Genomic DNA, 56,393 nt, shown 5'->3' with positions numbered 1-56,393 from the left:
GTGCTGATCATCGAAAACCGCGAAATCCGTGCCCTGCGTACTTGCGATGACGTGGCCTGGTTCGACTTCCGCGAGCTGTGCGATGGCCCGCGCAGCCAGAACGACTACATCGAGCTGGGCAAGATCTTCCACGCCGTGCTGCTCAGTGGCGTGGAGCAGATGAGCGTCACTACCGACGACATCGCCCGACGCTTCATCAACATGGTCGACGAGTTCTACGACCGTAACGTCAAACTGATCATTTCTGCCGAAGTCGAATTGAAAGATCTGTACACCGGCGGGCGTCTGACGTTCGAGTTCCAGCGTACCCTCAGCCGTCTGCTGGAGATGCAATCGCACGAATTCCTGTCCCGGGCACACAAGCCTTAAGCGGAATCGGCAAACAAAAAGGCCTGCAGATGCAGGCCTTTTTTTGTGTCTGGTCGAATCGTCAGGCAGCTTGCTGGAACTGCTGCCGGTACTGGTTCGGCGACAGTTCGGTGTGCTGGCGGAACAGCCGTGCGAAGAAGCTCGCATCGTCGTAGCCGACTTCGTAGCTGATGGTCTTGATGCTCTTGCGACTGCCGGAGAGCAGGCCCTTGGCAGTCTCGATGCGCAGCCGTTGCAGGTAGTGCAGCGGCTTGTCGCCGGTGGCGGTCTGGAAGCGGCGCATGAAGTTGCGAATGCTCATGCCGTGCTCGCGCGCCACGTCTTCGAAGCGGAACTTGTCGGCGAAATGCTCTTCAAGCCAGTGCTGGATCTGCAGGATGATCACGTCCTGGTGCAGCTTCTGACCGCCGAAGCCGATGCGGCCAGGTGCGTAGCTGCGTTGCACCTCATAGAGAATGTCGCGGGCCACGGCCTGGGCCACATTGGCACCGCAGAAGCGCTCGATCAGGTAAATGTAGAGATCGCAGGCTGAGGTGGTGCCGCCGGCGCAATACAGATTGTCGGCGTCGGTCAGGTGCTTGTCCTGATTGAGATAGACCTTGGGGAATCGCTCGGCGAAGGCATTGAAGAAGCGCCAGTAGGTGGTCGCTTCCTTGCCGTTGAGCAACCCTGCCTCGGCCAGCCAGAACACCCCGGTGGCCTCGCCGCAGAGCACGGCGCCCCGGGCGTGCTGTTCGCGCAGCCACGGCAGGATCTGTGGATAACGTTGGCACAGCGTATCGAAATCGTCCCAGAACGCCGGGAGGATGATGACGTCGGCGTTTTCCAGGCCGCCGTCCACCGGCATGACCACATCACTGAAGCTGTTCACCGGTTTGCCGTCGGGGCTGACCAGGCGGGTTTCGAACACCGGAGTCAGGCCGTGGCCCAGTTGTTTGCCGTAACGCAGGCTGGCCAGATGGAAGAAATCCTTGGCTTGCATGAGGGTGGAAGCGAAAACCCGGTCGATCGCCAGGATGCTGACGCGCCGCAAGGGCGTGGAGACTTGCTTGGACATAATTCAACTTTTGTTTTTATAAGGGAAAGTGGTCACCAGACGGCTGGATCGTCTTATTTTTTGTCGGATGTGTCCAGTGTCCTGTATCGGAAGCGAGGCTTAGTCTCTGAAGGTCTGATCCCTCCAACAATAAAGAAAAGGTGCCGCATGATTCCCAGAACCTTGTTCAGCTCCGAGCACGAATTGTTCCGCGACAGCGTACGAACATTCCTCGAAAAAGAGGCCGTGCCGTTCCATGGACAATGGGAAAAGCAAGGCTACATCGACCGCAATCTGTGGAACAAGGCGGGGGAAGCGGGGATGCTCTGCTCGCATCTGCCAGAGGAATACGGCGGGTTGGGGGCGGACTTTCTCTACAGCGCGGTCGTGATCGAAGAAGTAGGGCGGCTGGGCCTGACCGGCATCGGTTTCTCGCTGCATTCGGACATCGTCGCGCCGTACATCCTGCATTACGGCAGCGAGGCGCTGAAGCAGAAATACCTGCCGAAACTGGTGTCCGGCGAGATGGTCACCGCGATCGCCATGACCGAGCCGGGCGCCGGTTCCGACCTGCAAGGGGTCAAGACCACGGCCGTGCTGGATGGCGACGAATATGTGATCAACGGTTCGAAAACCTTCATTACCAATGGCTTTCTGGCGGATCTGGTGATCGTCGTCGCCAAAACGGATCCCAAGGCCGGCGCCAAGGGCATCAGCCTGTTTCTGGTGGAGGCGAATACGCCGGGCTTCGACAAGGGCAAGCGTCTGGAGAAGGTCGGAATGAAGGCTCAGGACACGTCGGAATTGTTCTTCCAGGACGTGCGCGTGCCGAAGGAAAACCTGTTGGGGCAGGCCGGGGCGGGGTTTGCCTATCTGATGCAGGAATTGCCGCAGGAACGTCTGACCGTGGCCATTGGCGGACTGGCTTCAGCCGAGGCGGCGCTGCAATGGACGCTGGATTACACCCGTGACCGCAAGGCGTTCGGCAAGTCCATTGCCGACTTCCAGAATACCCGCTTCAAACTGGCGGAAATGGCCACCGAGATTCAGATCGGCCGGGTGTTCGTCGATCGCTGCCTGGAGTTGCACCTGCAAGGCAAGCTTGATGTGCCGACAGCGGCGATGGCCAAGTATTGGGGCACCGACCTGCAATGCAAGGTGCTCGACGAGTGCGTGCAACTGCATGGCGGCTACGGTTTCATGTGGGAGTACCCGGTGGCCAGGGCCTGGGCGGATGCAAGGGTGCAGCGGATCTATGCCGGCACCAATGAAATCATGAAAGAGATCATTGCGCGGTCGCTTTGAGTTTTGCAGTGAGCATGATCGTTCCCACGCAAAGTGGGAACGATCATCGTCCTTTATTACGGCGCCGGATTCGGATGATCCTTGTGGATCGCTTCGATCCCTTCCAGCACTTCCTTCGATAGTTTCAGTTCGTAGCTGGCGATGTTGCTGTCCAGTTGCTCCAGCGTCGTCGCACCGATGATGTTACTGGTGACGAACGGTTGCTGATTTACAAACGCCAGGGCCATTTGTGCCGGATCCAGGCCATGTTCCCGGGCGAGGGCCACGTAACGGCTGCACGCCACTTCCGATTGCGGGTTGAAGTAGCGACTGAAACGGCTGTAGAGGCTAAGGCGGCCTTTCGGCGGACGCGCCCCGCCTTCGTACTTGCCCGACAGGAAACCGAACGCCAGCGGCGAATAGGCGAGCAGGCCGCACTGTTCGCGGATGGCGATTTCCGCCAGGCCGATCTCGAAGCTGCGGTTGAGCAGGTTGTACGGGTTCTGGATCGACACCGCGCGCGGCCAGCCACGGGCTTCGGCCAGAGCGAGAAAGCGCATGGTGCCCCACGGCGTTTCATTGGACAGACCGATGTGGCGGATCTTGCCGGCCTTCACTTGCTCATCGAGTGCTTCGAGTGTGTCTTCAAGCGGCGTCAGGTTGGCTTCGGTCTGGTGCTTGTAGCCCAGTTGTCCGAAAAAGTTGGTGCTACGCTCCGGCCAGTGCAATTGGTACAGATCGATGTAGTCGGTCTGCAGGCGCTTGAGGCTGGCGTCCACCGCTTCGGTGATGTGCTGGCGGTTGTGGCGCAGGTTCTTGTCGCGGATGTAGTCGATGGTGTTGCCGGGGCCGGCGATCTTGCTGGCGAGGATCCAGTCGGCGCGGTCGCCGCGGCTCTTGAAGTAATTGCCGATGTAGCGCTCGGTGGTGGCGTAGGTTTCGGCTTTCGGTGGCACCGGGTACATCTCGGCGGTGTCGAGGAAGTTGATCCCGGCCTCTTTTGCCCGTTCGATCTGGGCGAAGGCTTCAGCTTCAGTGTTTTGCTCGCCCCAGGTCATGGTGCCGAGGCAGATTGCACTCACGTTCAGGTCGGTACGGCCTAGCTGGCGATAGTCCATCGGGTGCTCCTTGGGCAAAACAAGCATAAAAGCAGGTTGAAATTTTTTTCGCAATCTGCATAATTGCCGACCTCTTTCTGCAGTGGAAGTGATGCCCCGCCGCCGAAGAATCTTGCCGTTGAACGGACGCGCCGACCCGAGCCCCCGAAAGCGTCTGTATCCGGCTGCCTTTGACTTGTCAAAGTACGCACTATTCAGTAAGATCCGCCGTCTTATTTACAGGCGGCCCCTGAGGCTATAAAGAATGAAAACTTTTACTGCTAAACCGGAAACAGTAAAGCGCGACTGGTTTGTCGTCGACGCTGCTGGTCAGACCCTGGGTCGTCTGGCCACCGAAATCGCGAGCCGTCTGCGTGGCAAGCACAAGCCTGAGTACACTCCTCACGTTGACACCGGCGACTACATCGTCGTAATCAACGCCGAGCAGATCCGTGTTACCGGCGCTAAAACCACTGACAAAATGTACTACTCCCACTCCGGTTTCCCGGGCGGTATCAAGTCGATCAACTTTGAAAAGCTGATCGCCAAGGCCCCTGAGCGCGTGATCGAGACCGCGGTTAAAGGCATGCTGCCTAAAAACCCACTGGGTCGCGACATGTACCGTAAGCTGAAAGTCTATGCGGGCGCTGCACACCCTCATACTGCTCAGCAGCCCCAAGAACTGAAGATTTAACGGAATAGTTCATTATGTCGGCGACTCAAAATTACGGCACTGGCCGTCGCAAGACCGCAACCGCACGCGTTTTCCTGCGTCCGGGTACTGGTAACATCTCCATCAACAACCGCTCGCTGGACACGTTCTTCGGTCGCGAAACTGCCCGCATGGTAGTTCGTCAGCCGCTGGAACTGACTGAGACTGTCGAGAAGTTCGACATCTACGTCACCGTCATCGGTGGTGGTGTAAGTGGTCAGGCTGGCGCAATCCGCCACGGCATCACTCGCGCTCTGATGGACTACGACGAAACCCTGCGTAGCGCTCTGCGCAAAGCTGGCTTCGTTACTCGCGACGCCCGTGAAGTTGAACGTAAGAAAGTTGGTCTGCGTAAAGCGCGTAAGCGTCCGCAGTACTCGAAGCGTTAATTTCGCTTCCACGTTCAAAAAGAACGCCCGATTCCTCACGGAACCGGGCGTTTTTTTATGCGTGCGATTTCTTGAATAATTGCGCTGTGACAACTTGCCACATTCGTAGACCCCCTATACTACAAGGCTTGAGGGCCAGCCCTCCGGGTAATTACCTTGTCAGAATTGGGGGTTTTCATTACCATTCGGCAAAATTTTTATAAGTACATAGTTTCAATTTAGTAGATGCCTGATTTAACAGGCCACAAAGCTGATGGGAGAGGACTGAATGAGCAATGACGGCGTGAATGCAGGCCGGCGTCGCTTCTTGGTAGCAGCCACATCCGTGGTGGGTGCTGCAGGAGCGGTGGGGGCTGCGGTCCCGTTCGTGGGGTCATGGTTTCCCAGTGCCAAGGCGAAGGCTGCCGGAGCACCGGTGAAAGTGAATGTCAGCAAAATCGAGCCAGGGCAGCAGATGATTGCTGAATGGCGCGGCCAGCCGGTGTTCATTGTCCGCCGTACCGAGGAAATCCTGGGGAATCTCAAAAAGATCGAGGGCCAGCTCTCCGATCCGACCTCCAAAAACTCCACGCAACCCACTTATGTCGACCCAGAAGTGCGATCGATCAAGCCGGAAATCCTCCTGCTGATCGGGATCTGTACTCACCTGGGTTGCTCACCGACCTTCCGTCCCGAAGTTGCACCCGCGGATCTGGGCAAAGACTGGGTAGGCGGCTATTTCTGCCCTTGCCACGGTTCCCACTACGATCTGGCTGGCCGCGTCTACAAGTCGCAACCTGCGCCTTTGAACCTGCCAGTACCCCCGCATTCCTATGAGACCGATGAGCTGATTGTCATTGGCGTCGATACGGAGAAAGCGTGATGAGCAAGTTCATGGATTGGGTTGATGCGCGCTTCCCCGCCACCAAAATGTGGGAAGACCATCTCAGCAAATATTACGCTCCAAAAAACTTCAACTTCTTCTACTTCTTCGGCTCGCTGGCGCTGCTCGTTCTGGTCAACCAGATCGTCACCGGTGTCTGGCTGACCATGAGCTACACCCCATCGGCGGAAGAAGCGTTCGCTTCTGTCGAATACATCATGCGCGACGTCGAGTACGGTTCGATCCTGCGTCTGCTGCACTCCACCGGCGCTTCGGCGTTCTTCATCGTGGTCTATCTGCACATGTTCCGTGGTCTGCTCTACGGTTCGTACCAGAAACCCCGTGAGCTGGTGTGGGTCTTCGGCATGCTGATCTATCTGGCGCTGATGGCCGAAGCCTTCATGGGTTACCTGCTGCCGTGGGGCCAGATGTCCTACTGGGGTGCCCAAGTGATCATCTCGCTGTTCGGCGCGATCCCGGTCATCGGCAACGACCTGACCCAGTGGATCCGTGGTGACTACCTGATTTCCGGGATCACCTTGAACCGCTTCTTCGCCCTGCACGTGGTTGCCCTGCCGATCGTGATTCTCGGTCTGGTGGTGCTGCACATCCTGGCGTTGCACGAAGTCGGTTCGAACAACCCGGACGGCGTGGACATCAAGAAACACAAGGACGAAAACGGTGTCCCGCTGGACGGCATCGCCTTCCACCCGTACTACACCGTGAAAGATATCGTCGGCGTTGTGGTGTTCCTGTTTATCTTCTGCTTTATTGTGTTCTTCTTCCCGGAAATGGGCGGCTACTTCCTCGAAAAACCTAACTTCGAGCAAGCCAACCCGTTCAAGACGCCTGAACACATTGCACCGGTCTGGTACTTCACACCGTTCTACGCAATCTTGCGTGCAGTCCCTGACAAGCTCATGGGCGTTATCGCCATGGGCGCAGCGATTGCGGTGCTGTTCGTTCTGCCGTGGCTCGACCGCAGTCCGGTCAAGTCGATGCGCTACAAAGGCTGGATGAGCAAAATCTGGCTGGTGGTGTTCTGCATTTCGTTCGTGATCCTCGGCATTCTGGGTGTTCTGGCCCCGACGCCAGGCCGTACGCTGTTGTCGCAGGTCTGCACCTTCCTGTACTTCGCCTACTTCATTCTGATGCCGTTCTACACCAGGCTCGAGAAGACCAAACCGGTTCCGGAAAGGGTGACTGGCTGATGAAAAAGTTATTTTTTGCTCTGATTTTTGCTGTTCTGCCAGTGCTGTCCTTTGCCGCCGAACACGGTGGTCCGGAACTGGAAAAGGTCGACATCGACGTTTCCGACAAGGCTGCCCTGCAGGATGGTGCGCGTACTTTCGCCAACTATTGCATGGGTTGCCACAGTGCCAAGTTCCAGCGTTACGAGCGTGTGGCCGATGACCTCGGAATCCCGCATGAACTGATGCTGGAAAAACTGGTGTTCACCGGCGCCAAGATCGGCGATCACATGAACATCGGCATGCAGCCGGCCGACGCCAAGACCTGGTTCGGCGCAGCGCCGCCTGACCTGACCCTGGTGGCTCGTGTTCGCGGCACCGACTGGCTCTACGGTTACCTCAGGTCGTTCTACGAAGATCCTGCGCGTCCATGGGGCGTGAACAACAAGGTCTTCCCGAACGTCGGCATGCCTAACGTGCTGGTCGGCCTGCAAGGTCGTCAGGTTGTGGGTTGCAAACAGGTACAGATCGTCGAAGACGGCAAGAAACAATATGATCCGCTGACCGGTACGCCTCTGACTCATGAAGCGTGCGATCAACTGACCATCGTGCCGAAAACCGGAACCCTCAACGAAGAGCAGTTCGATGAGAAGGTCAAGAATCTGGTAACCTTCCTGGCTTACTCGGCTAACCCGGTTAAGCTGCAACATCAGCGCATCGGTACTTACGTCTTGCTGTACCTGGCGTTCTTCTTTGTGTTCGCCTACCTGCTCAAGCGTGAATACTGGAAAGACGTGCACTGATAACGCTTCAAGCAATTGCTGTTAATCGCGCGCGCCCAAGGGCGCCTCTGAAAACGCAACGCCTGGTTCGCCGGCCGTTGCGGGAGGCGCCCTCTGGGCGCGCGCGTTTTTCCGGCTCCGACCATTTCAACAAGCGAGGAGGATCGCCATGGGCGTGACCAATCGGTTGGCCTGTTACTCCGACCCCGCCGACCACTATTCCCACCGAGTGCGCATCGTGCTTGCAGAGAAGGGTGTCAGCGCCGAAATCATTTTTGTGGAGGCTGGTCGTCAGCCGCCTAAACTGATTGAAGTGAACCCTTACGGCAGTCTGCCCACGCTGGTCGATCGTGACTTGGCGTTGTGGGAGTCGACCGTGGTGATGGAGTACCTGGATGAGCGTTACCCGCATCCGCCATTGATGCCTGTGTACCCGGTGGCGCGTGCCAACAGCCGTCTGCTGATTCACCGCATTCAGCGCGACTGGTGTGGTCTGGTGGATCTGATTCTGGATTCGCGCACCAAGGAAGCGGCTCGTGCCGTGGCGCGCAAGGAATTGCGCGAAAGCCTGACGGGCGTGTCGCCGCTGTTTGCCGACAAGCCGTTTTTCCTCAGTGAGGAACAAAGTCTGGTGGATTGCTGCCTATTGCCAATACTCTGGCGTTTACCGATTCTGGGTATAGAACTGCCGCGGCAGGCCAAGCCGCTGCTTGATTATATGGAGCGTCAGTTTGCGCGTGAGGCTTTCCAGGCGAGTCTGTCTGGTGTCGAACGCGACATGCGCTAAGGCTTAAGGAGCCGCTATGAACTCCAGTCGACCTTATCTGGTCCGCGCGCTCTACGAGTGGATTGTGGATAACGATTGCACCCCGCACATGCTGGTCAATTCCGAATACCCGGCAGTGCAGGTGCCGCAGGGTTTTGCCAGCGACGGGCAAATTGTCCTGAACATTTCGCCAAGTGCCGTGCGGCACTTGCACATGGACAACGACGTTGTGACCTTTGAAGGTCGCTTCGGCGGCGTCCCGCACAGCCTTTATGTGCCGATTGCTGCAATCCTGGGGATCTACGCCCGGGAAAACGGTCAGGGCATGGTGTTCGATCTGGAGTCGCCGATGGATGACGGAGACGAGATCGAGCAGGATGACGATGTTCCTCCACCGGACAGCGAGCCACCGCGCCCAAGCGGCCGGCCAAGCCTGAAAGTGGTGAAGTAATAAAAAAGGCGATCCAGTTGGATCGCCTTTTTTGTGCCTGCATTTTGCGGTTCAGTCGATGTACTCGAATAGCTTCACAATCTTCTGCACACCGGAAACACCCTGAACCAGGTTGGTCGCCTGGGCGGCTTCCTGTTTGGTCAGCAGGCCCAGCAGATAGACGATACCGTTCTCGGTCACGACCTTGATGCGCGAGCCGGGAATGCTGGCATCGGTGAGCATCTGGGTCTTGATCTTGGTGGTCAGCCACGAATCGTTCTGGCGGGCAATGAAGCCGGAAGGGGGGATTACTTGCAGTTCGTTATGGACCTTTTTCACGCGCTGAACGTTGGCGGCGGCTTGTTCGGCTTTTTCCTTGAGGTCTGCACGCGGGGTCTGGCCGGCCAGCAGCACGACGCCGTTGAAGCTGGTGACGACAATGTGCGAGTCGTTGTCCAGGGCCGGATCGGCCTTGGCCACGTTGACGCCGACTTTGGTTTCGATCAGCGAGTCATCGATCTTGCTGCCGAATGTGCGGGTACCACGGTCGTCTTCGATCGGCGCTTCACGGCTGGCATTCACCACCGACGTGCAGCCGCTGATGCCGAGGCACAGGGTCAAGGCCAGAAGGCCAAGGCGATTAGGGGTCATTCTTCACTCCCGAACAGTTGGCTGTCGATCAGATCGCAAAGGCAATGGATCGCCAGCAAGTGGACTTCCTGAATACGTGCGGTGACGTTGGCCGGTACGCGAATCTCGACGTCTTCGGGCAGCAGCAGCGAAGCCATGCCGCCGCCGTCGCGTCCGGTCAATGCTACGACAATCATTTCGCGATCATGTGCGGCCTGGATCGCCTGAATAATGTTCGCCGAGTTGCCGCTGGTCGAAATGGCCAGCAGCACGTCACCCGGCTGGCCGAGTGCGCGGATTTGCTTGGAGAACACTTCGTTGTAGCTGTAGTCGTTGGCGATCGAGGTGATGGTCGAGCTGTCGGTGGTCAGCGCGATCGCCGGCAGGCTGGGGCGTTCACGTTCGAAACGGTTGAGCAGTTCCGAAGAAAAGTGCTGGGCATCGCCGGCCGAGCCGCCGTTGCCGCACGAGAGCATTTTGCCCTCGTTGAGCAGGGCGTTGACCATCACCTGGCTGGCTTGCTCGATGTGCGGTGCAAGTACGTCCATCGCCTGTTGCTTGGTGTCGATGCTGGCCTGGAAAAGCTGGCGAATTCGGGATTGCATGTCCATCTGTGTGACCTTAATTAGCGCGGCTGTCCGGCACGTGAATGTGCAGCCCGCAAAGCAAAGAGCAAAAGTGTTGAGTGAAAATGTCCGGGTCGGAGCAGGCGCTCAGCTGTCGAACGCATTCTGCAACCAGTTCAGCTGACCCTGGTGGCTGTCGATGGCCACCACGTCGAAGCGGCAGGGGGAATTGGCCCAACGCGACTCGCGCTGAAGAAAAAACTGCGCGGCGAAAATCAGTTTCTGCCGTTTGCGCCCATCGATGCTATCGAGTGCGCCGCCCCATTGAGTGTTCTTTCGGTAACGAACCTCGACGAATACTACTGTATCGCCATCAAGCATGACCAGATCAAGCTCACCGCGTTTGCATGACCAGTTCTGCGCCAGAAGGCGCAGACCCTGGCACTGCAGATGCTCGAGCGCCTGGCGCTCGGCATCCTTGCCGCTTTGCAGGTGTGACCTGTCGGGCATCAGCGTGGAGTGTCCGGCAGGCGCTGGATCTGGCCGCTGACAAACTGCGCCCATGGCAACTGACGTACGACGCGTTGGGACTGGGTCATGCCCAGGCTGCCCGACTGACCTTCGATGCGGCTGTCCGGCAGTGCCTTGAGCTGATCCAGGCGCGGCGCCAAGCGATAGGCATCGACGCCCATCGCATAAAGACGGCCGAGGCTGCCGGCGGCTTGTGGCCATTGCGCGGTGACCTGCTGACGCAGCGGGTCGCTGGTTTCCAGCAGCCATGGGGTTTCGCAGAAGCGCACGCCGTTCATGTCGTTGTACTGGTTGACATCACCGCTGGCGCTGAACACGTGGGAGGTTGCGTAGACCGGCACGTCACCGGCGTACTGGAAGTTCAGGGTCGGCTTGATCTGCTGCGCCTGCTGCGGGGTGGCGGCGAGGAAGATGAATTCGATGTCCTGGCGACGCGAAGGCTGGGCGGCAACGTTGGTGCCGGCAGCGTTCTGCAGGCTCTTGGCGCGGGCTTCGCTCTGACGCAGCTGGAACATGTCGGCGATCTGCTGGGCCAGTTGCACCGGCTGGTCGACACGTTCGGTGGCGACGATGCTGCCGCCGTTGGCCTGCCAGTCCTGGCTGAAGGCACGCAGAACGCGGTCGCCCCATTCGCCTTTCGGCACCATGATGGCGGCGCGATGCAGGCCGTCGGCACGGGCGCGGCGGGAGACTTCGCGGGCTTCGTCCTCAGCGGCCAGGCCGAACTGGAACAATTGCGCCGGGCCTTGATCGCCTTCGCTGTAGTTCAGGGCGAGGGTGGTGATCGGCAGTTGCGGACGGGTGCTCAACTGTTTGACCAGCGGCTTCTCCAGCGGGCCGACGACCAGTTGCACGCCATCGGCCTGGGCCTTGCGGTAGAACTCGTCGAGGTTGGTCAGCTTCGAGCTGTCATAGAACTCGATGGCTGGTGGTTTCTGGCCGGCTTGCTGAGCCTGGTAGTGCGCAGCCATGAAACCGTCACGCAGGGCCTTGCCGACCGAGGCCAGTTGGCCGTCCTGTGGCAGCAGCAGGGCGATCTTGCTCAGGGGCTGGCTGGCCAGCTCCTTGAGTTTGGTCAGGGGTAGAGGCAGATTGATCGCGGCCGGGTGTTTTGGATGCTGGTTGCGCCAGTTGTCGATGGCGGCTTGCTGTTGTTCCAGAGTGCCGGCGGTTTTCACTGCCAGGGCCAGGCTCATCCAGCCACCGAGATCATCGGTGGTGTTCGCTTGCAGTTGATCGGCCGGCAGCGATGCGATCAGGGTCCAGATCGCTTCGTGGTTCTTGCTGGCGGCTTCGCCTTCCAGCATCGGCGCGATGAAGATGCGCTCGCGGGCGGCGGCCAGGGTCTGGCCGTCGGCCTCAAGGGCGCGGGCGTGAACGGTGCCGGCGCGAACTTGCAGCGGTACGGACATTTCGCTCAGGCGTTGCAGGCTTGGATGGCTCAGGGCAGTCAGCGCGGCTTTCGGCTGGTTACGGGTCATGGCCAGTTCAGCTGACAGCGTGCTGGCGAACGCCTGCTGGCCAGGCTGGAGTTGATCCATCGGTACTTGCTGCAGGATTTGCGCGGACTGTCCGGCATTGCCCTGACGGTAGGCCATGTCTGCCGCACTCAGGCGCAGCAGCGCAGCCTTGTCCGGCGATTTGGCCTGGGCAGCCTGTTCGAGCAGTTGCTCGATGGTGGCATCCGGGGTCCGTGGGAGTTCGCCAAGGCTGGAGGAAGGGGAGCTGGCGCAAGCCGCCAGCAAGGCAGCGAGGCAGAGGGCAGTGAACAGCCGCAGGCAAGCGATCATGTAAGTGTTCCTGATACTCGATCAAATTAGCGTCGAATTGTACCCAAGCACTGGCCGGGGCGCGATGTTACTGGCGTGAAACCGTGAATTTAGCTGATACAAAGAGTGCGCAGCCTCACAATGGTGCGACAAACCGTTTCCGACCCGGACGCATCGTCCGGCGCACGACGCGCTACAATGGCGGCTTTTACCGATCATGAGGTGTGCGCTTTGACTGCTCCAGGTCCTTTGAATTCCGCTGCGGGCTCGCTTTATGTGGTGGCGACGCCCATCGGCAACCTGGATGACATCAGCGCCCGGGCGTTGAAGATCCTGCGCGAGGTGGCACTGATTGCTGCGGAAGATACGCGCCATTCCCAGCGTCTGATGCAGCACTTCGGCATCTCCACTCCGCTTGCAGCCTGCCACGAGCACAACGAGCGGGATGAAGGCAGTCGCTTCATTACCCGTCTGCTGGCGGGTGACAACGTCGCGCTGATTTCCGACGCCGGTACGCCGCTGATTTCCGATCCGGGTTATCACCTGGTGCGTCAGGCGCGTGCCGCCGGGATCAATGTGGTGCCGGTGCCGGGCGCATGCGCGTTGATCGCAGCGTTATCGGCTGCCGGCCTGCCGTCCGACCGTTTTATCTTCGAAGGCTTTCTGCCGGCCAAGGCCGTAGGGCGCAAAGCGCGCCTGGAAGCTATCAAGGAAGAACCGCGCACACTGATTTTCTACGAGGCGCCGCATCGTATTCTGGAGTGCCTGCAGGATATGGAGGCGGTATTCGGCGCTGATCGTCCGGCATTGCTCGCTCGTGAAATCACCAAGACCTTTGAAACACTCAAGGGATTGCCGCTGAGTGAGTTGCGGGCATTCGTCGAGGCCGACAGCAATCAGCAGCGTGGCGAATGCGTCGTGGTGGTGGCGGGCTGGACCGCGCCGGAATCCGAAGACGCCGTCAGCAGCGAGGCGATGCGCATCCTCAATCTGTTGCTGGAAGAGATGCCGCTCAAGCGTGCGGCGGCCCTGGCGGCGCAAATCACCGGTGAGCGCAAAAACGTGCTGTATCAGGTGGCGCTGGATCAGCAAAAAGACGCGTAACCCGTCGCGCAGACCGGTTTGCGGGCTATTAGCGCTTGTTCTTCGGCCGCTCTGCCGTTAACCTGCGCGGCGGAGAGTCGATCGGACAGTCGCTGCCCTCTATGAAAATTAGAGGGGGGAGGAAAGTCCGGGCTCCATAGGGCGAAGTGCCAGGTAATGCCTGGGAGGCGTGAGCCTACGGAAAGTGCCACAGAAAATAACCGCCTAAGTGCTTCGGCGCCGGTAAGGGTGAAAAGGTGCGGTAAGAGCGCACCGCACGTCTGGCAACAGTTCGTGGCTAGGTAAACCCCACTTGGAGCAAGACCAAATAGGGTCCCAAGGCGTGGCCCGCGCTGGGACCGGGTAGGTTGCTAAAGATGTCCAGTGATGGCCATCGTAGACGAATGACTGTTCAAGACAGAACCCGGCTTACAGATCGACTCTCCACCTTTTTCTTTTCCCTGCTTGAATTAAAGGCGACAGGGCTGTTTATTATCAGCAGGCCTGCGCTGGAAATCCGGCAGCGGCAAACGCAGTAATAGCCATTTCCCACCTTGCTTCAATCAACAGCAGAAGCGCTTTTGTAATACCGAAAAAATCTTACTCTTAACAAATTACTTTAACTTTCGAGCGCAGCTTTCAGTGCTGCTTCAAGTTATTGGATAAAAGCATCCGCCAGATTCTCGTTGCTCCTCCTTTTATGCTCCTAAATCTCCGTTCTGTAAGGGTTTTCCTTTAATCCGCGCCTTGACGGTGTGGTGGGCGCATTCCTATAGTGTGCGCAAGTGGCGGAAAGTGGCATGAAGTGGGTTTTTTGAGCTCAAAACGATAAAAATTGGAGAAACGCTGACGTGTTTCGCGGAGCTAACGCTATCAGTCTCGACGCAAAGGGCCGTCTCGCCATGCCGAGCCGGTACCGTGACGAGCTCGTTTCGCGCAGCTCCGGCCAGTTGATCGTGACCATTGATGCCGTTGATCCGTGTTTGTGTGTCTACCCGCTCGATGAGTGGGAAATTATTGAAACCAAGTTGCGCGCACTTCCTTCTCTTCGCGAAGAGAACCGTCGTCTGCAACGTTTATTGATTGGTAATGCCGTTGACCTCGAGCTCGACGGCAGTGGTCGTTTCCTGGTGCCGCCGCGTCTGCGCGAATACGCGAAGCTCGACAAGCGCGCAATGCTGGTGGGCCAACTGAACAAGTTCCAACTGTGGGACGAAGATGCCTGGAACGCGGTTTCTGCCGCTGACCTGGCTGCCATACAACAACCGGGCGCCATGCCTGACGAACTGCGTGATCTGATCCTGTGACTATTGATAGCGGCTTCAACCACATCACCGTACTGCTTGACGAAGCCGTCGAGGCTCTCGCCGTACGTCCTGATGGCTGCTATCTGGACGGCACGTTCGGACGCGGCGGGCACAGCCGGTTGATCCTGAGCAAGCTCGGGCCGGATGGTCGGCTCATCGGATTCGACAAGGATCCTCAAGCGATTGCCACCGGGCAAACGCTAGCGGCCGAAGACGGCCGCTTTGTCGTTGTGCAACGCAGCTTTGCCGAGCTCGGCTCGGTGGTTGCCGAACAGGGGCTTACAGGCAAGGTCAGCGGCATTCTGTTGGATCTGGGCGTGTCTTCGCCTCAGCTCGATGATGCCGAGCGCGGCTTCAGTTTCCTCAACGACGGCCCGCTGGACATGCGCATGGATCCGTCCCGTGGCATCAGCGCCGCCGAGTTCGTCAATACCGCGCCGGTGGAAGAAATCGCCCGTGTCTTCAAGGAATACGGCGAAGAACGTTTCTCCGGTCGCATGGCCCGTGCCGTGGCCGAGCGTCGTGACATCACGCCGTTCGAGCGCACCGCCGATCTGGCTGAAGTCCTGAAAGTCGCCAACCCGGCGTGGGAAAAGGGCAAGAACCCGGCAACCCGCGCTTTCCAGGGCCTGCGCATTCACGTCAACAACGAACTGGGCGATCTGGAAGCGGGCCTCGAAGCCGCGCTCGAATGCCTGGAAGTGGGCGGTCGTCTGGTCGTAATCAGCTTCCACTCGCTGGAAGACCGTATCGTCAAACTGTTCATGCGCAAGCTGGTGAAAGGCGAAGCCGACAACTTGCCGCGCAACCTGCCGGTTCGCCACGTTGCGTTCGAACCGAAAATCAAAGTCCATGGCAAAGCGCAGACGGCCTCCGATGCCGAACTCAAAGCCAACCCACGTTCCCGTAGCGCCGTCATGCGTGTCGCGGAGAAACTGCGGTGAGCAAGCTTTTCGCCAAGCCATTGCCCGGCGGCAGCTTTTTGATGCTGCTGTTGTTCATCGGCGTGCTGGTGTCGGCCATCGGCGTGTCTTACAGCGCCCACTGGAACCGCCAATTGCTCAACACCCTTTACAACGAGCTGAGCGTGCGCGACAAGGCGCAGGCCGAGTGGGGGCGCCTGATTCTGGAGCAAAGCACCTGGACCGCCCATAGCCGGATCGAAGTGCTGGCTACCGAACAACTGAAGATGCACATCCCCGGCGCAGCTGACGTGAAGATGGTGGCGCCATGATGAAGCTCGAAGGGGCACTCTTCCCGTGGCGCTTCCGTCTGGTGGTCGGTCTGCTGGGTATGATGGTGGCCGCGATCTGCTGGCGCATCATCGACCTGCAAGTGGTCGACCGCGACTTCCTCAAAGGCCAGGGTGATGCGCGCAGCGTTCGTCATATCCCGATTCCGGCGCACCGTGGTCTGATCACCGACCGTAACGGCGAGCCGCTGGCTGTCAGTACGCCGGTGACCACCCTGTGGGCCAACGCCAAGGAAATGCAGCTGGCCAAAGAGAAGTGGCCGGCACTCGCTGCGGCGCTGGGGCAGGATCCTAAAGCACTGGCCGAACGTCTTGAAGCACAGGCCAACAAAGAATTCATTTATCTGGTGCGCGGGTTGACCCCTGAGCAGGGCCAGGCCGTGCTCGACCTGAAAGTGCCGGGCGTCTACGGCATCGAAGAATTCCGCCGGTTCTACCCGGCCGGTGAGGTGACGGCGCACATGGTCGGGTTCACCGACATCGATGACCACGGTCGTGAAGGCGTCGAGCTGGCCTACGATGAATGGCTGGCCGGCGTGCCCGGCAAGCGGCAAGTCATCAAGGATCGGCGCGGACGGCTGATCAAGGATGTCCAGGTCACCAAAAACGCCAAGGCCGGCAAGCCCTTGGCGTTGTCGATTGACCTGCGTCTGCAATATCTGGCCAACCGCGAGCTACGCAACGCGATCATCGAGAACGGCGCCAAGGCCGGCAGTCTGGTGATCATGGACGTGAAGACCGGCGAGATCCTCGCCATGGTCAACCAGCCGACCTACAACCCGAACAACCGTCGCAACCTGCAACCGGCGATGATGCGTAACCGCGCAATGATCGACGTGTTCGAACCCGGTTCGACCATGAAAGCGATCTCGATGAGCGCCGCGATCGAAACCGGCCGCTGGAAACCGAGCGACACCGTCGAGGTGTATCCAGGCTCCCTGCAGATCGGTAAATACACGATCAAGGACGTATCGAAGACCGAAGGTCCGGTACTCGACCTGACCGGTATTCTGATCAATTCCAGTAACGTCGGCATGAGCAAGGTCGCGTTCGATATCGGCGGCGAAACCATTTTCCGCCTCGCACAGAAAGTCGGCCTCGGCCAGGACACCGGCCTCGGCTTCCCGGGCGAGCGTGTCGGCAACCTGCCGAACTACCGCGAGTGGCGCAAGGCCGAGACTGCAACGCTGTCGTACGGCTACGGTATTTCGGTGACCGCGATTCAACTGGTGCACGCGTTCTCGGCGTTGGCCAACAACGGTCGTCTCGCACCGCTGACCCTGATCAAAACCGACAAGGCGCCGCAGACCACCCAGGTGCTGCCGGAAGCCGTCGCCAAAACCATGCAAGGCATGCTGCAACAAGTGATCGAAGCCCCGCGCGGCGTGTTCCGTGCGCAGGTGCCGGCCTATCACGTGGGCGGCAAGTCCGGTACCGCGCGCAAGACATCGGTCGGCACCAAGGGCTACGCCGAAAACTCTTACCGCTCGCTGTTCGCCGGCTTCGGCCCGATGAGCGATCCACGTTATGCAATCGTCGTGGTGATCGATGAACCGACCAAGGCCGGTTACTTCGGTGGTCTGGTCTCGGCACCGGTGTTCAGTCGCGTGATGTCGGGCACCCTGCGCCTGATGAACGTCACCCCGGACAACCTGCCGACGACACAACAGGCCAACGCCACCCCGGCCGTTCCGCTGAAAGCCAATGGAGGGCGCGGCTGATGTCTCTGAGTCTGAACAAGATTTTTCCCCACGCCGGCCACGATCTGTTGATCCGTGAACTGGCGCTCGACAGTCGCAACGTGCGCGCGGGTGACCTGTTCCTCGCGGTGCCGGGCGGCAAGTTCGACGGTCGTGCGCACATCGCCGACGCCTTGCAGCGCGGCGCGGCTGCCGTGGCTTATGAAGTGGAAGGCGCCACCGTGCTGCCGATCACCGAAGTGCCGCTGATTCCGGTCAAAGGCCTGGCTGCGCAGCTGTCGGACATCGCCGGGCGTTTTTATGGTGAGCCAAGTCATCATCTGAATCTGATTGGCGTCACTGGCACCAACGGCAAGACCAGCGTGACTCAGTTGGTGGCGCAGGCGCTGGACCTGCTCGGTCAGCATTGCGGCATCGTCGGCACCTTGGGCTCCGGTTTTCACGGCTCGCTGCAAAGCGGCCTGCACACCACGCCGAACCCGATTGCCATGCAAGCGACTCTGGGCGACCTGAAAAAGGCCGGCGCCAAAGCCGTGGCCATGGAAGTCTCGTCCCACGGTCTGGATCAGGGCCGGGTTACCGCGCTGGCGTTCGACGTCGCGGTGATGACCAACCTGTCCCGCGATCACCTGGATTACCACGGCACCATGGAAGCGTACGCCGAGGCCAAGGCCCGGCTGTTCGCCTGGAATGACCTGAAGTGCCGCGTGGTCAACCTTGACGACGATTTCGGCAGGCAACTGGCCGCTGAAAAACGCGAGTCGCGGTTGATCACTTACAGCCTGCTCGACAGCAGTGCCTATCTCTATGTGCGTGAAGCGCAGTTCGACGACCATGGCGTGCGCGCCACGCTGGTGACGCCACAGGGCGAGCATCATTTGCGCAGCACGCTGCTCGGTCGTTTCAATCTGAGCAATGTACTGGCCGCCGTCGGCGCCTTGCTCGGTCTCGACTACGCGCTCGACGAAATCCTCAAGGTGTTGCCGAAACTCGAAGGTCCGGCCGGACGCATGCAGCGTCTCGGCGGCGGCACCCAGCCGCTGGTGGTGGTCGATTACGCCCACACGCCGGATGCCCTGGAAAAAGTTCTGACCGCATTGCGTCCGCACGTCAAAGGTCAATTGCTGTGCCTGTTCGGCTGCGGCGGTGATCGCGATCGCGGTAAGCGTCCGCTGATGGCCGAAGTGGTCGAGCGTCTGGCCGACCGCGTGCTGGTGACCGATGACAATCCGCGTACCGAAGATCCAGCCGTCATTTTTGATGACATCCGCGCCGGTTTCACGGCTGTGGACAAGGTGACGTTCGTGGCCGGTCGCGGTCAGGCCATCGCGCAACTGATCGCCGGTGCTTCGGCGGATGACGTGATCGTTCTGGCCGGCAAAGGTCACGAGGACTATCAGGAAATCAACGGCGAACGCCATGCATTCTCGGATCTGGTCGAGGCCGATCACGCCCTGACCGCGTGGGAGGTGGCCCATGCTTAAGGCCCTGAAACTCAGCGAATTGACCAACGCGCTCGATGCCCGTCTGATCAGTGCCGACGCCAGTTTTGACGGGGTGAGCATCGACAGCCGCGCGATCAAGGCCGGCCAACTGTTTATCGCCCTGACCGGCCCGCGTTTCGACGGTCATGACTATTTGAATGAAGTCGCTGCCAAAGGCGCCGTTGCTGCATTGGTCGAGCGCGAAGTCGCCGACAGCACGCTGCCGCAGTTGCTGGTCAAGGACACCCGCCAGGCGCTCGGCCAATTGGGTGCGCTAAACCGTGCCGCGTTCACCAAACCGGTCGCCGCTGTTACCGGTTCCAGTGGCAAGACCACAGTCAAGGAAATGCTCGCGAGCATCCTGCGTACGCGCGGTTCGGTACACGCGACCCGTGGCAACCTGAACAACGACCTCGGCGTACCGCTGACCCTGCTCGAACTCGCCCCGGAGCACAGCGCGGCGGTAATCGAACTGGGTGCTTCGCGTCTGGGTGAAATCGCTTACACCGTAGGGCTGACCAAGCCACACGTGGCGATACTCAACAACGCCGGAACCGCCCATGTCGGCGAGTTTGGCGGGCCGGAGAAAATCGTTGAAGCCAAGGGCGAAATCATCGAAGGACTGGCAGCCGATGGCGTCGCGGTGCTGAACCTCGATGACAAGGCGTTTGGCATCTGGAAGACCCGCGCTGCCGGTCGCAAGGTACTGACGTTTGCTCTGAGCAACTCTCAGGCGGATTTTTACGCCAGCGACCTGGCCACCGATGCCCGTGGCTGCCCGGCGTTCAACCTGCACACTCCTGAAGGTGTGGAACGGGTTCAACTGAACCTGCTCGGCACCCATAACGTCGCCAACGCCATGGCTGCCGCCGCTGCCGCGCACGCCTTGGGCGTGTCGCTGTTCGGCATCGCCACGGGGCTTGGCGCGGTACAACCGGTCAAGGGTCGCACCGTCGCGCAGCTGGCTAAAAACGGCATGCGCGTGATCGACGACACTTACAACGCGAACCCCACCTCCATGTGCGCGGCCGTTGATATACTCGCCGGCTTTTCCGGCCGCACCGTCCTGGTGCTCGGGGATATCGGCGAGTTGGGCGACTGGGCGGAGCAGGGGCACCGCGACGTGGGCGAATACGCCCGGGGCAAGGTTTCCGCGCTTTATGCCGTCGGGCCGAACATGATCCACGCCGTGAACGCATTCGGCGAACAGGCGCATCACTTCGGCACTCAGGCCGAACTGATCCAGGCCCTCGACGCCGAGCAGGACACAAACACCACCATTTTGATCAAGGGTTCGCGCAGCGCGGCGATGGAAAACATCGTTGCGGCCCTGTGCGGGTCCAGTCTGGAGAAACATTAATGCTGCTGCTGCTAGCGGAGTATCTGCAACAGTTCTACAAAGGCTTCGCGGTCTTCCAGTACCTGACCCTGCGCGGGATTCTCGGTGTGCTGACCGCGCTGGTCTTGTCGCTGTGCTACGGCCCGTGGATGATCCGCACCCTGCAGAACCGTCAGATTGGTCAGGCCGTTCGTAACGACGGCCCGCAATCGCACCTGTCCAAATCCGGTACGCCGACCATGGGCGGCGCGCTGATTCTGTCTTCGATCGGTGTCAGCACCCTGTTGTGGGCCGACCTGAGCAACCGCTACGTGTGGGTCGTGTTGCTGGTGACCCTGCTGTTCGGCGCCATCGGCTGGGTCGACGACTATCGCAAGGTGATCGAGAAGAACTCCCGTGGTCTGCCGAGTCGCTGGAAATATTTCTGGCAGTCGGTGTTCGGCCTCGGCGCGGCGATCTTCCTTTATATGACCGCCTCCACGCCAGTGGAAACCACCCTGATCCTGCCGATGCTCAAGGACTACAGCATTCCGCTGGGCGCAGGCTTCATCGTGCTCACGTACTTCGTGATCGTCGGTTCGAGCAACGCGGTCAACCTCACCGACGGCCTCGACGGTCTGGCGATCATGCCGACAGTAATGGTCGGCGGCGGCCTGGGCATCTTCTGCTACCTGTCGGGTAACGTGAAATTCGCTGAGTACCTGCTGATCCCTTACGTACCGGGCGCAGGCGAGCTGATCGTGTTCTGCGGCGCGCTGATCGGTGCCGGCCTGGGCTTTCTGTGGTTCAACACCTACCCGGCGCAAGTCTTCATGGGCGACGTCGGCGCACTGGCGCTGGGCGCGGCCCTGGGCACCATCGCGGTGATCGTCCGTCAGGAAATCGTCCTGTTCATCATGGGCGGCGTGTTCGTGATGGAAACCCTGTCAGTCGTCATTCAGGTTGCGTCCTTTAAGCTGACCGGTCGCCGTGTGTTCCGCATGGCACCGATTCACCACCACTTTGAACTCAAGGGCTGGCCCGAGCCGCGCGTGATCGTCCGTTTCTGGATCATCACCGTGATTCTCGTGCTGATCGGCCTTGCCACCCTGAAGCTGAGGTAGAACGAGTGTCTCTGATCGCTTCTGACCACTTCCGCATCGTTGTCGGCCTCGGCAAGAGCGGCATGTCCCTGGTTCGCTTCCTGGCGAACCGGGGCGTGGCGTTTGCCGTGGCCGACACGCGGGAAAATCCACCGGAACTGGCCACGCTCCAGCGTGACTATCCGCACGTGGAAGTGCGTTGTGGCGAGCTGGACGTCGAGTTCCTGTGCCGTGCCGACGAGCTCTACGTGAGCCCCGGCCTGGCGCTGGCGACCCCGGCCCTGCAAGCCGCTGCGGCCCGTGGCGTGAAGCTGTCCGGCGACATCGAGCTGTTCGCGCGTAACGCGAAGGCGCCGATCGTGGCCATCAGCGGTTCCAACGCCAAAAGCACCGTCACCACCCTGGTCGGCGAGATGGCGGCTGCGGCCGGCAAACGCGTCGCTGTGGGGGGTAACCTCGGTACGCCGGCGCTGGATCTGCTCAGCGATGACGTCGAGCTGTACGTGATGGAGCTGTCGAGTTTCCAGCTGGAAACCACCGACCAGCTCAACGCCGAAGTAGCGACCGTGCTCAACATCAGCGAAGACCACATGGACCGTTACAGCGGTCTGCCGGCCTATCACCTGGCCAAGCACCGGATTTTCCGTGGTGCGAAGCAGTTCGTGGTCAACCGTCAGGACGCCCTGACCCGGCCGCTGATGGGCGAGGGCCAGCCGTGCTGGACCTTCGGCCTGACCAAACCCGATTTCAAGGCATTCGGTCTGCGCGAAGAGAATGGCGAGAAATACCTGGCCTTCGAATTCCAGAACCTGATGCCGGTGCGCGAATTGAAGATTCGCGGTGCCCACAACCAGTCCAACGCCTTGGCGGCGCTGGCGCTCGGCCACGCGGTCGGGCTGCCGTTCGACGCCATGCTGGCAGCGCTGCGCACCTTCGCCGGTCTCGAACACCGTTGCCAGTGGGTGCGTGATCTGGACGGCGTCGGTTACTACAACGATTCCAAGGCCACCAACGTGGGCGCCGCACTGGCTGCCATCGAGGGCCTGGGTGCGGACATCACCGGCAAGGTCGTGCTGATCGCCGGTGGCGACGGCAAGGGTGCCGACTTCAAGGACCTGCGCGATCCGGTGGCGGCCCATTGCCGTGCCGTGATCCTGATGGGGCGCGACTCCGACAAGATCGGCGAAGCCATTGGCGATGCCGTGCCGTTGATCCGCGCCACCACACTGATCGACGCCGTCGAGAAATGCCGCGCCGCCGCCCAACCGGGTGACGTGGTGCTGCTGTCGCCGGCCTGCGCCAGTTTCGACATGTTCAAGAACTACGAAGACCGTGGTCACCAGTTCGTCCGCGCCGTGGAGGGTCTGGCATGAGCTTGAGAAACATCATCAAGCCATACCCGTCGCCGCTCATTACCGGACGTGGGATCGACCTCGACTTCCCGATGCTCGCCGGTTGCCTGGCGTTGCTCGGCCTGGGCCTGATCATGATCGCCTCGGCTTCCACCGAAGTGGCCGCCGTGCAGTCGGGCAGCCCGCTGTATTACATGATTCGTCACCTGATTTACGTGGTGCTGGGCCTGGGGGCCTGCGTCGTCACGATGATGATCCCGATCGCCACCTGGCAGCGCCTCGGCTGGATGATGCTGATCGGTGCGTTCGGTCTGCTGGTGATGGTGATCATCCCGGGGATCGGTCGTGAGGTGAACGGTTCGATGCGCTGGATCGGTTTCAGCTTCTTCAACGTCCAGCCGTCCGAGATCGCCAAGGTGTTCGTGGTGATCTACCTCGCCGGTTATCTGGTGCGTCGCCAGAAAGAAGTGCGCGAGAGCTGGATGGGCTTCTTCAAGCCGTTCATCGTGCTGCTGCCGATGGCCGGCCTGTTGCTGATGGAACCGGACTTCGGTGCCACCGTCGTGATGATGGGCGCCGCGGCGGCGATGCTGTTCCTCGGCGGGGTCGGGCTGTTCCGGTTCTCGCTGATGGTGGTGCTGGCCGTGGCGGCGGTGGTGTTGCTGATTCAGATGCAACCGTACCGGATGGCGCGTCTGACCAACTTCGCCGACCCGTGGGCCGACCAGTTCGGCGCCGGTTATCAGTTGTCGCAAGCCTTGATCGCGTTCGGTCGCGGTGAATGGCTGGGCGTAGGCCTGGGCAACAGCGTGCAGAAGCAGTTCTACCTGCCGGAAGCACACACCGACTTCGTGTTCTCGGTTCTGGCCGAAGAGCTCGGCGCCGTGGGTTCTCTGTGCACCGTGGCGCTGTTCGTGTTCGTGTGTATTCGCGGCATGTACATCGGTCTGTGGGCCGAGAAAGCCAAACAGTTCTTTGCCGCTTACGTTGCCTATGGGCTGTCCTTCCTGTGGATCGGCCAGTTCCTGATCAACATCGGCGTGAACGTCGGCCTGCTGCCGACCAAGGGCCTGACCTTGCCGTTCCTCAGCTATGGCGGCAGTTCCCTGGTGATCTGCTGCGCCTGCCTTGGCTTGTTGCTGAGGATCGAGTGGGAGAGTCGGACCCACCTGGGCAGTGAAGAGATGGAGTTCCATGAGAGCGACTTCGCCGAGGAGCCGAACCATGGGCGCTAACGTATTGATCATGGCTGGCGGCACCGGTGGCCACGTATTCCCGGCGCTGGCCTGTGCCCGTGAATTCCAGGCGCGCGGCTACACCGTGCACTGGCTCGGCACGCCGCGCGGAATCGAAAACGATCTGGTGCCGGCGGCGGGTCTTGAATTGCACCGCATCAACGCCACCGGCCTGCGCGGCAAGGGCAAGCTGTCGTTGCTCAAGGCACCGTTCATGTTGCTGAAATCGGTGTGGCAGGCGCGGGCGATCATTCGCCGGTTGCGTCCGGTGTGCGTGGTCGGATTCGGCGGCTATGTGACCGGCCCCGGCGGTATCGCCGCCAAACTGGCCGGCGTGCCGGTGATCGTTCATGAGCAGAACGCCGTGGCCGGGACCGCCAATCGGTTGCTGGTGCCGTTCGCCGCCCGGGTGTGTGAAGCCTTCCCCGACACCTTTACCCTGTCGGACAGCCGCCGTACCACCGGTAACCCGGTGCGCAGCGAGCTGTTCCTCGAAACACCGCGCCCGGCCCTGGCCGGACGCAAGGCGCGTTTGCTGATCCTGGGCGGAAGCCTGGGCGCAGAGCCGTTGAACAAGTTGCTGCCTGAAGCCCTGGCACAAGTCGCTGCCGACTTGCGTCCGGAAGTGTTCCATCAGGCGGGCAGAAACCACGATGAAGTGACTGCAGAGCGCTACCGCGCCGCCGGCGTGGATGCGCAGGTGCAGCCGTTCATCAAAGACATGGCCCAGGCCTATGGCTGGGCTGACCTGGTGGTGTGCCGCGCCGGCGCATTGACCATCAGCGAACTGGCCGCCGCCGGTCTGCCCTCGATGCTGGTGCCTTTGCCCCACGCGATCGACGATCACCAGACCCGCAACGCCGATTATTTGGCCCGCGAAGGCGCTGCCTTCCTGATGCCGCAAAGAACGACTGGCGCCGCGGACCTTGCCGCGCGCCTGACAGAGGTCTTGATGCAACCGCAACGACTCGAACAAATGGCCCAAGCGGCCCGCCGTCTGGCAAAACCCGAAGCCACCCGCAGCGTGGTGGATACCTGTCTGGAGGTGGCCCATGGTTGAGAATCAGAAAGCCATGCCACAACCGGAAATGCGCCGCATCCGTCGCATCCACTTCGTCGGGATCGGCGGCGTGGGCATGTGCGGCATCGCCGAAGTGCTGCTGAACCTGGGCTATGAAGTATCCGGTTCGGACCTTAAAGCTTCGCCGGTGACCGAGCGCCTGGAATCCTTCGGTGCGCAGATCTTTATCGGCCATCGTGCCGAGAACGCCGCTGCCGCCGATGTGCTGGTGGTGTCGAGCGCCGTCAACACGTCCAACCCGGAAGTGGCGACCGCTCTGGAACGCCGCATCCCGGTGGTTCCGCGTGCCGAAATGCTCGCCGAACTGATGCGCTACCGCCACGGCATCGCCGTCGCCGGTACTCACGGCAAGACCACCACCACCAGCCTGATCGCTTCGGTGTTCGCGGCCGGTGGCCTGGATCCGACGTTCGTCATCGGCGGCCGTCTGAACGCCGCGGGCACCAATGCCCAGCTCGGCACCAGCCGTTACCTGATCGCCGAAGCCGATGAGAGCGACGCAAGCTTCCTGCACTTGCAACCGCTGGTGGCCGTGGTCACCAACATCGACGCCGACCACATGGCGACCTACGACGGTGACTTCAACAAGCTGAAGAAAACCTTCGTCGAGTTTTTGCACAACCTGCCGTTCTACGGTCTGGCAGTGGTGTGCCTGGACGATCCGGTGGTGCGTGAAATCCTGCCGCAGGTCAAACGTCCGGTCGTCACCTACGGTTTCAGCGAAGAAGCCGACGTGCGCGCGATCAATGTTCGCCAGCAGGGCATGCAGACCTTCTTCACCGTACTGCGCCCCGAGCGTGAGCCGCTGGATGTGTCCGTGAACATGCCGGGCAACCACAACGTACTCAACGCACTGGCAACCATCTGCATCGCCACCGACGAAGGCGTCAGCGATGAAGCCATCGTCCAGGGCCTGTCCGGGTTCCAGGGTGTTGGCCGGCGTTTCCAGGTCTACGGCGAACTGCCGGTGGACGGCGGCAAGGTGATGCTGGTCGACGACTACGGTCACCACCCGACCGAAGTCGCAGCAGTCATCAAAGCCGTGCGCGGTGGCTGGCCTGAGCGCCGGCTGGTGATGGTCTATCAGCCGCACCGCTACAGCCGCACCCGTGACCTGTACGACGATTTCGTCAATGTACTGGCCGACGCCAACGTGCTGCTGCTGATGGAAGTCTATCCGGCCGGCGAAGAGCCGATCCCGGGGGCCGACAGCCGCAAGCTGTGCAACAGCATCCGTCAGCGCGGTCAGCTGGACCCGATCTACATCGAGCGCGGTGTCGATCTGGCGCCGCTGGTCAAGCCGCTGCTGCGTGCCGGCGACATTCTGCTGTGCCAGGGCGCCGGTGACATCGGCGGCCTCGCACCGAAACTGTTGAAAAGCGAGTTGTTCGCCGGTGCCGTGGCGGCGCCGGTCGAGGGGAAGTTGAAATGACTGCTGCCTACGCCAATCTGTTCTCCACCATTGCCCCGAAAGACTTCGGCCGCGTTGCCGTGCTGTTCGGTGGCTTGAGTGCCGAGCGTGAAGTCTCGCTGAAGTCCGGCAACGCTGTGCTCACTGCGCTGCAAAGCGCCGGTGTGGACGCGTTCGGGATCGACGTCGGCGCAGACATTCTGCAGCGCTTGCTGAGCGAAAAAATCGACCGCGCGTTCATCATCCTCCACGGTCGTGGCGGTGAAGACGGCAGCATGCAAGGCCTGCTTGAAGTGGCCGGCATTCCATACACCGGCAGCGGCATCCTGGCTTCGGCGCTGGCGATGGACAAACTGCGCACCAAGCAGGTCTGGCACACGCTCGGGATTCCGACGCCGCGTCACGCCGTGCTGCGCAGCGAGGCCGATTGTATTTCGGCAGCGACGGAACTGGGCTTCCCTTTGATCGTCAAACCGGCGCATGAAGGTTCAAGTATCGGGATGGCCAAAGTGAGTTCTGCGTCCGAGTTGATCGACGCATGGAAAGCGGCCAGTACCTACGATTCGCAAGTGTTGGTCGAGCAATGGATCCACGGTCCCGAGTTCACCATCGCCACCCTGCGTGACCAGGTGTTGCCGCCTATCGCGCTGGGCACGCCACACACGTTCTACGACTACGACGCCAAGTACATCGCCAACGATACCCAGTATCGGATTCCGTGCGGGCTCGATGCCGCCAAGGAAAAGGAACTCATGGACCTCACGGCGCAAGCCTGCGAGGCGCTGGGTATCGCCGGTTGGGGCCGGGCGGACGTGATGCAGGACGCCGACGGCAAATTCTGGTTTCTGGAAGTCAACACCGCTCCCGGCATGACCGATCACAGTCTGGTACCGATGGCGGCGAAAGCGGCCGGTCTGGATTTCCAGCAACTGGTCCTGGCCATTCTGGCCGCCAGTGTCGATGCCGATGGCAAGAAAGAGGCGCGAGGTTAAGACCATGCAAGGCGCACATCTCAGACATCAGCCACCCGCACCCGGCCGCAAGCCGGTGCCGCGGGGTGCCAGCCGAATGGTGGCCAAAGAGCCGATGTCCGCGCGCCTGCCGAAAGCCAACTTCGGCTTCTTGAAAAGTCTGTTCTGGCCGGTGCTGCTGGTGGCCCTGGGGTTCGGTACTTACGAAGGCGCGCAGCGTTTGTTGCCGTACGCCGACCGGCCGATCACCAAGATCGCCGTGCAGGGCGACCTGAGTTACATCAGCCAGCAAGCGGTGCAGCAGCGGATCGCCCCGTACGTGGCGTCGAGCTTCTTCACCATCGACCTGGCGAGCATGCGCACCGAGCTTGAGCAGATGCCGTGGATCGCCCACGCCGAAGTACGTCGGGTCTGGCCGGATCAGGTGGTGATCCGCCTCGAAGAGCAACTGCCGGTGGCCCGCTGGGGCGACGAGTCGTTGCTCAACAACCAGGGCCAGGCGTTCACGCCCAAGGAACTGGCGAACTACGAACACCTGCCGCAGCTGTTCGGCCCGCAGCGGGCCCAGCAGCAAGTGATGCAGCAATACCAGGTACTGAGCCAGATGCTCCGGCCATTGGGCTTCTCGATTGCGCGGCTCGAGCTGCGTGAACGTGGCAGCTGGTTCCTGACCACCGGTGCCGGCAGTTCCGGTCCCGGGATCGAACTGCTGCTGGGACGCGGCAACCTGGTGGAAAGGATGCGCCGCTTCATTGCCATCTACGACAAGACGCTTAAAGACCAGATTACGAACATTGCGCGCATCGATCTGCGCTACGCCAACGGCCTCGCTGTTGGCTGGCGGGAACCAGTAGCGCCGACGACAGCCCAACCCGCTGTCGCAAAGAATTAAGAAGAGGCAGGACCCATGGCAAACGTGCAAAGCGGCAAAATGATCGTCGGTCTCGATATCGGCACCTCCAAGGTGGTGGCGCTGGTCGGCGAGGTTGCGGACGACGGCACGCTCGATATCGTCGGGATCGGCACCCATCCGTCCCGCGGCCTGAAAAAAGGCGTGGTGGTCAACATCGAGTCCACCGTGCAGTCGATCCAGCGCGCGATCGAGGAAGCCCAGTTGATGGCGGGCTGCCGCATTCACTCGGCGTTCGTCGGCGTGGCAGGCAATCACATCCGCAGCCTGAACTCCCACGGCATCGTCGCGATCCGCGACCGCGAAGTCAGCTCCGCTGACCTGGAGCGCGTACTCGACGCCGCCCAGGCCGTGGCGATCCCGGCTGACCAGCGTGTGTTGCACACCCTGCCGCAGGATTACGTGATCGATAACCAGGAAGGCGTGCGCGAGCCGCTGGGCATGTCCGGCGTGCGTCTGGAAGCCAAGGTTCACGTGGTCACCTGCGCCGTCAACGCTGCACAGAACATTGAAAAATGCGTGCGTCGCTGCGGTCTGGAAATCGACGACATCATTCTTGAGCAACTGGCCTCGGCCTACTCGGTCCTGACCGACGACGAAAAAGAGCTGGGCGTTTGCCTGGTCGACATCGGCGGCGGCACCACCGACATCGCGATCTTCACCGAAGGCGCCATCCGCCACACGGCGGTGATCCCGATCGCGGGCGACCAGGTGACCAACGACATCGCCATGGCGTTGCGCACTCCGACCCAGTACGCCGAAGAAATCAAGATCCGTTACGCCTGCGCCCTGGCCAAACTGGCCGGTGCCGGCGAGACCATCAAGGTGCCGAGCGTCGGCGACCGTCCGCCGCGCGAACTGTCGCGTCAGGCACTGGCCGAAGTGGTCGAGCCGCGTTACGACGAACTGTTCACCCTGATCCAGGCCGAGCTGCGCCGCAGCGGCTACGAAGACCTGATCCCGGCCGGCATCGTGCTGACCGGTGGTACCTCGAAGATGGAAGGCGCTACCGAACTGGCCGAAGAAATCTTCCACATGCCGGTCCGCTTGGGCGTGCCGCACGGCGTGAAGGGGCTGGATGACGTGGTACGCAACCCGATTTATTCCACTGGCGTTGGCTTGTTGATGTACGGCCTGCAGAAGCAGTCCGACGGGATCTCGTTCTCGGGCATCGGCAACCGCGACAGCTACAGCAGCGATGAGCCGCAGGCGCCGTTGCTGGACCGTTTGAAGAAGTGGGTTCAAGGCAACTTCTGACGCTTTACCGCAGCACCGCAACAAATCAGCAGTAGGCGAAAAAACTAGAGAATGTAAGGAGAGGGAAAATGTTCGAACTCGTAGACAACATCCCCGCAAGCCCGGTAATCAAAGTTATCGGTGTTGGCGGTGGCGGCGGCAACGCTGTCAACCACATGGTCAAGAGCAACATCGAAGGCGTGGAATTCATCTGCGCCAACACCGATGCTCAAGCGCTGAAAAACATCGGCGCGCGCACCATTCTGCAACTGGGCACCGGCGTGACCAAAGGCCTGGGCGCCGGCGCCAACCCGGAAGTCGGCCGTCAGGCTGCGCTGGAAGATCGCGAGCGCATTGCTGAAGTGCTGGCCGGCACCAACATGGTGTTCATCACCACCGGCATGGGCGGCGGTACCGGTACCGGTGCTGCGCCGATCATCGCCGAAGTGGCCAAGGAAATGGGCATCCTGACCGTTGCGGTCGTGACCCGTCCGTTCCCGTTCGAAGGTCGCAAGCGTATGCAGATCGCCGACGAAGGCATCCGCATGCTCTCGGAAAGCGTCGACTCGCTGATCACCATTCCGAACGAAAAACTGCTGACCATTCTCGGTAAAGACGCAAGCCTGCTGTCGGCTTTCGCCAAGGCTGACGATGTACTGGCCGGCGCCGTTCGCGGTATCTCCGACATCATCAAGCGTCCGGGCATGATCAACGTCGACTTCGCCGACGTGCGCACCGTGATGAGCGAAATGGGCATGGCGATGATGGGCACTGGCTGCGCCAGCGGTCCGAACCGTGCACGTGAAGCGACCGAAGCAGCCATCCGCAACCCGCTGCTGGAAGACGTGAACCTGCAAGGCGCACGCGGCATCCTGGTGAACATCACTGCCGGTCCTGACCTGTCTCTGGGTGAGTACTCCGACGTGGGTTCGATCATCGAAGCCTTCGCTTCCGAGCACGCAATGGTCAAGGTCGGTACCGTGATCGATCCGGACATGCGCGATGAACTGCACGTGACCGTGGTTGCTACCGGTCTGGGCGCGAAAATCGAGAAGCCTGTGAAGGTCATCGACAACACCGTTCACACCTCGATGGCGGCTGCTCCAGTGCAGCAACCGGCACCCGCTCGTCAGGAACAGCCAGCGGTGAACTACCGTGACCTGGACCGTCCGACCGTCATGCGCAACCAGGCTCAGGCCGGTGCTGCGACTGCCGCGAAGATGAATCCGCAAGATGACCTGGACTACCTGGACATCCCGGCTTTCCTGCGTCGTCAGGCCGATTGATGAAATGTATCAGGGGTATTCAGGTGATTGGTGTTCAGCAAAGGCTCGGTCTGCTATCATCGCCAGCCTTTGTTGATACCAGTTCGCAATTTGCGCTGAAGCGGCCCATGCCATGATTAAACAACGCACACTGAAAAATATTATCCGTGCCACCGGTGTAGGTCTGCACTCCGGGGAGAAGGTTTACCTGACCCTCAAGCCTGCACCTGTCGACACCGGGATCGTCTTTCGTCGTGCCGATCTCGATCCGGTTGTCGAGATACCGGCTCGCGCGGCCAACGTCGGCGAGACAACCATGTCGACGACGCTGGTCAACGGTGACGTGAAGGTAGACACGGTGGAGCACCTGCTCTCGGCCATGGCTGGCCTGGGCATCGATAACGCCTACGTCGAGCTCTCCGCGTCTGAAGTCCCGATCATGGATGGCAGCGCAGGACCTTTCGTATTCCTGATTCAATCGGCTGGCCTGGAAGAACAGGACGCCGCCAAGAAATTCATCCGCATCCTGCGTGAAGTGACAGTGGAAGACGGCGACAAGCGCGCCACTTTCGTCCCTTTCGAAGGGTTCAAGGTGAGCTTCGAGATCGATTTCGATCACCCGGTTTTCCGGGACCGCACCCAAAGTGCAAGCGTGGACTTTTCCAGCACTTCGTTCGTAAAAGAAGTCAGCCGCGCCCGTACTTTCGGTTTCATGAGTGACATCGAGTACCTGCGCAAGCACAACCTCGCACTCGGCGGTAGCGTGGAAAACGCGATCGTGGTCGATGCCGATGGCGTACTGAACGAAGACGGCCTTCGCTATGAAGACGAATTCGTGAAGCACAAGATCCTCGATGCGATTGGCGACCTGTACCTGCTGGGCAACAGCCTGATTGGTGAGTTCAAGGGCTTCAAGTCCGGCCACGCACTGAACAACCAGCTACTGCGCAAGTTGATTGAGCAGAAAGATGCCTGGGAAGTCGTGACGTTCGAAGACGCCAGCACTGCACCAATCTCTTACATGCGCCCGGTTGCGGCGGTGTAAGTAAAAAACCTCTCTAGTTTTTTGAAGGCCACCTTTGGGTGGCCTTTTTTTATGCCTGCTCTCAGGCCATGACTACCCGGTTTCGCCCACCTTCCTTGGCTTGATACAGCGCCTTGTCCGCTGCGAACAACAGCTGCTCCAGGCTGATCTCGCTGGTGGCTGTCCAGGTGCTGATGCCGATGCTCACGGTCATCGGTGACTGGTCTTGATTCACGCCCGGCAGTTGTTCCACCGCCGCGCGAATGTGCTCGGCGATCTGTTGTGCTCCCAGGCTGTCGGTCTCTGCGAGAATCACCGAAAACTCCTCACCGCCATACCGCGCCACCAGATCCGCCGGACGCCGCACATTGGAGGTGATTACCCTGGCCAGTTCACGCAACGCCTGATCCCCGGCCTGGTGCCCGTGTCGGTCGTTGAAGGCCTTGAAGTGGTCCGCGTCGATCATCAGCAATGACAGCGGCTTGCCCGAGCGCTGGGCGCGGAACCATTCGTGGCGCAGCGACTGATCGAGCATTCGCCGGTTGGCGACCCCCGTCAGGGCATCGGTCGCCGCCAATTGCGCCAGTTCCCGTTCGGCCCGCTGGCGCAGGCGCAGCTCCCGGGCCAGCAGCCAGGTCAGCCACAGCAGGCCGGCACACAGCACGCCGGTGGCGCCGCTGATCAGGATCGCCGTGCGTCGCCACGCGCCGAATACTTCTTCGCTGGACAGGGCAACGATCACCGTCAGCGGCAGATTGCCGACCCGCGAATAGGTGTACAGCCGTTGCTGATAATCCATGCTCGAAATGCTGTTGAAACTGCCGCTGCCGTTGCTGTCGCGCAGGATCCGCACCACATTGGGCCGGGTGGCGAAGCTCTTGCCGATCGAATCACTTTGCAGGTAAGGCTTTTGCGCCAGCAGGATGCCGTCGTTGTTGATGATGTTCAGGGTGCTGTCGATGCCGATATCGAGGCTGTTGAACAGCTGATCGAAGTAGTCGAGTTTCATCGACGCCACGGCCACGCCCAGGAAATCGCCGGTGTCCGAGGAAATCCGCCGGCTGAAACTGATCCGCCACTGGTCTGCGTCGTCGCAGTCGCAACGGGGCTTGAACGGGCGGCTGATGAACATGCCGGCGTCGCGGTTGAAGGCGTGGGCCAGGAAGTAATCGCGGTCGGCGAAATTGCCCGGTAGCGGTTCGACCCGCGAGGAGTCGGCGATGACCTCGCCATGCTTGTCGAGCAGCAGAATGTCGCCCTTGAAACGCGCTGTGGTGGAGCGGTCGAACAGCGCCAGGTGACGGATCTGCGGCGACACGTTTTTCAGGTCGTCACGTTGGGCGGCGGCGATCAGTCCTTGCAACGTCAGGTCATACAACTCGACGGTGCGCAGCACATCGGCGTCGATCAACTGCGCAATGGTAGTCGCGCTGCGGGTGGCCGATTCCTGAGCGTTGGCGTGTTCGCGGATCAGCAGGAACGTGACGATACACACAATCGCGATCACGCTCAGCAGGCTGCCGAGGATCAGCAGCAGCTCGGGACGTCCGGTCTTGCCCGCAGCAGGTGGGGTACGGCTCGCGATCATGGTTGGGTTGTCGGTTGAGGAGTCTTATAAGCGTAGTTGTACAAACGTCGCTGCCGCACACGCAAGAAAAAGGCCAGCGCATAAGGCCGGCCTCTCAACTGTAGCGCCGATCTTAGAAGACGTTGATCGGGTAGTCGATGATCACACGGTATTCATCCGTGTCCGTATCCAGCGCACCGTAACCGTTGCCGCCACGGTTGGTCGCCCATTGCAGGCGCACTGCGAGGTCTTTGGCCTGACCGCTCTGCACCACGTATTTGAGGTCGATATCGCGCTCCCAGTGTTTGGCGTTGCCGCGATCGGCGCTGTACCACGAGGCGTAACCCTTGCTCTGCGGATCGACCTTGGTCAGGTCCAGCGTGCCGCGCGAGTAGGACAACGAAGAGGTCAGGCCTGGCAAGCCGAGTCCTGCGAAATCGTAGGCGTACTTGAGTTTCCACGAGCGCTCGTTCGGTCCGTTGAAGTCCGAGTACTGCTGCGAGTTGTCGAGGTAAACGCTGTCGCCCTGGCTGATGTAATCGAACGGCGTGTTGCCGTTGACCTGCTGGTACGCGGCGGTGACGCTGTGATTGCCGATACCCACGGTGAAATGCAGGCTGTAGGTGTTGTTGTCGATGTTGCCCAGAAGCGCGTCGCCGGTGTCCTGCGTGTGATAGAAGTGCAGGCCCGGGTTGAGGGTCACCCGATCGTTCAGCGCCCAGGTGTAGTCGAGGTCGTAGTAGTACTGGTTCCAGATGTCCTTCAACTCGGAGGCGTACAGACTGCTGGTCAGGCCTTCGACACCGCTCCAGGCCACGCCGGCCCAGTTCAGATGCTGGCTCTTGTCGCCGTCGGCGAGGGTGCCGTAAGAAGTGCCGATGCGTTTGTGGCCACTCTGGTTGTAGGGTTTGGTGAAACTGGCCTGGCCGCCTTCGATCATCCAGCCGTCGAAGCTGTGGTTGGTCAGGCTGAGGCCACGAAAAGTCTGCGGCAGCATGCGCGTCTCGCCACCGGCGATCACCGGATTGGCGAGGAACAGGTCACCGGCCTTCAGTTCGGTATCGAACGCACGCATTTTCAGCGTACCGCCCGCCGTGGAGAACGAGCCCGGCGCTTTGCCGTTGCCGTCGCTGACGGGCAGGATGCTGGAGTTATCGGTGCCACCACCGCCGTCGAGTTTCAGACCGAGCATGGCGTGGGCATCGATGCCGAAGCCGACCGTGCCCTCGGTGTAACCCGACTCGAATTTGCCGAGCAAACCCTGGCCCCACTCGATGTTGTCATCCGTCTGCTGCAGACGGTTGCGATTCATGTAGTAGTTGCGCGCGTTGAGGTTGAGACTCGCGCCTTCGATGAAACCTTGTTTCTCGGCTTCGGCAGCATGGGCGGCGGGGGCAATCGTTGCGGCAATTGCAATGAACAGCGGGGTAAAGCGAACTGGGTAACGCACGTGCGGTAAAGCTCCTTGGGTCAACTGACACTTCAATGTCTTGAGGTGCGGGATGTTTCAGTTGTTAAAGACGCACCAGACAGCTTTCACACCACAACGAAAAAAGGCCGCTGAAAATCAGCGGCCTGGAAGGACGACGGTTGAACGGGAAGAGCCAAACAACCGCGTCGAGGGAAACGGAGCGGTGCGCGCCTCAGCTGTCGGATCCGGAGTCGGACTGCGCTTGGGAAAGGCCGGCCTGCGGGGCTTGCGTGGCGTCCTTGGCCTTGGCCATCATTTCTGCCTGATGCTGTTCATACGCTTGAGCGCGAGCTGCATTGTGCGCTGCGAACGACTGCGATTCTTCAGCCATCGCCATCGGCGACAGGATCAATGAGGACAAAACGAAAGCGCTGGCAATACCCATACTGTTGGACATCTTGAAAACCTTCTTGCTTGGCAAGTGCTGTTTGGTGCGGGCAAAGATAAGGTTGCCAGGCGTTGGGAAACAGCGTGATTTTCATAAATGACTGTTACAGCGCAAGCAAAGATCAGCAGGTGAACATTACTGGGCTCGGCGTGGGAATACCTTGATGGAAGCTCTGTGTTCGACTTTGGAATGGAACGCGGAGCGTCCCGGGCGGCATTCCCACGCAGAGCGTGGGAACGATGAGGGGTGGGGTCAGACCGGTAAGTGAATCCCGAAAGTATTGATCCCGCGATCACTGCGCACAAACACGTCGCCGCCATGCATCAACGCAATCGCCTTGACGATCGCCAGCCCCAACCCGTGATTGTTGCCGCTGTTGGTGCGCGATGCATCGACCCGGTAGAAACGCTCGAACAAGCGCGGTAAATGCTCGCTGGCAATCGGCGAGCCGGGGTTGGCCACGCCGATGCTGACCTGATGTTCCTCGACCGCGATCTGCACTTCGATCACCTGTCCGGGCGCGGTGTGTTGCACCGCGTTGCTCAGCAGATTGATCAACGCCCGGCGCAGATGAGCGATCTCGATCTGCACCTGCGCATCGCCGCTCACCCGAACCTGAACCTGCGCATCTTCGAGGATGAAGTCGAGGTATTCGAGGGTGGTCGCCACTTCATCGGCCAGTGAAGTCGAGGTCAGTTTGGTGGCCTTGCTGCCCTGATCGGCGCTGGCCAGAAACAGCATGTCGTTGATGATCGAGCGCAGGCGTTCCAGCTCTTCGAGGTTGGATTGCAGCACTTCGAAATAATGCTCGGCAGAGCGCCCGCGAGTCAGCGCGACCTGGGTCTGGCCGATCAGGTTCGTCAACGGCGAGCGCAGTTCATGGGCGACGTCGGCGTTGAAGGATTCAAGCCGCGAATAGGCTTGTTCAACCCGCTCCAGCGTCGAGTTGAACGAGTCGACGAACTGCTCCAGTTCCGGCGGCAATGGCGACATGCGCAGGCGCCCGGCCCGCAACGGCGGCGCCAGACGTTGGGCTTCATGGGACAGTTTGATCAGCGGTTTGAGGCCGATTCGCGCCACCCAGTAACCCAATGCCGAGGCCAGCAGCACGCCGATCACCGCCAGACTGATCAGCGCGATCAGCAACTGATGCTGGGTCTGGTGAAGGGTCTCGGTGTCGATGCCGATCATGAAGCGCAGCGGCGGGCGCTGATCCTTGGCCGGCAGTTCGGTCAGCAGCACTTTCAGCGGGTAAGGATGGTTGGGCAGTTGCAGGTCGCGCATGCCCGGCGCACCTTGGGCGAACGCACGGATCAAGGCATCCGGCTCGCCGAATTCGTACCCCGGATTGCCGCTGACCACCCAGAAATGGATGCGCTTGTCTTCTTCGCCGAGCAGCTTGAGCTTGGCATTGATCTTTACCCAATGCTCGGGAGTGCCATAGCGGTTGAGCGCGGATTCGAGCACGCTGTAACGCGCATCCAGTTCCGCTTCCGGCAGCAGGCCGAGGCCCTTGTCCACTTGTTGATACAGCGCGCCGCCGATCAACAGGAAGACCAGCAGCGCCACCAGCGTGAACATCCCGCTCAGGCGCAGCGCTATTGAGTTACTGGACACCGCGGCTCTCCAGCACATAACCCATGCCGCGGATCGTGTGCAGCAATTTCTCCTCGAACGGCCCGTCGAGCTTGGCCCGCAGGCGCTTGATCGCAACTTCGACGACGTTGGCGTCGCTGTCGAAATTGATGTCCCAGACCATTTCCGCAATCGCGGTTTTCGACAGGATTTCGCCCTGACGCCGGGCCAGCACGCTGAGCAGCGAAAACTCTTTCGCCGTCAGATCCAGCCGGGTACCGGCGCGGGTGGCCTTGCGGCTGATCAGGTCGATCCACAGGTCGGCGATGCTCACTTGCACCGGTTCATGGCCACCGCTGCGGCGGGTCAGCGCTTGCAGGCGCGCCACCAGTTCGAGGAAGGAAAACGGTTTGCCGAGGTAATCGTCGGCGCCGTCGCGCAGGCCCCTGATCCGGTCCTCGACCCGCTCGCGGGCGGTGAGCATGATCACCGGTGTCTGCTTGCGCACGCACAATGCGCGCAGCACGCCGAAACCGTCGAGGCCCGGCAGCATCACGTCGAGGACGATCACCGCGTAGTCGCTTTCCAGCGCCAGGTGCAGGCCCTCGATACCGTCGCGGGCCAGATCCACGGTGTAACCCTGTTCCGTCAGGCCGCGGTGCAGGTAGTCCGCGGTTTTCTCTTCGTCTTCGATAATCAGAACGCGCATGACCCGCCTCAGTCTGTCGTTGCCAGCGCCGCGACGGGCGCAGGTTTGGGCTTGTGGAACAGCCGCTCAAGCCACAAGTATATGACCGGCGTGGTGAACAGCGTCAGCATCTGGCTGACCAGCAAGCCGCCCACCACCGCGATCCCCAGCGGCTGGCGCAGTTCGGCGCCGGTGCCGTAGCCGAGCATCAGCGGCAGCGCGCCTAGCAGCGCGGCGAGGGTGGTCATGATGATCGGCCGGAACCGCGTGATACACGCTTCGAAAATCGCATCCTGCGGCGACAGCCCGCGATGACGCTGCGCCTCAAGGGCGAAGTCGATCATCAGGATTCCGTTCTTCTTGACGATACCGATCAGCAGTACCAGCCCGATCAGCGCCATGATCGAAAAGTCCTGACCGCAGATCCACAGCATGATCACCGCGCCCAGACCCGCCGCCGGCAGGGTCGAGATGATCGTCAGCGGATGGACGAAGCTCTCGTAGAGCACGCCCAGGATGATGTACACCGCCACCAGCGCCGCGAGAATCAGCCACGGCTGACTTTTCAGCGAACTCTGGAACGCTTGGGCCGCGCCCTGGAAGTTGCCGCTGATTGCGGTCGGCATGCCGATTTCGGCTTTGGCCTGATTGAGCAGAATCACTGCATCGCCCAGTGCCACACCGGGCGCCAGGTTGAACGACAGGTTGGCGGCCGGGAACATGCCGTCGTGGGCGATGGACAGCGGGCCGATGGTCGGCGCGTCGAAGCGGGCCAGCGCCGACAGCGGCACCATTTCTCCGCTCAGCGGTGAGCGCAGGTAGAAATAGTTGAGGCTTTCGGCCTTGCCGCGCTGCTTGGTGTCCAGCTCCAGGATCACGTTGTACTGGTTGACCTGAGTCTGGAATTCGTTGATCTGCCGCTGGCCGAAGGCGTCGTACAGCGCTTCATCGACATCACTCGCCGTCAGGCCGAAACGCGCGGCGGCGCTGCGGTCGATGCTGATGTGGGTGATGCTGCCGCCCAGTTGCAGGTCGTTGGAAATGTCACGGAACGCCGGAATGCTGCGCAGCTTTTCGGTGAGTTTCTGGGTCCAGGTGGCGAGGGTCGGCCCGTCGTTGCTCTTGAGCACGTATTGATACTGAGCACGGCTCGGGCCGGAGCTGAGGTTGATGTCCTGGCCGGCGCGCAGGTAAAGCACGATGCCGGGGACTTTCATCAGTTGCGGACGAATGCGGTCGATGAACTGGCTGGCTGAAACATCTCGGTCGCCGCGTTTTTTCAGCGCAATCCAGAAGCGCCCGTTGGCGATGGTCTGGTTGCTGCCGGATACGCCCACCGAGTGGGAAAACGCCTGGACGGCCGGATCGGCGGCGACGATTTCGGCCATCGCCAGGTGTTTTTTCACCATGTCGCTGTAGGAGATATCGGCTGCAGCTTCGGTGGTGCCGAGGACGAAGCCGGTGTCCTGCACCGGGAAGAACCCTTTGGGGATAAACACGTAGCCGCCAATCGCCAGTGCGACGGAAAGGCCGAACACGCCGATCATCAGTTTCTGGTGGGCGAGGGCGCGGCGCAGGCCCTTCTCGTACCAGCCGAGCAGGCGTTCGCTGAAGCCCGGTCTGTCATGGGCGTGATGCACCGGTTTGCGCATGAACAGCGCGGCGAGGGTTGGCGCCAGAGTCAGCGACACCACCACGGAAATCAGGATGGTCGAGGTGGCCGTCAGGGCAAATTCCTTGAACAACCGCCCGACCACGCCACCCATGAACAGCAGCGGAATGAACGCCGCCACCAGCGAAAAACTGATCGAGACCACGGTGAAACCGATCTCGCCGGCGCCCTTGATTGCGGCGTCGCGCATGCTGTCGCCGGCCTCGAGGTGGCGGTGAATGTTTTCCACCACCACGATCGCATCGTCGACCACGAAACCTACCGCCACGACGATGGCCACCAGCGTCAGGTTGTTCAGGCTGAAACCGAGCAAGTACATCAGGGCGAAACTGGCGGTCAGCGACACGCCGAGTACCGCCGAAACGATCATCGTTGCCGACAGCTGACGCAGGAACAGTGCCATCACCGCCACCACCAGCAGGATCGCGATCAGCAAAGTGATTTCCACTTCATGCAGCGAGGCGCGGATGGTCTGGGTACGGTCAATCAGGGTTTTGACCTGCACCGAGGCTGGCAGCATGGCTTCGAGGCCGGGCAGGGCGGCCTGAATCCGGTCCACCGTTTCGACGATGTTGGCGCCGGGCTGGCGGAAGATCACCAGGTTCACGCCCGGCTGATCGCCAGCCCACGCTTGCACGTAGGCATCTTCCGAACCGTTGACGACTTTGGCGACATCCTTGAGGTGAACCGGGGCGCCGTCCTTGTAGGAAACGATGAGCTGACTGTATTCCTCGGGGTGGAACAACTGGTCGTTGGTCGACAGCGTGGAAATGCTCGACTCGCCGTACAGCGCACCTTTGGCGAGGTTGAGGCTGGTCTGCTGGATCGCCACGCGAATATCGGCGAGGGTCAGGCCGATGGCTGCCAGTTTGTCCGCCGAGGCCTGTACGCGAATCGCCGGACGTTGCTGGCCGGTGATGTTGATCTGGCCTACGCCGTCGATCTGACTGATCTGACGCGCAAGGAGGGTTTCCACCAGGTCACTGAGTTCGGTGCCGGGCATTTGCGTGGAGCTGACGCTGAGGATCAGCACCGGGCTGTCGGCCGGGTTGACCTTCCTCCAGGTCGGCAGGGTCGGCATGTCTTTTGGCAGTTTGCCGGCGGCGGTGTTGATTGCGGCCTGCACTTCCTGGGCGGCGGTGTCGATGCTCTTGTCGAGGGTGAATTGCAGGGTCAGCAGAGTGGAGCCCAGCGCACTGCTGGAGGTCATCTGGGTCATGCCGGGGATGGCGCTGAATTGCACCTCCAGCGGCGTGGCCACGGACGAGGCCATGGTGTCCGGACTGGCGCCGGGCAACTGTGCGGAAACTTGAATCGTCGGAAATTCCGCTTCCGGCAACGGGGCGACCGGCAGGCGCGGGAAGGCAATCACTCCGACCAGTACCAGCGCGATGGTCAGCAGAATCGTCGCCACCGGATGATCGATGCACCAGGTCGAAACGCCTTTGTGCTGCTTCATGGCTGGGGCTCCGCTTGCACCACCTGCGGCGGTTCGCTCATGACCTGCACGGTCGAGCCGGGCTTGAGCCGCGACTGGCCATCACTGACCAATACGTCGCCGGGTTTCACGCCCTTGATGATGTCCTGGCCGCTGCCCTGGTAAACCATCTGCACTTGCACGGCTTCAACCTTGTCGCCGTTGACCCGGTACACGAAGTGTTGATCGAGGCCGCGTTGTACGACGGTGGGCGGGACCACCAGCGCATCTTTATCCAGCGCTGTCTGAATCTTTACCGTCACCAGCAGGCCGGGCCAGAGCTTCTGGTCCGGGTTGTCGAATTCGGCCTTGGCGCGGATGGTGCCGGTGTTGGCGTTGATCTGGTTGTCGATCAGCGTCAGGTGACCTTCCCCCAGCAGGTTGCCGGTTTCTCCGTCGGTGTCGGCGCCGATGTACGCCTTGACCTGAGCGCGCTGCGGATCGCTGATCAAGCCTTGCAGGGTCGGCAGCATTTGCTGGGGCAGGGAAAACTCGACGGCGATCGGGTCGATCTGGGTCACGGTGAACAGACCCTGGGTGTCGGTCATGCGCAGGAAATTGCCTTCGTCGACCGTGCGAATCCCGACGCGGCCGGTGACCGGGGAGCGAATCTGGGTGTAGGAAAGTTGTACCTGAGCCGCGTCAATCGAAGCCTGATTGCCCTGGGCGGTGGCCTTGAGCTGGTTGACCAGTGCCTGTTGCTGGTCGTAGGTCTGCTTCGATACGCCGTCGTCGACGCTCAGCAGTTTGTAGCGCTTGAGGTTGACCAGAGCGACTTGCAGTTGCGCCTGGCTTTCGCCCAGTTGCGCCCGGGCCTGGTCGAGGCTGGCGCGGATCGAGCGGTCGTCGATGGTGGCGAGCAGGTCGCCCTGTTTTACCAGTTGACCTTCCTTGACCAACAGCTTGGTGAGGATGCCGTCGATCTGTGGGCGCACCACCACGCTGTGCAGCGAGAGGACCGAGCCGATGCCGCTGGTGTAGCGGGGTACGTCTTTTTCGCTGACGGCGACGACCCGCACCGGGATGGCGGTGGGGGCGGCCAGTTTGGCCGGGGCGGGTTTTACCGCATACCACAGGCCGGCGGCTGCAAGGGCGATCAGCAGGGTGGCGAGCAGGGCCTTTTTCTTCTGGATTTGCATGCTTGTGGGGCGCCAGGGGGACGGGGTTTGGGCAGGTTTTGTCTTTATAAACTTGTTTGCGGGTCAGGAGGGTGACGGCTAACTGACGGCGCTGTCAGTTTCAGCTTTTGACTTGGCGGCCTTTGGGCCGACCATGCTGTTTTGGGTTTGGGTGTATATCCGTTTCTTCGGGTGTTGCGGCTGGCGGTTTCGCCCTTACGGCGAGTCCCTTTTTCAAACGCCAAAAAGGAACCAAAAGGCTTGGCCCCTGCGTTCGGCGCCTCGCTGTGGCTCGGCGTTCCTTCGTTCCGGGATTCATCCGGGGGCATCGCCTACGGTTTGCTTCGCTGCACCTCCTCTCGATGCATGCGGCTGCGCCGCACGGTCGCTGCGCTCCCACCCCCGGATAAATCCCTCCACTCAGCCTTCCGATGGGGCCGGCACGTCAAAAGCGGTACTCGAGCTAACGCTCATTGTGTTGAGTGGTTAGAAGCAGAAAGCAGAAAGCAGAAAGCAGAAAGCGGACTGCTTTTGCTCTGATCGTTCCCACGCTCCGCGTGGGAATGCAGCCCGGGACGCTCCGCGTTCCATTTTCGGATGTTTGGAAATGTGGGGGGGGGGTACCGTTTGTTGTTGCAGTGCTTTTGATCGTTCCCACGCTCCGCGTGGGAATGCAGCCCGGGACGCTCCGCGTTCCATTTTCGAATGTTTAAAGATGTGTGGGATTCACTGAACCTTCCCACAAGGTTTTCAGGTTGTCCGTCGGAAGCACGCTCTCTAGTCTTTGGCTGTCGCTGCCAATTCAGCGAACAGGTGTGGAAACCTGATTTCAAGTAGTTGCAAAGCTTCTCCCCGTAACCGTTGCCGACGTCTTCTTTCGTCTGCAAACTGCGTCGCGGCGGCTGTGCGCAGGCAGACTTCGGTCTGGCCGGTTGCCTACTTATCGGTTTTCCACCCTGCGTACAGCTGCCACCTTTTGTCGTGTGGAAACGACGAGGGATGGCTCCATAGCCAAGTAGGAGTTTTTCATGGACAAACTGATACCCGATCCACCCTACGAATCCCCCACCCCTCTCGAAGAAGCCATGCGCGCCGAAGACCTCGCCCGTAACCGCGAAGCCATCAAACGCGCCCTCGACTATTACCTTTGCCCGAAGCCCTCGAAACCACGCCCGAGCACGATGTACATGGTCACTCCCAACGTCGATACCGAAAGCCTGTTGGTCAATGCCTGCGAATCCCTGGCCTCGGCCAGTACCATCGCCAGCAATTTCGCCAACGAACTCACAGGCCCGCAGCGCAGTACGGCGCTCGGGATCCAGCAGATCATCATGCTGGCTGAGCTTGCAGTGAATCGGGCGCTGGATCGGGTTGATCCGCCAACGTGATCCGCTAGGCGAAGAGTCCCGAAAAGGAACCGGTCATGCCCTTTCGGGGGCTCTTTAAAGTCTGCGCGCGCAGGTATACTGCGCGTCTTCGCGGCTCATTCACCGGGCCGGACTTTTGCTTCCCGGAGCTTTCATGACTTCCCCAATCGACAACGCTGTGAGCGATGTCCCGGCAGAGCTGGCCGAGGCCGGCGAGACTAAACCGACCATTCCTGCCTTCAAGTTTCCGTTCAAACCAGGTGAGCTGGCCGCCGCCAAAGGCGCCAGGCAGCCGCAGTTCAAGGGCAAGGACGGTGACCGTCACGCCAGGACCCCGGGTGTGGCGCCGTCGGGCACGCGCCGTTCGATGGGCAAGCGCTGATTCATTCCCGCCTCGGCCGTCGCTGTGATTTTCGGTCACAGTGATGGCTAATTGCTCAGTTCCTGAGCCAGATCAACGTTTAACCGATGAGTGCGCTTAGAGTCAGCAGCCCTGCCGACTCTTTCCAATAAAACGAGCGCGCTTTCCATGAAGATCAATCTCCCGGTGACCGGGCGCAATGTCGATGTTGCGCCGGATGCGAACATTCTCTCGACCACCGATCTGACCAGCGCGATCACCTACGCCAACGACGATTTCATCAGGATCAGCGGTTACAGCCGCGACGAGCTGCTGGGCGCGCCGCACAATTTGCTGCGTCATCCGGACATGCCCGCGCAGGCGTTTGCCCATATGTGGCAAACGCTCAAGCGCGGGCGGTCGTGGATGGGGCTGGTGAAGAATCGTTGCAAGAACGGTGATCACTACTGGGTCAGTGCCTATGTCACGCCGGTCACGCAGAACGGCGCGGCGGTGGAGTATCAGTCGGTGCGCACGCGGCCGGACGCGCGGCAGATTGCGGCGGCGCAGCGGGCGTATGCGCAGTTGCGCGAGGGGCGGGTGGCGTGGTGGCAGCGGCTGCCGGTGTTGGGTTTGCGGGCGAAGATCATGGCGTTGACCAGTTCGGTGCTGGCGGTGGTGCTGGGGATGGAAGCCTGGCTGCGGCCTGAATCCATGGGCATCGAAGCCGTCGCGCTAGTGGCTGGCAGTGGCGCGTGTGCGCTGGGCGTGGGTTGGTTGCTGGGGCCGTTGGAGCGGCTGACCGAGCGTGCTCGGGTGATTGCTGATAACCCGTTGAGCCAGGGCATTTATACCGGGCGGCGGGATCAGTTCGGGCAGATCGAGTTTGCCTTGCAGATGCTTGAAGCACAGGTCGGCGCGGTGGTCGGGCGGATCGGTGATGCGTCGCAACGGCTGGCCGGACATGCGGCGCAACTGGTGGATCATCTGCACAGCAGTCACACCAGCACGTTGGCGCAGCAGGCGGAAACCGATCAGGTGGCGGCGGCGATTCATCAGATGGCGGCCAGTGTCGCGCAGGTGGCCAGCCATGCGCAGCAGGCCTCGGTGGCGGCGGATATGGCCGGGACGGAAACCCGTGAAGGGCATCTGCTGGTGGGCGAGAGTCGCAGTGCGGTGTTGCGGCTGGCCGAGGAGTTGGGGCGGGCCACCGAGGTGATTCATCAGCTCGAAGACCACAGCAGCGAGATTTCCGGGGTGCTGGAGGTGATTCGCAGCATCGCCGAGCAGACCAATCTGCTGGCGCTCAACGCGGCGATCGAAGCGGCCCGGGCCGGGGATGCCGGGCGTGGGTTCGCGGTGGTGGCCGACGAGGTGAGGGGGCTGGCCCAGCGCACCCAGCAGTCGACCAACGAGATTCAACGGATGATCAGCACCCTGCAAAACGGTGCGCGGGATGCGGTGCTGGTGATGCAGCAGAGCAGCGAACATGTGGATAACAGCGTCGAACAGGCGCAACGTGCGGCGCGGGCGCTGGACGGGATCAGCGGGCGGGTCGAGCAGATTACCGAGATGAGCCTGCAGATTGCCGCAGCGGTCGAAGAACAGAGCGCGGTGAGTGAGGACATCAACCGCAACATCGTCAGTATTCGCACGGCTTGCGAGCTGACAGTGGATGAGGGGCGCCAGAGCCAGCTCAATTCACAGGACGTGGCGGGGCTGGCGGGGGATTTGCGTTCGCTGGCGCGGGAGTTCTGGGGGCGGCGGCAGGGCGTTTAGGCCGCCCGCAACGAAATGAACGCGTAAGTCTGCGGCGGCTCGGACACCACTTGTGCTCCGGCCGCGCGCACTTGCCCGGCGATGTCGTCGCCGGAGACATGGAACAGCCATTCGCTGTGGCCGGCAGTCAGTGGCTGCGACGTGACCTGATCGATCACCGAGGCAAACGCGCTCATGTCCGGCAGGTATGCGGTGAACCCGTCGCCCTTGAGCGCGGTGGTGCGGATGCCGAGCAAACCGCAGATCGCATCCTTGATCCGGATGTCATCGCGATCTGCCTGACGGGAGCGCTGGATCAGTGTCAGCAGTTCCTGATCCACCAGTTCACCACCGACGATCAGGTCCGGCCCTTGCTCCCACGACTCCGGCGGGCAGTCCTTGGCGGCAGGGTTCAGCGCAATGTGCGGATTGATTTCGGCGGGATAGATGCGACACACCAACGGTCGGCGCTCGTAGATGCGGCACAGTTTGTCTTCGTCAAGATTCCGGCAGGGGCCGACGTTGTAGGCGGCAAAAGTGATTGCCACATGGGCGTCGGACATTCCGCTGCGCACCACCGCCGAACGACGTTGCGCATGTTCGCGCTGCTGTTGCGGGAGGCCCAGGCCGTTGGCGAGAAACGCCTCCACCAGCACGATCACCTGACCGCCGTCGGCCGCCCACATACGGGCTTCGGCCAGGGTCAGAGGCACATGGTGATCGGTGCAGCATTTGCCGCAGCCTACGCAGGAAAAGGTCGTATTCATTGAGCGGGCAATCTTCAATCAGGGTGTGAATCGGCGACATAAAGCCGCCGTACAGGCCCGGAGTGAAGCAAGTTGTGCGCCACTCGCTCAGGGTTTGGCAGTCGGGCGGATCGAGTCCCACTCGGTGACAAACGCGGTTTTCGACTTTTTGTTGTACAGGCACAGCTCGGTGCCTTGCTGGCCCTTCATGTGTTTTTGCGGGTACTGGCCTTGCAGCAACAGCGCGGTGTAGCCGACGCGGTCATCGAATTGCGCGGCGTTACCGACTGGTTTGGCGTTTTTCAGGCCGCTGGCCTTGGTGCAACTGGCGAGCACGGTTTTGTCGTAGGCCGCCCAGGCGTCGGGGCTGGAGGCGTGGGTCAATGGGGCGATGAGGCAAAGTACGGAGAGGGCGAGGCGTTTCATGGTTCGGGCATCCTTGGGTTCAGTCCAGGATTGGAGTATGCCTGAGCGAGGAAAGTTGTCTTGCGGCCGTCATCGCGGGCAAGCCCGCTCCCACAGGGGATTGATGACGTATTCAGATTTTGCAAGCACCCGGAAACCTGTGGGAGCTGGCTTGCCTGTGATGGCAGTCTGTCAGTCCGGCACCAGTTCCCGGCGGACCACATACATTCCAGTTCTTTCGTACAAGCTCAGCGCCCGATGGTTGCTCTCCAGCACCTTCAGGTCGACAAACCCTTCACGCCGATCCTGAAATACCTTGAACGCATGCAGCAGCAACGCCCGACCCAGTCCATGGCCCTGGGCGCGAGGATGCACCACCAGATTCTTGATGTAGGAACTGGTCCAGCATTGCGCCACGCCAATGACGCCTGCGGCATCGCTTGCAATGAAACACAGTGCCGGATCGTATTCCGGATCGTTTTCGAACTGCTGTTGCCAGACGTCCAGCGCCGGCACCCGACCACCGCCTTCGCGGTAGCCGATCAGCATCAGTTCATGCACGACGGCCGCGCGTTCGGCGCTGTAGGGGGTGAGTTTGGTACCGTTCGGCCATTCGATGGCCGGCACGTCCTGGTTCAGGTCGCGCCGCATCAGAAAACAGAACGTCTCGCTCAAGACTCAGTGGCCGTGAGCAGCGACATGCTTGGCCGCTTCGATCAGGCAGTGAGTCAGCTCGGGCGAGGAGAACTTGGTCAGCACGCCGTTGGCCCCGGCGAGGCGGGCCTTTTCGCTGTTCATCGCGCTGTCCAGCGAGGTGTGCAGCAGCACATAGAGGTGGGCGAAGTCCGGGGTTTCGCGCAGGGTGCGGGTGAAGGCGTAGCCGTCCATCTCAGACATTTCGATGTCCGAGACAATCAGGTTGATCTGCTGCGCCGTGCCTTGCAGGTCCAGCAGGCAGTCGATGGCTTCCTTGGCGCTGCGCGCGGTATGGCATTGCAGGCCGAGGTTGCGCAGGGTGTGCACCGATTGCTGCAGCGCCACCTGACTGTCGTCGACCACCAGGATTCGCGCGTTGCCCAGCACTTCGGCGTCTTCCATGCTCAGCTCGGTCGGGGCCATTTCGATCTGCGCCGGGGCGATGCCGTGGATGACTTTTTCGATGTCCAGCACCTGTACCAGCGTGCCGTCCACCGAGGTCACGCCGGTGATGTAGGCGCGCGAACCACCGGAACCGAACGGCGGCGGTTTGATGTCGGTGGTCAGGCAATGCACGATCTTGCTCACCGCCTGCACGTGCAGGCCCTGTTTCGAGCGGCTGACGTCGGTGACGATCAGGCAGCCGCCGTTCGGATCTTCCAGCGGCCGCTCGCCGATGGCGCGGCTCAGGTCGATCACCGACAGCGAAGCACCGCGCAGGGTGGCGATGCCTTTGACGTGCGGGTGCGACTCCGGCAGCTTGGTCAGCGGCGGGCAGGGGATGATTTCACTGACCTTCAGCAGGTTGATCGCCATCAGCTTGCCGCTGCGCAAGGTAAACAGCAGAAGCGAAAGTGAATCTGCGCGGGCTTTGTTGGAAGACATAAAAACCTTCTGTGGAAAAGGTGAGCGGCGATCGCACGGATCGCCAGCAGGTATCGATGCCGGGTTATCGACTTGTAACCGGCAGGCTTTAGGGATTCTGGCGCCAATCCGACGGCGGGACTTTTATTTCATCCCCAACCGCTTGGCCAGCCGCCCCAGGTTCGCCCGGTCCAGCCCCAGTTCGCGGGCGGCGCTGGCCCAGTTGTCCTGATTGCGCTCAAGCGCTGCACTGATCAACTGCCGCTGATACTGCTCGGTGGCTGCACGCAGGTCACCGCTGATCAATGGCGCAGTGGCAGTCGCTTCAGACGGCGCCGGCGAGTTATCCACAATCTCGCGCGGCAGATCGAGATCCATCGCGCTCAAGCTGAGGATCTTCGGCCGCACCTTGCAGTTACCCAGCGCCTTCAGTGCGCTGCGTCCGATCAAATGCTCCAGTTCCCGCACATTGCCCGGCCAGGTGTAGGCCAGCAGTGCTTCCTGGGCGTCGCTGTTCAGGCGCAGGCTGTTAAGGCCCATGCGCGAGCGGTTCTGCTCCAGGAAATAGCCGCTGAGCAGCAACACGTCGCGCCCCCGGTCACGCAGTGCCGGCACCCGCAACGGGTAGACGCTGAGGCGATGGTAGAAGTCGGCGCGGTAGCGGCCGCTGCGCACTTCTTCGGCCAGGTCGCGGTTGGTCGCGGCGATCAGGCGCACATCGACCTGATGCTCCTTGTCCGAACCCAGACGTTGCAACTGGCCGCTCTGCAACACCCGCAACAGCTTGGCCTGGACGGTCAGCGACAACTCGCCGACTTCATCCAGAAACAGCGTGCCGCCGTTGGCCAGTTCGAACTTGCCGCGTCGGTCGCTGGTGGCGCCGGTAAAGGCGCCGCGCACGTGGCCGAACAGTTCGCTTTCCACCAGCGTGTCCGGCAGGGCCGCGCAATTGAGGCTGATGATCGGTTTGTCGGCGCGCTTGGATGCGGCGTGGATCGCCTGGGCCACCAGCTCTTTGCCGACCCCGGTTTCGCCGGTGATCAGCACGGTCAGGTCGCTGCCACCGACCAGATTGATTTCTTCCACCAGCCGTTTATGCGCCTTGCTCTGGCCAATCATTTCGCGGTTCTGCTGGCCGCTGGCCTGGCGATAGACCTCGGCGCGCTGGTGTTCGTCCTCGGCACGAATGGCCAGGCGCTCAATGCGTTCGGCGGCATTGACCGTGGCCGAGGCGAGGCTGGCGAAGGCTTGCAGGGCGTCGAGTTCGATCGGTTCGAAACGTTCGGGATCGAGGGCGTCGAGGGTGATCAGCCCCCAGAGTTTTTCATCGACGAACAACGGGCAACCGAGGCAATCGTGAACTTCGAGGTGGTCGTCGAGGCCGTCGACCAGTCCGTCATACGGATCGGGCAGATCGCTGTCGGCGGCAAAGCGGGTGGGTCCTTCGCCGGCCAGCAGCACTTCAAAACGCGGATGTTCGCTGACCTTGAAGCGGCGGCCGAGGGTATCGGTACTCAAACCGTCCACCGCCAGTGGCACCAGCCATTCACCGTCGAGACGCAGCAGGGCCGCAGCGTCGCACGGCAGCAGGGCGCGCATGGCTTCGAGCAGGCGTCGGTAGCGCTCGCCTTCGGGCAGTTCGCGGGACAGGTCGGAGACCAGGGGGAGCAGGGCGGTGAGCAATGATTTGGCGGACATGGGTTTGTAGTCAAAGAGACATGTTGTAGTCGAAGCGACTATAGAGGTGCTTGTGTCGATCTGACTACATAATTTTCAAATGCTTGATTTATATAGAAAAAATAGTTGGCACGATTACTGGAATGGATGACGCACTTTTAGAGAAAGCTCAGGAGTCACCCTTATGCTTAGCGTCCAGGATCGTGCCATCGTCAAATCCACTGTGCCTCTGCTGGAAAGCGGCGGTGAAGCGCTGATCACCCATTTCTACCGCATGATGCTCTCCGAATACCCGCAAGTCCGCCCGCTGTTCAACCAGGCCCACCAGGCCAGCGGTGACCAGCCTCGCGCCTTGGCAAACGGCGTGTTGATGTACGCCCGTCACATCGATCAGCTCGACCAGTTGGGCGATCTGGTGGCGAAGATCATCAACAAGCACGTGGCGTTGCAGATCCTGCCGGAACACTACCCGATCGTTGGCACCTGCCTGTTGCGCGCGATCTCCGAAGTGCTCGGCGAAGAAATCGCCACGCCGCAAGTGATGAGTGCCTGGGGCGCTGCCTACGGTCAGTTGGCCGAGATCCTGATCGGCGCCGAAACCGCCATTTATGACCAGAAAGAGCAAGCCGTCGGCGGCTGGCGCGGGGCGCGGGAGTTCATCGTCGCAGCCAAGGTCGAAGAGAGTGCGGAAATCACTTCGTTCTACTTCGAGCCGGCGGACAAGGGCCCGATCCTGGCAGCCGAGCCCGGTCAGTACATCGGCATGAAGCTGATGCTCGACGGCGAAGAAATCCGCCGTAACTACTCGCTGTCGGCCCTGGCCAACAAAGGTCAGTACCGCATCAGCGTCAAGCGTGAACCGGGTGGCCGAGCTTCCAATTATTTGCACGATCAGTTGCATGTCGGTTCCAGCATCCAACTGTTCCCCCCATCGGGCGAGTTCACCCTGACTGCCAGCGACAAACCGCTGGTACTGATCAGCGGCGGCGTCGGTATCACGCCGACGCTGGCGATGTTGGAAGCGGCACTGGAAACCGAGCGTCCGGTGTACTTCATCCACAGCGCCCGCAACGGCAGCGTGCATGCGTTCCGTGACTGGATCGACGGGCTCGCGGCGCGTCATCCGCAGCTCAAGCGCTTCTATTGCTACGCCGAAGATGACGGCGTGAGCCCGGCGGCGGACAAGGTCGGGTTGTTGAGCGAGGAGCAACTGGGCGAGTGGTTGCCGGCGGAGCGTGATGTGGACGCCTACTTCCTTGGGCCCAAAGGCTTCATGGGGGCGATCAAGCGTCATCTGAAGGCGCTGGGCGTGCCGGAGAAGCAGAGCCGGTATGAGTTCTTCGGGCCGGCTGCTGCTCTGGAATAATCCGGAATCGAGTCGCCTTCATTCGCGAGCAAGCTCGCTCCCACACTGGAATGCAATCCGTTGTGGGAGCGAGCCTGCTCCGGGCGGCGATCCGACGATTGGCCGTTATGCGGTCTTGATTCTTAAATTCTGTTTAAAGGTTAATCGTTTCTTAACCGGTTTATCGTTTATTCCCCGATGCTGATGATAGGCGCTCGTTCGTTTACATGATCAGGATCGCCCCATGTCGCACTTCGCCTCTTCCCGTCGTTTCAGCCTGGCCACGTTGGGCCTGTCGGTTGCCTTGCTGTCCAGCCCGTTTGCCTTTGCCGAGTCTGCCTTGATCGAACCCCGGACCCTGATCGTCGATCAGAGCCTGCCCAAGGCGCAGCGTGATGCGATGGAACTGGCGGCACGGCGTTACGGCAGTTTCTGGAACACCGGCGAAGAGGCGCTGGCCACTGCGGCCCTGTCGCCGCAGTTTGTCGACAAGACTCCACCGGAAGGCCGGGTGCAGGGGCCGACCGGGCCACTGCTGGCATCGAAGTTCTTTCGCACGGCGGTGCCGGACTTGAGTTGCGAGATCGAGCAAATGATCGTCGCCGGGGATCGCGTGGTGGTGCATCTGCACTTTCGCGGGCATTTCACCGGCACGTTCAAGGCTCTCAAAGGGCAGGGCCAGCGTGTAGACTTCCGGGCTACCGATATCTATCAGATCGACAACGGTCGCATCGCGGCCAATTGGCATATCGAAGACAACATCAGCCTGATGGCGCAACTGCAAGCGCAGCCGCCGGCCAGCTGAACCATGGACATGAAAGGGAAACGCGATGAGCGAGGAAACGATTCGATTGGGACGTGAGCGGCGCTATCTGGTGTTGCTGGGCATCATCTGCCTGGCGCTGATCGGCGGCGCGCTGTACATGCAGATCGTGCTGGGCGAGGCACCGTGCCCGCTGTGCATCCTGCAGCGTTATGCGTTGCTGCTGATCGCGCTGTTCGCGTTCATCGGCGCGGCCATGCGCACCCGCCGCAGCATCACGGTGTTTGAGGTGCTGGTGGTGATTTGTGCCATCGCCGGGGCCGGTGTTGCCGGGCATCACGTGTACACCCAGTTTTATCCGGCGGTGAGTTGCGGCATCGATGTGTTGCAGCCGATCGTCGATGATTTGCCGCTGGCGAAGATCTTCCCGCTGGGCTTCCAGGTCGACGGTTTCTGTTCGACGCCGTACCCGCCGATCCTTGGCCTGTCGCTGGCGCAATGGGCACTGGTGGCCTTCGTGCTGGTGGTGATTCTGGTGCCGCTGCTGACCTCGCGTAACCGAAAAGCACTGCGCTGAATCAACTTTTCGGCGCTTGCGCCGATAAAACAAACGCCTCGATTTGCAGTGATGCGACTCGAGGCGTTTTGCATTTCAGGGTCTGTGTGAAAACACCGTGACGAACGGCAAGGAAGGGTGCGACAGGTGTGCGACATGTTGTCACACACGCCCTGTCGCAGGGCGATTCACAGGGCCGCATTGGAGTGCTGTTACAAAAAAGGATTGGTCTGTTTCAGCGTTTTTCGGTTTTTGCACGCGTGTGCCGGAACAGGCAGTTTTAACAGACTCCGACAGATGGCCAAAAGCCTTGGCATATCGGGCTTTGCGCGGATCGCGCGGTGGGAAAAAGCCCTCGGAGCTGTCTGAACTGATGCCGATAGACCTACATTTTTTGGTGTTTTTGTTGAGAATCGATTTCGATAACATGCGGAACTTTTGCAAAAACGGTGATGGATTGTTGCTCTGAGCGATAAAAATTATTTCGGGATAAGACATGGTGTATAGGGCGCTACCTATCTACAATCGCCCGCACTGAATTCCCGGCACTGTTCAGCCTTTATTAAGGAGGCGAGCAGGAAGTCGGGTGTCGAGCAGCCGAGAGGCATGCGAGACACCCAGGTGTCGGTGCCTTCCAACTTTCCGCACCAAATGGAATTGGTCTGTAACAAGGCCTTTGACCACGAATTCGAATAAGAACTGAACGCTGTCCCAGGTTTTGTCGAGCGTCTGACGCGCGACGGGCGGCCCTTATTCAATCCAAAGAAAATGCCAACCCTTGGCAGGGTGAAGTGTTGGCGATCAAAACCCAACTGCATTGCGCAAGCTGCTTTAGAGGTCGTGAGATGAGTAAAAACAGGTACCCCAGATTACTAGGCCTAGTGCCGCTGCTCGGCACGTTGTTGCTGGGAGGCTGCAACATGACCTTGCTCAATCCAACGGGCCAGGTCGGCCTGGAACAGCGCAACCTGATCATCACCGCTACGCTGCTGATGCTGTTGGTTGTTGTGCCGGTCATCGTCATGACCTTCCTGTTCGCCTGGAAGTACCGCGCCTCGAACAAGAACGCCGTCTACACCCCGAAATGGTCGCACTCGACCAAGATCGAAGTGGCAGTCTGGACCATCCCGGTCCTGATCATCATTGCCCTGGGTTACATCACCTACAAGTCGACCCACTCGCTGGATCCGTATCGTCCGATCGAATCCGACGTCAAGCCGGTGACCATCGAAGTGGTCGCGCTGGACTGGAAGTGGCTGTTCATCTACCCGGAACAAGGCATCGCCACGGTCAACAAGATCGTGTTCCCGGCGCACACCCCGGTTAACTTCCGGATCACTTCGGACGCGGTGATGAACTCGTTCTTCATCCCGGGCCTGGGCGGCCAGATCTACGCGATGGCGGGCATGACCACCAAGCTGCACCTGATCGCTGACCGCAACGCTGAAATGGACGGTATCTCCGCCAACTACAGCGGCGCTGGTTTCACCGGTATGAAATTCAAAGCGATCGCAACTTCTCAGGAAGATTTCGACGCCTGGGTAAGTGAAGTCAAAAAGGCACCTAAACAGCTTGAACCAGCTGAATACGCAGCCCTTGCCAAGCCAAGCCAGAACAATCCAGTCGAGCTCTACTCCTCGGTCACGCCGAACCTGTTCCAGACCATCGTCGACAAGTACGAAGGCATGAAACCGGGCAAGCCGCTGAAGCACGAGAAGAAAGAGAAAGAAGTGGCGGCAACGGATATGGACTCGAATTCGCATTCAGCTGCCGGGGCAGAGGAGTAAACGATGTTTGGTAAATTAAGTTGGGAAGCGATCCCTTTCCACGAGCCGATCGTGATGGTCACCATCTCGATGATCGCGCTCGGTGGTCTGGCGTTGTTCGCTGCAATCACCTACTTCAAGAAGTGGACTTACCTGTGGACCGAGTGGCTGACGTCGGTCGACCACAAGAAAATCGGCGTGATGTACATCATCGTCGCCATGGTCATGCTGCTGCGCGGCTTTGCCGACGCCATCATGATGCGTACCCAGCTGGCCATGGCCACCGAGGGTTCGCCTGGCTACCTGCCACCTGAACACTATGACCAGATCTTCACCGCTCACGGTGTGATCATGATCATCTTCATGGCGATGCCATTCTTCACCGGCCTGATGAACCTTGCAGTGCCGCTGCAGATCGGCGCGCGTGACGTTGCGTTCCCGTTCCTGAACTCCCTGAGCTTCTGGCTGCTGGTGTCCGGCGTCGTGCTGATCAACCTGTCCCTGGGCGTCGGCGAATTCGCCAAGACCGGCTGGGTTGCCTATCCACCGCTGTCGGGTCTGCAGTACAGCCCTGGCGTGGGGATGGACTACTACATCTGGGCGCTACAGCTATCGGGTCTGGGTACAACGTTAACCGGGGTTAACTTCCTGGCGACCGTGCTGAAAATGCGTACCCCGGGCATGAAGCTGATGGACATGCCGATCTTCACCTGGACCTGCACCTGGGCAAACGTTCTGATCGTGGCTTCGTTCCCGATCCTGACCGCTACCCTGGCACTGCTGACCCTTGACCGTTACATGGATTTCCACATTTTCACCAATGAACTTGGTGGCAATCCAATGATGTACGTCAACCTGTTCTGGGCGTGGGGCCACCCTGAGGTTTACATCCTGATCCTGCCGGCCTTCGGCATCTTCTCGGAAGTGATCTCGGCCTTCACCGGCAAGAAACTGTTCGGCCACCACTCGATGATCTACGCTTCGGGCGCGATCTCGGTACTGGGCTTCATGGTTTGGCTGCACCACTTCTTCACCATGGGTTCGGGTGCGAGCGTCAACGCCTTCTTCGGTCTGGCGACGATGCTGATTTCCATCCCGACGGGTGTGAAACTGTTCAACTGGCTGTTCACCATCTACCAGGGCCGTCTGCGCTTCACCAGCCAGGTTCTGTGGACTCTGGGCTTCATGGTGACCTTCGCCATCGGCGGCATGACCGGCGTACTGCTGGCCATCCCGGGTGCTGACTTCGTTCTGCACAACAGCCTGTTCGTGATCGCGCACTTCCACAACGTGATCATCGGCGGTGCGGTATTCGGCTACATCGCAGGTTTCGGCTTCTACTTCCCGAAAGCGTTCGGCTTCAAGCTGCACGAAGGCTGGGGTAAAGCAGCGTTCTGGTTCTGGATCTCGGGCTTCTTCGTCGCGTTCATGCCGCTCTATGCACTGGGCTTCATGGGCATGACCCGTCGTCTGAACGCCACCACCAACCCTGAGTGGGTACCGTACCTGTACGTTGCCATGTTCGGTGCGATCCTGATCGCCGTTGGTATCGCTTGCCAGCTGATCCAGCTGTACGTCTCGGTACGTGACCGCAACAAGCCGGAAAACATGTGCGAACACGGTGACCCGTGGAATGCCCATACCCTGGAATGGTCGACCTCGTCGCCACCTCCGTTCTACAACTTCGCTGTGCTGCCTAAGGCTGACTGCATCGACCCGTTCACCGAAGCCAAGGAAAACGGTACTGCGTACCAGACTCCGGCCAAGTACGAGCCGATCCACATGCCGAACAACACCGCCACTGGCGTGGTGATGGGCGCACTGCTGACCGTATTCGGTTTCGCGATGATCTGGCACATCTGGTGGTTGGCGATCGCCAGCCTGGCCGGCACTGTCATCTACTTCGTGATCCACGCTGCACGTGACGACCAGGGCTACATGGTTCCGGTTGAAACGATCGAGCGCATCGAAGCCGAGCAGCACAAGCGTCTGGTAGCGGCCGGGAAGAT

Annotated in this window: 53 protein-coding genes, 1 other RNA gene and 1 pseudogene (2 of these 55 cut by a window edge); 36 read left to right on the top strand and 19 right to left on the bottom strand. The window is 60.7% G+C overall.

Annotated elements, in window-relative coordinates; genetic code table 11:
• A protein-coding gene (gene zapE, locus CAF73_RS02335; protein ID WP_085700854.1) for a cell division protein ZapE crosses the window boundary here: on the top strand, positions 1-369 show its 3' portion. Its footprint begins 726 nt before the window's first position; the window shows 369 of its 1,095 coding nt (coding positions 727-1,095); the start codon falls outside the window, past its left edge; it ends in the stop codon at positions 367-369.
• A gap of 61 nt (positions 370-430) precedes the next feature.
• On the opposite strand, the gene CAF73_RS02330 is transcribed toward zapE, so the two are convergent.
• Positions 431-1,327 carry a GlxA family transcriptional regulator gene (locus CAF73_RS02330; RefSeq protein ID WP_170929796.1) on the bottom strand — a complete coding sequence of 299 codons (897 nt, stop codon included), beginning with the start codon at positions 1,325-1,327 and terminating at the stop codon, positions 431-433.
• Between the two features lie 246 nt (positions 1,328-1,573).
• Between CAF73_RS02330 and CAF73_RS02325 the strand changes: the two genes are divergently transcribed.
• On the top strand, positions 1,574-2,710 hold the full coding sequence (locus CAF73_RS02325) for an acyl-CoA dehydrogenase family protein (protein WP_085701789.1): 1,137 nt from the start codon (positions 1,574-1,576) through the stop codon (positions 2,708-2,710).
• Positions 2,711-2,766: 56 nt separating this feature from the next.
• Here the strand turns inward: CAF73_RS02325 and CAF73_RS02320 are convergent, their stop codons facing one another.
• The gene (locus CAF73_RS02320) at positions 2,767-3,807 is read right to left on the bottom strand and encodes an NADP(H)-dependent aldo-keto reductase (protein WP_085700851.1); all 1,041 of its coding nucleotides are present in this window, start codon (positions 3,805-3,807) and stop codon (positions 2,767-2,769) included.
• Between the two features lie 244 nt (positions 3,808-4,051).
• On the opposite strand from CAF73_RS02320, the gene rplM reads away from it, so the two are divergent.
• The 7 genes from rplM to CAF73_RS02285 all read left to right on the top strand — a co-directional run bounded on the left by rplM (position 4,052) and on the right by CAF73_RS02285 (position 8,938).
• Entirely contained in the window at positions 4,052-4,480 is a 429-nt protein-coding gene (rplM, locus tag CAF73_RS02315; protein WP_003228062.1) for a 50S ribosomal protein L13, read from the top strand.
• Positions 4,481-4,494: 14 nt separating this feature from the next.
• Complete coding sequence (gene rpsI / locus CAF73_RS02310; protein WP_007956794.1) at positions 4,495-4,887, top strand: 30S ribosomal protein S9; 393 nt, start codon at positions 4,495-4,497, stop codon at positions 4,885-4,887.
• Positions 4,888-5,155: 268 nt separating this feature from the next.
• On the top strand, positions 5,156-5,749 hold the full coding sequence (gene petA, locus CAF73_RS02305; RefSeq protein WP_041479967.1) for a ubiquinol-cytochrome c reductase iron-sulfur subunit: 594 nt from the start codon (positions 5,156-5,158) through the stop codon (positions 5,747-5,749).
• Positions 5,749-6,960 (top strand): cytochrome bc complex cytochrome b subunit, encoded by a 1,212-nt coding sequence (locus tag CAF73_RS02300; protein ID WP_085684715.1) that lies wholly within the window; start codon positions 5,749-5,751, stop codon positions 6,958-6,960. Before petA ends, CAF73_RS02300 begins: the two co-directional genes overlap by 1 nt.
• Positions 6,960-7,742 carry a cytochrome c1 gene (locus CAF73_RS02295; protein ID WP_085701788.1) on the top strand — a complete coding sequence of 261 codons (783 nt, stop codon included), beginning with the start codon at positions 6,960-6,962 and terminating at the stop codon, positions 7,740-7,742. The genes CAF73_RS02300 and CAF73_RS02295 overlap by 1 nt, the downstream gene beginning before the upstream one ends.
• Positions 7,743-7,890: 148 nt before the next feature.
• Entirely contained in the window at positions 7,891-8,508 is a 618-nt protein-coding gene (locus CAF73_RS02290; RefSeq protein ID WP_085700849.1) for a glutathione S-transferase N-terminal domain-containing protein, read from the top strand.
• 16 nt (positions 8,509-8,524) lie between these two features.
• Positions 8,525-8,938, top strand: a complete 414-nt coding sequence (locus CAF73_RS02285; RefSeq protein ID WP_085700848.1) for a ClpXP protease specificity-enhancing factor — start codon at positions 8,525-8,527, stop codon at positions 8,936-8,938.
• A 51-nt stretch (positions 8,939-8,989) separates the two neighbouring features.
• Here the strand turns inward: CAF73_RS02285 and CAF73_RS02280 are convergent, their stop codons facing one another.
• The 4 genes from CAF73_RS02280 to CAF73_RS02265 all read right to left on the bottom strand — a co-directional run bounded on the left by CAF73_RS02280 (position 8,990) and on the right by CAF73_RS02265 (position 12,434).
• On the bottom strand, positions 8,990-9,568 hold the full coding sequence (locus CAF73_RS02280) for a BON domain-containing protein (RefSeq protein ID WP_085700847.1): 579 nt from the start codon (positions 9,566-9,568) through the stop codon (positions 8,990-8,992).
• Positions 9,565-10,158: a phosphoheptose isomerase gene (locus tag CAF73_RS02275; protein ID WP_007928463.1), complete on the bottom strand. Its 594-nt coding sequence runs from the start codon at positions 10,156-10,158 to the stop codon at positions 9,565-9,567. Before CAF73_RS02275 ends, CAF73_RS02280 begins: the two co-directional genes overlap by 4 nt.
• A gap of 102 nt (positions 10,159-10,260) precedes the next feature.
• The gene (locus CAF73_RS02270) at positions 10,261-10,623 is read right to left on the bottom strand and encodes a YraN family protein (protein ID WP_085701787.1); all 363 of its coding nucleotides are present in this window, start codon (positions 10,621-10,623) and stop codon (positions 10,261-10,263) included.
• Positions 10,623-12,434 carry a penicillin-binding protein activator gene (locus CAF73_RS02265; protein ID WP_085701786.1) on the bottom strand — a complete coding sequence of 604 codons (1,812 nt, stop codon included), beginning with the start codon at positions 12,432-12,434 and terminating at the stop codon, positions 10,623-10,625. Before CAF73_RS02265 ends, CAF73_RS02270 begins: the two co-directional genes overlap by 1 nt.
• Before the next feature lie 177 nt (positions 12,435-12,611).
• On the opposite strand from CAF73_RS02265, the gene rsmI reads away from it, so the two are divergent.
• The 18 genes from rsmI to lpxC all read left to right on the top strand — a co-directional run bounded on the left by rsmI (position 12,612) and on the right by lpxC (position 32,166).
• Positions 12,612-13,517: a 16S rRNA (cytidine(1402)-2'-O)-methyltransferase gene (gene rsmI / locus CAF73_RS02260; RefSeq protein WP_074690999.1), complete on the top strand. Its 906-nt coding sequence runs from the start codon at positions 12,612-12,614 to the stop codon at positions 13,515-13,517.
• Between the two features lie 73 nt (positions 13,518-13,590).
• Positions 13,591-13,944: RNase P RNA component class A (gene rnpB / locus CAF73_RS02255), an RNA gene on the top strand.
• Between the two features lie 403 nt (positions 13,945-14,347).
• Complete coding sequence (mraZ, locus tag CAF73_RS02250) at positions 14,348-14,803, top strand: division/cell wall cluster transcriptional repressor MraZ (RefSeq protein WP_003205355.1); 456 nt, start codon at positions 14,348-14,350, stop codon at positions 14,801-14,803.
• A complete protein-coding gene (rsmH, locus tag CAF73_RS02245) occupies positions 14,800-15,747 on the top strand; it encodes a 16S rRNA (cytosine(1402)-N(4))-methyltransferase RsmH (RefSeq protein ID WP_085700843.1) in 948 nt (315 codons plus the stop codon). The genes mraZ and rsmH overlap by 4 nt, the downstream gene beginning before the upstream one ends.
• On the top strand, positions 15,744-16,037 hold the full coding sequence (ftsL, locus tag CAF73_RS02240) for a cell division protein FtsL (protein ID WP_085700842.1): 294 nt from the start codon (positions 15,744-15,746) through the stop codon (positions 16,035-16,037). Before rsmH ends, ftsL begins: the two co-directional genes overlap by 4 nt.
• Positions 16,037-17,776: a penicillin-binding protein 2 gene (locus tag CAF73_RS02235; RefSeq protein ID WP_170929795.1), complete on the top strand. Its 1,740-nt coding sequence runs from the start codon at positions 16,037-16,039 to the stop codon at positions 17,774-17,776. Before ftsL ends, CAF73_RS02235 begins: the two co-directional genes overlap by 1 nt.
• A complete protein-coding gene (locus CAF73_RS02230) occupies positions 17,776-19,239 on the top strand; it encodes a UDP-N-acetylmuramoyl-L-alanyl-D-glutamate--2,6-diaminopimelate ligase (protein ID WP_085701785.1) in 1,464 nt (487 codons plus the stop codon). The genes CAF73_RS02235 and CAF73_RS02230 overlap by 1 nt, the downstream gene beginning before the upstream one ends.
• Complete coding sequence (gene murF / locus CAF73_RS02225; protein WP_085701784.1) at positions 19,232-20,599, top strand: UDP-N-acetylmuramoyl-tripeptide--D-alanyl-D-alanine ligase; 1,368 nt, start codon at positions 19,232-19,234, stop codon at positions 20,597-20,599. Before CAF73_RS02230 ends, murF begins: the two co-directional genes overlap by 8 nt.
• Positions 20,599-21,681, top strand: a complete 1,083-nt coding sequence (mraY, locus tag CAF73_RS02220) for a phospho-N-acetylmuramoyl-pentapeptide-transferase (protein ID WP_085700838.1) — start codon at positions 20,599-20,601, stop codon at positions 21,679-21,681. Before murF ends, mraY begins: the two co-directional genes overlap by 1 nt.
• 5 nt (positions 21,682-21,686) lie before the next feature.
• Positions 21,687-23,033 carry a UDP-N-acetylmuramoyl-L-alanine--D-glutamate ligase gene (gene murD, locus CAF73_RS02215; RefSeq protein WP_085701783.1) on the top strand — a complete coding sequence of 449 codons (1,347 nt, stop codon included), beginning with the start codon at positions 21,687-21,689 and terminating at the stop codon, positions 23,031-23,033.
• Positions 23,030-24,247, top strand: a complete 1,218-nt coding sequence (ftsW, locus tag CAF73_RS02210; protein WP_085700836.1) for a putative lipid II flippase FtsW — start codon at positions 23,030-23,032, stop codon at positions 24,245-24,247. Before murD ends, ftsW begins: the two co-directional genes overlap by 4 nt.
• Positions 24,237-25,307 (top strand): undecaprenyldiphospho-muramoylpentapeptide beta-N-acetylglucosaminyltransferase, encoded by a 1,071-nt coding sequence (murG, locus tag CAF73_RS02205; RefSeq protein WP_085701782.1) that lies wholly within the window; start codon positions 24,237-24,239, stop codon positions 25,305-25,307. The genes ftsW and murG overlap by 11 nt, the downstream gene beginning before the upstream one ends.
• On the top strand, positions 25,300-26,760 hold the full coding sequence (gene murC, locus CAF73_RS02200) for a UDP-N-acetylmuramate--L-alanine ligase (RefSeq protein ID WP_085700834.1): 1,461 nt from the start codon (positions 25,300-25,302) through the stop codon (positions 26,758-26,760). Before murG ends, murC begins: the two co-directional genes overlap by 8 nt.
• Positions 26,757-27,731, top strand: a complete 975-nt coding sequence (locus CAF73_RS02195) for a D-alanine--D-alanine ligase (protein ID WP_007956758.1) — start codon at positions 26,757-26,759, stop codon at positions 27,729-27,731. The genes murC and CAF73_RS02195 overlap by 4 nt, the downstream gene beginning before the upstream one ends.
• A 4-nt stretch (positions 27,732-27,735) precedes the next feature.
• Complete coding sequence (locus CAF73_RS02190; protein WP_085700832.1) at positions 27,736-28,602, top strand: cell division protein FtsQ/DivIB; 867 nt, start codon at positions 27,736-27,738, stop codon at positions 28,600-28,602.
• A gap of 15 nt (positions 28,603-28,617) precedes the next feature.
• Positions 28,618-29,877: a cell division protein FtsA gene (gene ftsA, locus CAF73_RS02185; RefSeq protein ID WP_085700831.1), complete on the top strand. Its 1,260-nt coding sequence runs from the start codon at positions 28,618-28,620 to the stop codon at positions 29,875-29,877.
• A gap of 68 nt (positions 29,878-29,945) precedes the next feature.
• Positions 29,946-31,142, top strand: coding sequence for a cell division protein FtsZ (gene ftsZ / locus CAF73_RS02180; RefSeq protein WP_085700830.1), 1,197 nt, complete (start codon positions 29,946-29,948; stop codon positions 31,140-31,142).
• Between the two features lie 112 nt (positions 31,143-31,254).
• Complete coding sequence (lpxC, locus tag CAF73_RS02175) at positions 31,255-32,166, top strand: UDP-3-O-acyl-N-acetylglucosamine deacetylase (RefSeq protein WP_007956752.1); 912 nt, start codon at positions 31,255-31,257, stop codon at positions 32,164-32,166.
• A 61-nt stretch (positions 32,167-32,227) separates the two neighbouring features.
• Here lpxC and CAF73_RS02170 read toward each other — a convergent pair whose 3' ends face one another.
• The 7 genes from CAF73_RS02170 to CAF73_RS02140 form a co-directional block, all read right to left on the bottom strand.
• Positions 32,228-33,733, bottom strand: a complete 1,506-nt coding sequence (locus CAF73_RS02170; RefSeq protein ID WP_085701781.1) for a sensor domain-containing diguanylate cyclase — start codon at positions 33,731-33,733, stop codon at positions 32,228-32,230.
• 112 nt (positions 33,734-33,845) lie between these two features.
• Positions 33,846-35,162 (bottom strand): OprD family porin, encoded by a 1,317-nt coding sequence (locus CAF73_RS02165; protein ID WP_085701780.1) that lies wholly within the window; start codon positions 35,160-35,162, stop codon positions 33,846-33,848.
• Between the two features lie 193 nt (positions 35,163-35,355).
• Positions 35,356-35,580 carry a hypothetical protein gene (locus CAF73_RS02160; protein WP_085700827.1) on the bottom strand — a complete coding sequence of 75 codons (225 nt, stop codon included), beginning with the start codon at positions 35,578-35,580 and terminating at the stop codon, positions 35,356-35,358.
• Positions 35,581-35,823: 243 nt separating this feature from the next.
• Positions 35,824-37,188, bottom strand: coding sequence for a heavy metal sensor histidine kinase (locus tag CAF73_RS02155; protein WP_085700826.1), 1,365 nt, complete (start codon positions 37,186-37,188; stop codon positions 35,824-35,826).
• Positions 37,178-37,855 (bottom strand): heavy metal response regulator transcription factor, encoded by a 678-nt coding sequence (locus tag CAF73_RS02150; protein ID WP_085701779.1) that lies wholly within the window; start codon positions 37,853-37,855, stop codon positions 37,178-37,180. Before CAF73_RS02150 ends, CAF73_RS02155 begins: the two co-directional genes overlap by 11 nt.
• Positions 37,856-37,863: 8 nt before the next feature.
• Positions 37,864-40,965: a multidrug efflux RND transporter permease subunit gene (locus CAF73_RS02145; RefSeq protein ID WP_085701778.1), complete on the bottom strand. Its 3,102-nt coding sequence runs from the start codon at positions 40,963-40,965 to the stop codon at positions 37,864-37,866.
• The gene (locus CAF73_RS02140) at positions 40,962-42,122 is read right to left on the bottom strand and encodes an efflux RND transporter periplasmic adaptor subunit (RefSeq protein WP_085701777.1); all 1,161 of its coding nucleotides are present in this window, start codon (positions 42,120-42,122) and stop codon (positions 40,962-40,964) included. The genes CAF73_RS02145 and CAF73_RS02140 overlap by 4 nt, the downstream gene beginning before the upstream one ends.
• A gap of 1,007 nt (positions 42,123-43,129) precedes the next feature.
• Here CAF73_RS02140 and CAF73_RS02135 point away from each other — a divergent pair.
• The 4 genes and pseudogenes from CAF73_RS02135 to CAF73_RS02125 all read left to right on the top strand — a co-directional run bounded on the left by CAF73_RS02135 (position 43,130) and on the right by CAF73_RS02125 (position 45,587).
• The gene (locus CAF73_RS02135) at positions 43,130-43,489 is read left to right on the top strand and encodes a DUF6124 family protein (RefSeq protein WP_085700822.1); all 360 of its coding nucleotides are present in this window, start codon (positions 43,130-43,132) and stop codon (positions 43,487-43,489) included.
• A 133-nt stretch (positions 43,490-43,622) separates the two neighbouring features.
• Entirely contained in the window at positions 43,623-43,850 is a 228-nt protein-coding gene (locus tag CAF73_RS02130) for a hypothetical protein (RefSeq protein WP_085701776.1), read from the top strand.
• A 147-nt stretch (positions 43,851-43,997) separates the two neighbouring features.
• Positions 43,998-44,279: pseudogene (locus CAF73_RS30720) on the top strand (PAS domain-containing protein); the annotation flags it as partial.
• Positions 44,280-44,522: 243 nt separating this feature from the next.
• Complete coding sequence (locus CAF73_RS02125; protein ID WP_371918953.1) at positions 44,523-45,587, top strand: methyl-accepting chemotaxis protein; 1,065 nt, start codon at positions 44,523-44,525, stop codon at positions 45,585-45,587.
• Here CAF73_RS02125 and CAF73_RS02120 read toward each other — a convergent pair.
• The 5 genes from CAF73_RS02120 to norR form a co-directional block, all read right to left on the bottom strand.
• Entirely contained in the window at positions 45,584-46,333 is a 750-nt protein-coding gene (locus tag CAF73_RS02120) for a YkgJ family cysteine cluster protein (RefSeq protein WP_085701774.1), read from the bottom strand. The two genes, CAF73_RS02125 and CAF73_RS02120, sit on opposite strands and share 4 nt — an antisense overlap.
• 87 nt (positions 46,334-46,420) lie before the next feature.
• Positions 46,421-46,738: a hypothetical protein gene (locus CAF73_RS02115; RefSeq protein WP_085701773.1), complete on the bottom strand. Its 318-nt coding sequence runs from the start codon at positions 46,736-46,738 to the stop codon at positions 46,421-46,423.
• A gap of 171 nt (positions 46,739-46,909) precedes the next feature.
• Complete coding sequence (locus CAF73_RS02110) at positions 46,910-47,368, bottom strand: N-acetyltransferase (protein WP_085701772.1); 459 nt, start codon at positions 47,366-47,368, stop codon at positions 46,910-46,912.
• Positions 47,369-47,395: 27 nt separating this feature from the next.
• The gene (locus tag CAF73_RS02105; protein ID WP_085700816.1) at positions 47,396-48,298 is read right to left on the bottom strand and encodes a chemotaxis protein CheV; all 903 of its coding nucleotides are present in this window, start codon (positions 48,296-48,298) and stop codon (positions 47,396-47,398) included.
• A 123-nt stretch (positions 48,299-48,421) separates the two neighbouring features.
• Positions 48,422-49,975 carry a nitric oxide reductase transcriptional regulator NorR gene (gene norR / locus CAF73_RS02100; RefSeq protein ID WP_085700815.1) on the bottom strand — a complete coding sequence of 518 codons (1,554 nt, stop codon included), beginning with the start codon at positions 49,973-49,975 and terminating at the stop codon, positions 48,422-48,424.
• 163 nt (positions 49,976-50,138) lie between these two features.
• Between norR and hmpA the strand changes: the two genes are divergently transcribed.
• From hmpA to CAF73_RS02085, 3 genes are all read left to right on the top strand, one after another.
• Positions 50,139-51,320: an NO-inducible flavohemoprotein gene (gene hmpA / locus CAF73_RS02095; protein WP_085701771.1), complete on the top strand. Its 1,182-nt coding sequence runs from the start codon at positions 50,139-50,141 to the stop codon at positions 51,318-51,320.
• Between the two features lie 223 nt (positions 51,321-51,543).
• Positions 51,544-52,104, top strand: coding sequence for an ester cyclase (locus CAF73_RS02090; RefSeq protein ID WP_085701770.1), 561 nt, complete (start codon positions 51,544-51,546; stop codon positions 52,102-52,104).
• A 25-nt stretch (positions 52,105-52,129) separates the two neighbouring features.
• Entirely contained in the window at positions 52,130-52,639 is a 510-nt protein-coding gene (locus tag CAF73_RS02085) for a disulfide bond formation protein B (protein WP_007956723.1), read from the top strand.
• Positions 52,640-52,780: 141 nt separating this feature from the next.
• Here the strand turns inward: CAF73_RS02085 and CAF73_RS29565 are convergent, their stop codons facing one another.
• Positions 52,781-53,116: a hypothetical protein gene (locus tag CAF73_RS29565; RefSeq protein WP_139834795.1), complete on the bottom strand. Its 336-nt coding sequence runs from the start codon at positions 53,114-53,116 to the stop codon at positions 52,781-52,783.
• A 347-nt stretch (positions 53,117-53,463) separates the two neighbouring features.
• On the opposite strand from CAF73_RS29565, the gene cyoA reads away from it, so the two are divergent.
• A complete protein-coding gene (gene cyoA, locus CAF73_RS02075; RefSeq protein WP_085606895.1) occupies positions 53,464-54,405 on the top strand; it encodes a ubiquinol oxidase subunit II in 942 nt (313 codons plus the stop codon).
• A 3-nt stretch (positions 54,406-54,408) separates the two neighbouring features.
• A protein-coding gene (gene cyoB / locus CAF73_RS02070; protein ID WP_085701769.1) for a cytochrome o ubiquinol oxidase subunit I crosses the window boundary here: on the top strand, positions 54,409-56,393 show its 5' portion. Its footprint extends 46 nt past the window's final position; the window shows 1,985 of its 2,031 coding nt (coding positions 1-1,985); its start codon is at positions 54,409-54,411; its stop codon lies beyond the right edge, outside the window.

This window comes from Pseudomonas sp. B15(2017), assembly GCF_002113215.1.
In the GTDB taxonomy this organism is placed as follows: domain Bacteria; phylum Pseudomonadota; class Gammaproteobacteria; order Pseudomonadales; family Pseudomonadaceae; genus Aquipseudomonas.
The sequence above is the reverse complement of the archived record's forward strand: the minus strand, read 5'-3'. Positions and strand labels throughout refer to the sequence as shown.

What these genes read in the sequence shown, in the direction of transcription:
- CAF73_RS02170 (WP_085701781.1), bottom strand. Translation starts at nt 33,733, where the DNA reads ATGATCGCGAGCCGTACCCCACCTGCTGCGGGCAAGACCGGACGTCCC.
- CAF73_RS02150 (WP_085701779.1), bottom strand. Translation starts at nt 37,855, where the DNA reads ATGCGCGTTCTGATTATCGAAGACGAAGAGAAAACCGCGGACTACCTG.
- CAF73_RS02265 (WP_085701786.1), bottom strand. Translation starts at nt 12,434, where the DNA reads ATGATCGCTTGCCTGCGGCTGTTCACTGCCCTCTGCCTCGCTGCCTTG.
- ftsW (WP_085700836.1), top strand. Translation starts at nt 23,030, where the DNA reads ATGAGCTTGAGAAACATCATCAAGCCATACCCGTCGCCGCTCATTACC.
- CAF73_RS02300 (WP_085684715.1), top strand. Translation starts at nt 5,749, where the DNA reads ATGAGCAAGTTCATGGATTGGGTTGATGCGCGCTTCCCCGCCACCAAA.
- rpsI (WP_007956794.1), top strand. Translation starts at nt 4,495, where the DNA reads ATGTCGGCGACTCAAAATTACGGCACTGGCCGTCGCAAGACCGCAACC.
- ftsZ (WP_085700830.1), top strand. Translation starts at nt 29,946, where the DNA reads ATGTTCGAACTCGTAGACAACATCCCCGCAAGCCCGGTAATCAAAGTT.
- CAF73_RS02135 (WP_085700822.1), top strand. Translation starts at nt 43,130, where the DNA reads ATGGACAAACTGATACCCGATCCACCCTACGAATCCCCCACCCCTCTC.
- CAF73_RS02295 (WP_085701788.1), top strand. Translation starts at nt 6,960, where the DNA reads ATGAAAAAGTTATTTTTTGCTCTGATTTTTGCTGTTCTGCCAGTGCTG.
- mraY (WP_085700838.1), top strand. Translation starts at nt 20,599, where the DNA reads ATGCTGCTGCTGCTAGCGGAGTATCTGCAACAGTTCTACAAAGGCTTC.
- murG (WP_085701782.1), top strand. Translation starts at nt 24,237, where the DNA reads ATGGGCGCTAACGTATTGATCATGGCTGGCGGCACCGGTGGCCACGTA.
- cyoA (WP_085606895.1), top strand. Translation starts at nt 53,464, where the DNA reads ATGAGTAAAAACAGGTACCCCAGATTACTAGGCCTAGTGCCGCTGCTC.
- CAF73_RS02275 (WP_007928463.1), bottom strand. Translation starts at nt 10,158, where the DNA reads ATGGACATGCAATCCCGAATTCGCCAGCTTTTCCAGGCCAGCATCGAC.
- rplM (WP_003228062.1), top strand. Translation starts at nt 4,052, where the DNA reads ATGAAAACTTTTACTGCTAAACCGGAAACAGTAAAGCGCGACTGGTTT.
- CAF73_RS02325 (WP_085701789.1), top strand. Translation starts at nt 1,574, where the DNA reads ATGATTCCCAGAACCTTGTTCAGCTCCGAGCACGAATTGTTCCGCGAC.
- CAF73_RS02190 (WP_085700832.1), top strand. Translation starts at nt 27,736, where the DNA reads ATGCAAGGCGCACATCTCAGACATCAGCCACCCGCACCCGGCCGCAAG.
- murF (WP_085701784.1), top strand. Translation starts at nt 19,232, where the DNA reads ATGCTTAAGGCCCTGAAACTCAGCGAATTGACCAACGCGCTCGATGCC.
- CAF73_RS02120 (WP_085701774.1), bottom strand. Translation starts at nt 46,333, where the DNA reads ATGAATACGACCTTTTCCTGCGTAGGCTGCGGCAAATGCTGCACCGAT.
- murC (WP_085700834.1), top strand. Translation starts at nt 25,300, where the DNA reads ATGGTTGAGAATCAGAAAGCCATGCCACAACCGGAAATGCGCCGCATC.
- CAF73_RS02115 (WP_085701773.1), bottom strand. Translation starts at nt 46,738, where the DNA reads ATGAAACGCCTCGCCCTCTCCGTACTTTGCCTCATCGCCCCATTGACC.
- hmpA (WP_085701771.1), top strand. Translation starts at nt 50,139, where the DNA reads ATGCTTAGCGTCCAGGATCGTGCCATCGTCAAATCCACTGTGCCTCTG.
- CAF73_RS02145 (WP_085701778.1), bottom strand. Translation starts at nt 40,965, where the DNA reads ATGAAGCAGCACAAAGGCGTTTCGACCTGGTGCATCGATCATCCGGTG.
- CAF73_RS02110 (WP_085701772.1), bottom strand. Translation starts at nt 47,368, where the DNA reads ATGCGGCGCGACCTGAACCAGGACGTGCCGGCCATCGAATGGCCGAAC.
- CAF73_RS02130 (WP_085701776.1), top strand. Translation starts at nt 43,623, where the DNA reads ATGACTTCCCCAATCGACAACGCTGTGAGCGATGTCCCGGCAGAGCTG.
- CAF73_RS02285 (WP_085700848.1), top strand. Translation starts at nt 8,525, where the DNA reads ATGAACTCCAGTCGACCTTATCTGGTCCGCGCGCTCTACGAGTGGATT.
- CAF73_RS02235 (WP_170929795.1), top strand. Translation starts at nt 16,037, where the DNA reads ATGAAGCTCGAAGGGGCACTCTTCCCGTGGCGCTTCCGTCTGGTGGTC.
- rsmI (WP_074690999.1), top strand. Translation starts at nt 12,612, where the DNA reads ATGGCGGCTTTTACCGATCATGAGGTGTGCGCTTTGACTGCTCCAGGT.
- CAF73_RS02270 (WP_085701787.1), bottom strand. Translation starts at nt 10,623, where the DNA reads ATGCCCGACAGGTCACACCTGCAAAGCGGCAAGGATGCCGAGCGCCAG.
- CAF73_RS02105 (WP_085700816.1), bottom strand. Translation starts at nt 48,298, where the DNA reads ATGTCTTCCAACAAAGCCCGCGCAGATTCACTTTCGCTTCTGCTGTTT.
- ftsA (WP_085700831.1), top strand. Translation starts at nt 28,618, where the DNA reads ATGGCAAACGTGCAAAGCGGCAAAATGATCGTCGGTCTCGATATCGGC.
- CAF73_RS02140 (WP_085701777.1), bottom strand. Translation starts at nt 42,122, where the DNA reads ATGCAAATCCAGAAGAAAAAGGCCCTGCTCGCCACCCTGCTGATCGCC.
- CAF73_RS29565 (WP_139834795.1), bottom strand. Translation starts at nt 53,116, where the DNA reads ATGTCTTATCCCGAAATAATTTTTATCGCTCAGAGCAACAATCCATCA.
- CAF73_RS02280 (WP_085700847.1), bottom strand. Translation starts at nt 9,568, where the DNA reads ATGACCCCTAATCGCCTTGGCCTTCTGGCCTTGACCCTGTGCCTCGGC.
- CAF73_RS02195 (WP_007956758.1), top strand. Translation starts at nt 26,757, where the DNA reads ATGACTGCTGCCTACGCCAATCTGTTCTCCACCATTGCCCCGAAAGAC.
- CAF73_RS02290 (WP_085700849.1), top strand. Translation starts at nt 7,891, where the DNA reads ATGGGCGTGACCAATCGGTTGGCCTGTTACTCCGACCCCGCCGACCAC.
- norR (WP_085700815.1), bottom strand. Translation starts at nt 49,975, where the DNA reads ATGTCCGCCAAATCATTGCTCACCGCCCTGCTCCCCCTGGTCTCCGAC.
- CAF73_RS02125 (WP_371918953.1), top strand. Translation starts at nt 44,523, where the DNA reads ATGGGCATCGAAGCCGTCGCGCTAGTGGCTGGCAGTGGCGCGTGTGCG.
- CAF73_RS02085 (WP_007956723.1), top strand. Translation starts at nt 52,130, where the DNA reads ATGAGCGAGGAAACGATTCGATTGGGACGTGAGCGGCGCTATCTGGTG.
- lpxC (WP_007956752.1), top strand. Translation starts at nt 31,255, where the DNA reads ATGATTAAACAACGCACACTGAAAAATATTATCCGTGCCACCGGTGTA.
- CAF73_RS02160 (WP_085700827.1), bottom strand. Translation starts at nt 35,580, where the DNA reads ATGTCCAACAGTATGGGTATTGCCAGCGCTTTCGTTTTGTCCTCATTG.
- CAF73_RS02230 (WP_085701785.1), top strand. Translation starts at nt 17,776, where the DNA reads ATGTCTCTGAGTCTGAACAAGATTTTTCCCCACGCCGGCCACGATCTG.
- CAF73_RS02090 (WP_085701770.1), top strand. Translation starts at nt 51,544, where the DNA reads ATGTCGCACTTCGCCTCTTCCCGTCGTTTCAGCCTGGCCACGTTGGGC.
- CAF73_RS02320 (WP_085700851.1), bottom strand. Translation starts at nt 3,807, where the DNA reads ATGGACTATCGCCAGCTAGGCCGTACCGACCTGAACGTGAGTGCAATC.
- petA (WP_041479967.1), top strand. Translation starts at nt 5,156, where the DNA reads ATGAGCAATGACGGCGTGAATGCAGGCCGGCGTCGCTTCTTGGTAGCA.